Here is a 42,195-nt window from a genome sequence, read left to right on the forward strand (position 1 = left end):
GGTCTATCACCACTCACCCACTAATAAACGACTTTTAACGCCTTTTACCTGCAAGCCCATAGCTTCAAATACATCATCAAAATTACGGCATTGCGGTGGTAAATTAGGTAATGAAAGTACTGCTTCATCGAAGAACCGGGTTTGTTCTTGCTCAGTTTTCCAAGCAAGATGCCACCAATTAATAATTCGCTCTCTCGATGCATCTAGTCGCTTAGACTTAGGAAGTCGGTCTCTTTTATTTAGGTTCTCTTTCGCAGACGTTGGCATTAAGTTCCAGCGGTCGTTATTCGGCCAATAAGCAAAAGGAAGACAGTGATCAACGTGGTATTGATCACGAAGCTTTGTTCCGCTCCATACACTGTGGATCTCACTGCCGCACTGACGCAAAGCCTCTACTTTCTTCCGAACCTCACGGGTATCATGCTCTTTATCAACCCAAATCAAACAATCGTGATAAGTTTGTAAACCGATATTACGCTGCCTATTTGTTTCAAAACGCTGCATTTCTAAAACCCATTGATTGACAACCAGAGGTTCAATCCAACTGCTGTATAGGCGTAAACATTCCCATAAACTTTCATCTAAAACAAAAGTGCCAAAGCTTGCGAGAAACTCACAATCGATAAAGAATGAGCTAGAATTTGTTCGACGTTTTGACGGTGGAAGCATTTCAAATAACTTGTTCTCTTTGCTTCCTTGATAAATAAAGGTTACTGGCCCTTGCTTCACTGTTGTCAGCGTATCTTTAATCGTTTTTTGTAATGCCTTTGCATCATCACCTCGATAAAAAGTTCCAATAGCAAGATCATCCGCGGAAAGGTGACTTAATTTATGCCAACCATCCTCTTTTACAAAACCCAAGCCTTTACTGGTATTACTACTCTGCTGAATACCCTTAATTCCACCGACTTCAATATCAAYTAGACGTTTAAACTGACGAATCCAGTACAAGGCTACCAACCCCTGAGGTAAAGTAACTTTACCATCACTCCGATCCAACACAGCGCCAGGGTGAGCATCAGCAATACGGAGTAGTGTCCGTAACAACGCTAACTTATATGTTGCCGCCTTTGCATCATTGACGATGATGTGCCGTACTTTGGTTAAATCGCCAGTACCATCATCAGGCAAATTCATTACAACTGTCTGCCACTGTACGTCATCTCGCCCTAAGGCATCGATATCAATGTCAGTTTTGTGGCAAGTATGGAGCGCATGATCTTTCGCTAGCTGTTCAAATTCTTCAACCGATACGCCATGTGCACTACGGCCATCATCAAAGCGACCATGTCGCAAAGAAATCACTAATTTCCCGTTCGGTGATAACAAATTGGCAAGTTTGCGGAAGGCTCGTTTACGTTCAGAGGGGGCAATATGCATCCACACGGCAGACACAAGAATAAGATCAAAACGGATGCCAAGGCTAACCACTTTCTTCAACTCAGGAAGTGTGTCATCAAGCCAAGTGGCATTTGGAGCGTAGTTTTTACCTATTTCACGTAAGGCTACTGCTGGCTCAATCGCATAAACCTCGCAACCTTGGTCGGTAAACCATTTTGCATCACGCCCAGTCCCCGCACCAACATCAAGTACTTGGCAAGATTGATCACCAACATTTACAGAAGGCCAGTAAGGCTTCCAACAAGAATGAACAGTTTCAAAAGAAACAGAAAGATAGCTATCAGCCAACCGCTGTACATTATCATTATAAAATTGAATATTTTGGCTCATAGCATAGCGTTTCATCATTGTATGGATAAGCCACATTATACGGCAAAAATTCAGTGTTATGCTCAGTAACTAGCTGTACTTATTGTGATAAATTCATAACCGTGATGACTTTATCACTCATTTAGGTGGCTAAGCCGCCCCCAATAACTCATTGGTACAGCAATCACAAATCATGTCTTGGTCGAGGTAGCCGACAGGCCTAACTTCGCGGCACTCTGAGCAGAACTTAAAATAGGTAGGATCACTTAATAGGGCAATCAGTTCATGAATAGCGTCGATAACATGTTCAGCTTTAAATGTTGCGACCGTATGCCAGCTATGCACAGGTTTGTTGTACTCATCGTAACTAACGGTACATACCCTTAGCTTAATAGGCTTGAAGCCCTGATCGCGGCATGGTTTCTGATTATTGGGGTTAGTATTTGCACCAAAAAAATCTATTGGCATGATTGAGCTCATGCGAACAAATGGGAACTGGCAATGTAAATCATCGACGGCTAGATAACGCTCTCTATCGACGTCATTGCTGATCAACAAGCTTTCGATATACACCATCACACCTTGGCTTAAATGTGAATCGAGGCACACAGTGCCTTGAGAGAGAGCAATAAATGCTTGTTCTAACTGATTGTTATTCATCACCACTGGTATGCTCCTGCCCATTATCTTGCTTGCCCTACAACCTTCGCATACAAAACTTTATTTATGTATCGAAGTATTAATAGAAGCTATATTTTGCATATCTGACGCAAAATTTCACTAGTAAAATTTTATCTTCCCGACCCACTCGACAGTCCATTTCTGCTTTTTTTGCCCTAAACCGCCTTTTTGTAAACTTGGTTATACACCACGAAGAACTGGAATCATAAATGAAAGTTAATGTACTCATAAACAGTAGGTGAATAATATCTACTCTTTTTGATTACGTAAATCTGTTAATTTAATCAGCACTGTATAAATACACAAACCAATGACAATGCTTTTAAGATTTCATATAGAAGCAATCATCACGTTCGATCACGTGTTAATCAAGGTCACTTTACGACACGTTCATGACTTTTAACTGATATTTACGGCATATAATGCAAAGTTATTGATTTAGCACTAGCGTTAAATCACTTACTCACATCAATATAATCATGTGTTTGTTCACTATTTGTTAGATGCGCCTATAACCGATTTTCTTGCATCTACTGATTTTCGGTATATATTAGTACGCATTAGATATACTGGATAAATAACCATGACTCTACACCACGACGATCATGTTCCTGCCTTAACAGCAGGGATAAAACAAAAATTAGATGCCATTGGCTCTGCACAGAAAGAACGTTTGGCCTTTATCGACTTTGCTTTGTACTTTCTGGGAGAGTTAACACGGAAAGACTTAATTGATCGGTTCGCTGTTGGTCATGCAGCTACCACGCGTGATTTTGCGCTGTATAAAGAGCTAATGCCTGAAAACTTGAAGTTAGATATGCGCTCAAAAAAATACTTCAAGCAACCTGACTTCACGCCATTATTTCTTCTTGATATGAAGAAAACATTAGCTACGATTTCACTTGGCTATGGTGATGGGTTTTCTGGGCTTCAAAGCTTCCCGATTAACTGCGAATCACCTGATTCGTTAACCGTGCCAAAAACACTAATCATGGCAGTGTTCTGTGAAGCGATTTACCGCAATAAATTGATTGAGGTTGACTACATCTCCACCTCAAGTGGCAAAGGTAAGCGTATTATTGCGCCACACAGTCTGGTTGATTCTGGAAACCGCTGGCATATACGTTCATATGACCGGAAAAATAACCAGTTCATGGATGTCGTCTGCAACCGAGTGACTGACGCAAGAATCATTGAAGATGCAACACCGGAAGATCACGAGCAATTAGAATCAGATCGTCAATGGCAAAAGTATATTGAGCTTGAGTTAATCCCCCACCCCAAGCTCGATAATCCTGAAGCAATAGAACTCGATTATGAAATGAAAAATGGCGTGATTATGATTGAAGTGCGGGCAGCGCTTGCAGGTTATTTATTACGGAAATGGGAAGTGGATTGTAGCAGTGATGGCTGCCTTAATGAATATGTCGGCTATCAACTTGCTCTGGCAAACCCACAAGCACTATATCAAGTAACCAGTGCCTTGCTTGCTCCTGGCTATAAAGCCGACAGCGTCTAAAACGCACCAGACTCTTCATACGTTTTAGCTCATTCTAATCAGCCGCTCACTCCCATTGAGCGGCTTTTTATTACCTTACGTATAGTTAAATAACTTTCCTCACTTACAAAAGTTACAAAAGCACTAGATAGTTACATAAACAGATGACTCAATTTTCCCCTGTACACATGTTGTTAGACTACGCCCAAACCACAACAACATATAAATCAGGTGAATCATGTTTTCCAATAACACCATGACCCAAAGCGACAAGCGTATGATGAATATCATCTTCGCCTTGTCTGCAGCAGTGATCCTACTGGCGATGATACAGAACACAATGCCGTCGGGTATTATCGGCGCGATCGGCGTTATGGCAGTCGTTGGCTATATCTTAAATGTAGCTGGGAACAAAACCCCTATCGTCAACCAGTTCTTCGGTGGCGGTGCCATTGTCATTATTTTTGGTTCTTCATACATTTTCCACAGCGGCTTAATCCCACATGAAACGGCCGACACGATAACCACATTTGTTAAAGATGGCGGGTTCCTTTCTTTCTTCATCGCAAGCCTTGTTACAGGCTCTATTTTGGGCATGGATACCACGTTGCTCAAAAAAGCGGCCCTTAAATATATCCCTGTTATTCTTGGTGGTGCCGCTTGTGCGTTTTTATTCGCAGGTATTGTTGGCGCAGCACTAGGCAACGGATTTATGGATTCTGTCATGCTTATCGCACTACCTATCATGGGTGGTGGCATGGGTGCCGGCGCAGTACCTTTGGTTGAAATCATGTCTGGTAACACAGGTATGTCGACAGAAGTACTACTCTCGAAAATGGTGCCAGCACTTGCTATCGGTAACGCCATTGCCATTGTGATGGCTGGTTTGCTCGATAAAGTCGGTAAATTCTTCCCATCACTTACAGGTAATGGCCAGCTAATGCGCGGCAAATCTGAAGAGAGTGTCGAAGAAAAAGAAGAACTTCCTATCTCAATTAATGTGCTGGGCATCGGTGCATTACTTGCTATCACTATGTATTTTGTTGGCTCAATGCTTAGCAGCCTGATCAGCATGCATACCTACGCGCTAATGATCATCTTTGTCGCATTGGTAAAAGTAGCAGGCTTTATGCCACGTGATTTAGAGCGTGCAGCCCACGGCTGGTACAAGTTTGTGGTTGATAACCTAACACCAGCACTGCTTGTGGGCATTGGTGTGGCTTATACCGACCTTAACCAAATCATCGACTCACTAAGCCTTGTTTACTTTCTTATGGTATTTGCCACGGTTCTAGGTGCAGTTGTTGGTACAGCGGTGATTGGTCGTTTAATGGGCTTCAACCCTATCGAAGCTTCTATCACCGCGGGTTTATGTATGGCTAATATGGGTGGTACTGGTGACGTAGCAGTGCTAGCTGCAAGTAAACGTATGGAGCTAATGCCTTTTGCTCAAATTTCATCTCGTATCGGTGGCGCCTTTATGCTGATTCTGGCAACCATGATCATTGAGTTGCTAAAATAGCGAGATAAGTTAGTAGCTTGCTTCTCCCTTCCAATGCCGGGCAGTCATTAGACTATCCGGCATTACTTATTCAACCCTCGCTTTTTCCGTTATAATCCGCACGTGCTTACTCATATTATTAATACAATGAAATTAAAGAGCTACTTAGCCCTAACTACCCTTGCAACCACCTCTTCCATTGTCGTAGTTGTTACTACGGCGATATTCTACTTACTTCAAAATGCCCATATTAATGGCATTGAAGAACGCGGCTTAGAGCTTGCGCGTGTATTGGCCCATGATCCTGTCGTTATCCAAGCTGTTGAAGCTAAAAACCAACAGCAGCCTTTTGAATTACAGACCTATATCGAAGATATTCGCAGCAAAACAGATGCATCCTTCATTGTGGTTACCGACCAACAAGCCATGCGTCTGACCCACCCTGATGTTGAAAAAATAGGTCTGCACTTCAATGGTGATGATATCTACCCTTCTTTGCTTCAAGGTGTCGATCACACCAGTGTGGCTTCCGGTACGTTAGGTAAAGCCATTCGTAACTTTTCTCCTATCATCAACAACGGCAAAGTGATTGGCGCGGTTAACATAGGTTATATGTACGATCGCAGCATTAATGTCTTGCTCGAGCAGTTTGGCAAGGTTGGTGGGCTTATTGTCTTGGTTTACTTACTTGGCGTGACGATTACTGGCGCTTTTGTGTTCAAAATGAAACGGACCTTCCTCGACTATGAGCCGGAAGTGATTGTTCACAAGTTTCGTGAGCATGAAATGATCCTCAACAGTATCCGCGATGCCATTATCGCTGTTGATAACAACATGCTTATCACCACCGTCAATCAAAGTGCCAGCAAAATGCTGTCGATGGGCATATTCGGGTGTAATGATTACATTCAGCAACCCTTATCAACCTACTCTGCGTCGATAAGCCATTTGGTGTTAAGCAGCAAAGGCAAATTTCATCAGGGCGATTTCAATATTGGAAAACACAGCTATCGTGCCGATATATACCCAATAAAAAGTGCCAAAGGTATAAAAGGACACGTTATTGTGTTTTTTGCCAATCTTGACCAAAGTGAGCTAGAGCGGGAAGTTATTTACCTTAAAAATTATGCTGAGTTATTACGTAGCAAAACCCATGAATATTCAAATAAACTCAATGTACTGTCAGGCATGCTACAGATTGGAAAGCATGATGAAGCGGTTGATTTTATTCAGCAAGAAACCGACAACTACCAATCCATCATCCGCAGCATTGTTACATCGGTTAACGATAGTGCCATTGCCGGATTATTAATGGCGAAATTCAATAAGGCGTCAGATCTCGGTGTTAAGTTTACGATTGACGCCGATACCAGTTTATCCAGTTACCAGAAGACCAGTTCTGAAAAGTTTGTCACTATTCTCGGTAATTTAATTGATAATGCGCTACTCGCAGCATGGCAAAACCGTCTACAGGCGACGCCAGAAATTCAGCTTTACCTCAGCGATCGTAGCCAACACATTATTATGGAAATACAAGATACAGGCGTTGGTGTACCAGCAGAGCTCAGCGACTCAATTTTAGAGTTTGGGATCAGCAGTAAATCTGATGAACAACAAAACGGTGTCGGGTTATACTTGGTCAACCAGCTCGTCGATTATTTCCACGGAAGCCTCGATTGGGAGCGAACTGAAGATAATACGACCCTCTTTAGTATCTATTTAGATAAAGATGCCACGCAGCTTTTATAACCAACACACGATGACGAACATATTATGACAAAAACAACCGTCATGTTGATTGAAGACGATATTCGCGCAAGCTATACCCTTGAGTCGACCATTAACCAGCACCCTAATTTTACTGTTGTTGCTGTTAGCGAAAACTGCGCAGAGGCTCTAATGCAGTTTGATGCCTTCAAGCCAGACTTGGTCTTTGTTGATATTACCCTGCCCGATGGCAATGGGCTTGACGTGATCCGTCAGTTACGCGAACAAAACACTAACTGTAACTTCATTATGACGACAGCCGAGCGGGAAACTGCCACGGTTGAAAAAGCAGTGCAACTCGGTGTTATGGATTATCTGGTTAAGCCGATTAGGATGTCGCGAGTTAATCAGGCCATGGATGATTACTTGTTATACCGAAACAAACTTTCCGGTACTGCAACCGTTGATCAAAACGATATTGATCAATTGTTTCGTAAATCACCTGCTGCGCCTATTCGTCAAACACCGAAAGGGATTGACGCAACAACCTTGACCAATCTCAAACAGATTTTGCTTACAGAGCAGCTTCATGATTTCTCGGCCGATGAGATCGGGAAAAAAATGAGTGTCAGCCGGATCACGGCGCGCCGCTATCTGGAATTCCTTGAAACAGAAGGGATGATAAAGCTGATATTGAACTACAAAACAGGGGGAAGACCGCAGCGGTTATATCAAATTATCAGCCTTGCTAATCCTTAAAACAGTTCAGCCTTAAGGCAAGCAAGTTTCATGATAAAGCGCTATCGCGATACGTCAGTTAAGAGACGTAACTGATGCGCTTTTCACACAGCTACTTATATAGACAAAGATAGATAATTCCCGCTTACTTAGGAATATTGAAGTTCCGTTCACCTTCACAGGTAAAGGTATAATAATTACTTCGTTCATGAAACGCAGAGAAACCTTTCCCTTTACAGTATGCGCCGTTCAATTCGTGCATATACGCGAGTGAGTTTTGATCTTTCACCAAAAAATAGCTCTCGTTCTCACACAAGATACGGATTTTTCCGTCATCCCCTTCCGAGTATGATTGCACATTCGAACCGCACAAGGTAAAGCTCGCTTCAGTATAATCATCGGCTCGTTCATCAACCGACTTTGAACACCCAGCAATAACAGCTAACCCTACTAGCATTAAGCATCTTGTAATCATCGACTTCCTCCGCGCTTGAACACTCTGTCATTACAAAAGTGTAGCGCGGTTCACGACAATAATAAGAAAGTACCACTAATTTCTGATTGAATTAGCCATTGAATTGTCTTTTTTTGCCCTTTTTCTCATCTATGCGTCGGCGATGCCAAATAGAATAATGGCGTAATCCTGCTGGGCCATGGGCAATAAGCACAGACATTAACAGCACCGTGATAAACAACGCGGGTTTATGCTGTGGAATAAAGAAGAAACTGGAAATCAAACCGAGCTTAACCATGGTTAACACGCCTTTTAACTGTATTAACCAAAGTCTCGACTGCTTTATTTCAAGCGTAGTCATGATCACACCCGTAACCATTGCCAATACCCACCAATGCAGCCATAACTCACGCTCTACCCCATATAAAATACCACCAGCACTGCCAGCAATACCTAAAATATGCAGCGCTCGCACTGCTGTTTTACTTAAACGCTGGATCCAAAATCGGGTTTCAGACATGCCAAATTGTTCTTTCTCATTCGGACGATCATCCACACGCTTTTCTGTTTTACGGGTGTTGGTTGTAGCATGGGAATTGCCAGAGGAGTTAGCTGTCACATGAGGCTGGTTTGGATCAGGTGTTGTTTTTTTCATGGTTGCGTCTGGGTATTCTTGGAATGTGCCAAGAATACCCTTTCTACGCACCCGTGTAATTAGAAAGCCGTTCTGGTTAGTACTTTTTATCGGCCTAGCCAGGACAGCTATTCATTAACCCATTAATTCTTTGCCAAATCTCTTAAAAACAGGGCAATTTGTGGGTAGGTAATTAATAAGCCAACAACCGTAAGTAAAATGACAACAAATGGTAACAGCCCTTTAACGACTTCAATATACGGCCGTTTGAATACCGCAACGGCGGTAAAGATATTACACCCAAACGGTGGGGTTACCGCTCCAATGGCAACTTGCAACGTAATGAGTATACCGACCAATACTTTATCTAGTTCTAAACGCTCTATCTCTGGTAAAAAGATCGGTACTAAAATTAAGATCACGACAATCGAGTCAACAAACATACAAGCGACAAAGAACGCGATGGATATCGCCATTAATAGCTGAAATTCATTGGCTTGATCAAGCCCTAACCCCGCCATTATTGTTTGAGGTATTTGCGCAAAGGATATCACCCAAGAAAATGCACTACCCGCGGCAACCAGAATAAATACCACTGCGGTAATTAAGCCCGTTGATTTCGCAACTTCAAGAATTTCTTTTTTACCGACAGCTTTAAATACGACAACTTCTAAAATGAGTGCATACAGTACACACGTCGATGCTGCTTCTGTAGGGCTAAATATACCGCCATAAATCCCACATACAATGATGAGCGGGAACCCCAACGGCCATAGAGCAGCTTTGGTTACTTGCCACTTTTCACTCCATGTGGCTTTTTCGAGTGTCGGCACATCATTTTTGACCGCAAAAAATATTGAATAAAGCGAAAATAGTACAAGTATTAATAGCCCCGGAACAATGCCGGAAATAAATAATTCAGATATCGACGTTTGTGAAATACCGCCATAAATAATCATGCCGATGCTCGGTGGAATAAGTAGTGCGATACTGCTTGAAGATATAATTAATGAAAGTGAAAACGAATCTTTATAACCATTACTCATTAGTTTTGGTCGCAATGGAGAACCAACGGCCACGACTGTAGCCTGCGTTGAACCAGAAACAGCACCAAACAACGTACAAGCTGTGGCTGTACTAACCGCTAAACCGCCTTTATAGTGCCCGATGTAGACCATCACCATGTCTATCAACCTTTCTGCCGACCGTCCTTTCGACATAATATCGGCGGCTAAGATAAACATGGGGATGGCAATCAACGACGCAGGTTTTATACCGGCCAGCATCTGCTGAATCATAAAGTGTGAATTACTAAAGCCTAAAAATTGAAAATAAAAACCAATCAACGTGGCTGCCATCAGGGTAATCATCATTGGAAAGCCCAGTAGCAGTAACACTATCATGGTAACTAGCATTGTTGTTGTCATATCCACGATGCGATCCTCCTATAGGTCAGCCGCTTCTTCATAGCCATTACCTTCCACCTGACTCGCCAAATGGATCCCTTTTACTTTTATGTTTTTTAACCCTGTGATGAAATATTCAAGTCCTGTTAAAAACAGACTGACAGGCACCCATAAATAAGTGAGGTACACAGGAATTTGTAATGCTGGTAAGATTTTTCCTTTCGGGGCTATCCATGAAATGTATTCCACCGAAAAATAACAGATGGCAAAAACACATGCTGACGTGAAGAAAGAGATAATAATCAGTAAAAATTTCTGATAAACATGAGGGAGACAGTCAAATACTGCTGTCATTCTTATATGGCTACCTTTTCGCGCAGCATAACTGGTGCCCGCAAAGGTGATCATTATGATCAAGATACTATTCAATTCTTCCGTAAAGAATAAGCTTTGATTAAATAAGACACGACCCGTTACATTCGCTACGTTATTAAACGCCATCAATAAGACGCAGCTAATTAACATCGCACCTTCAATTTTATTAATACACAATATAGATTGCGAGTAATAACGTTGGATGCGTCCTTGTTCTTGGTTTTCCATCGGATGCTCCTAGCATAGCAAAAGGGCGAAGATCCCTCGCCCATTCATATTTAATTATTGATTCTTTGCTGCTTGTAGATCCGCTTCAAGTTGATCAAGAATAACTTGACCTGAAGGCCCTGTCATAGATACAAACTTTGTCTTAATATTCTGTGAAGCTTTACGGAATACCTCACGCTCATCTTCCGTGAGTGAAACAAATTTCACACTCGGCTTAGCTGCCGCAATTTTCTCTTTAGCGCTAGCGGCAAGTCCATGTTGGTACTCAAGAATGTAATCTAGTGCTTCGGCTGACGCTCGTTGTACTAGTTGCTTGTCTTTTTCTGGCAGACGATCATAAAAGTTTTTATTCGCCATCATTGCTGTGGTGAAAATGTTGTGTCCCATATCCGTGATAACTTCGCTGACTTCATACAACTTGCCAGATTCGATATAGAACATTGGGTTTTCTTGACCGTGGATAAGTCGAGTTTGCAGTGCCCCAAACACCTCTCCCCAAGGTAGTGGTGTTGGTACAGCGCCAAACGATTTATACGTTTCAACTAAAAGTGGCGATGTCATAACTCGAATTTTCATTCCATCAAGGTCTTTTGGCGTTCTAAATTCTTTTTGCGTGGTTACCGCAACACTGCCTTCAGGAAACATTGATAGTAACTCTAAGTCCTGTTGCGCGTAGAGCTCTTTAAAGTTCTCGTTTATCACCTTTGAGTTCTTAAAAAAGTAATTTACTTCGCTTTCTTTTTCCGGCAATACATACGGCATTAAGAACACTTGAGCCTCAGGTATTAAGCTTCCTGTAAAGCCCGGTGATTGGTCGACAAATTGCAAAATACCAGCTTGAGCTTGCTCCATAAGATCTGTCGATTCACCAAGAGTACCAAACGGATATATCTGGACGCGGTGCGACGAATTCGCTTCAATTACTTCTTTAAACTTTGTTGCATATACTCCCTGCACTTCCGTTATGCTCTCTTCGATCGCATATTTCCATGTGGCAGCTTGTATCTGGAACGCTGAAAAAGCCATTACTGCAAAACCCAGTTTCTTCGTCGTACTTAGCGCATTGATTTTCATTTCAGACACCTCGTTTCTTCCATTTGAGATTTTTAAAATCATCCAAGTCATTTATATAAATGTGATGATAACCACCCTGCTTACAACCAACTTATTTCTTCTGGTTAATCACCAAAAGCGTGTAGCAAAAATGTTAATAATTACTTTATTAGAATTTTCACCTCATATTTTTTGTCTAAGCTCGCTTTTAGTTTCGTTTTTAACTTTTATTTGCGGTCATAACAGAAAATGTGTGAGCGGTGGTGACGAGTTAAGAATATCGGCCAACACTTGTAGTCCGTGCTTTACCCTAAATCGACTACTTTCCATGCCTAAGCTAATACGTACTCGATTGACTTTTATATCTTGCCTAACAACAAAGGGTTGATAGCCAGTAATAATGATGTTGGATGCCTTCGCAGCAGAGACCAATTCATCTGATCCCCATCCTTCGGGAAGCTCTAACCAAATGTGCTGCCCATTAGGATGAGCGTCGTAGTTGAAACCACTGAAAATGTCACTGGCCATCCGCTGGCGTGCGCTAATTTCTTGCTGTTGAAAAGTAATTAAACGATCTAACTTACCTTCGTTGATCCAAAGCGTTGCAACTTCAAAAGCAATGGGCGATGCCATCCAGCAACTCGCGGCTAACCGGGTTATAGTGTGTTGAATAAGGTGGCGGGGGACCACCATATACCCAGCCCGCATACCAGGCGCTACTGTCTTCGTTAAACTAGTAATGTAAAAAGCCTGCTCAGGTAGCAAACTTGATAACGGTGGAATTCGATTCGGTTCAAGTGCACCATACACATCATCTTCAATGATGATCACTTTATAACGCTTCGCAATATCGGCAATCGCTTGACGGCGCGCTAGGCTCATATGGGAACTGGTTGGATTATTCATGCTAGGGGTACAGCACAGTGCCTTAATTGTGTGTTGCTGGCACGCCTCTTCAAAAGCAGCAGGAATAATCCCTTCTTCATCAATGGCCAAAGCACAAAGTTTTACTTTCAGCATTCTAGAACGCGCACTCAAGCCATGGTCGACTAAGGCTTCACAAGCAACGACATCCCCAGGTTGAGCAACGGTGCCAAGTGCTAATAACAAGCCATGTGATGCACCATTACATAAAATAATCCGTTCTTTCTCTGCCACCAATTTCTGGCTAGATAACCACTTTTCTGCGGCTTCAACGTGATGGTCGAGCCCTTGAACAGGGCGAACTGCCCGAATGAGCGCTTCCGAATCTTGCTTCGCAATTTTAATCAATGCTTCATTAAACATCTGAGAATGTTGTGGAGTACAAACAGGATGAGCAATAGAGAGATCTATCACCCCCTCATCCACGTTGCTGTCTTCAATCAGCATGAACTCGGTTTCTTTCTCTACCCCATAGTCGCTAACAAACGTACCACTCCCTACCCACGCATCAACGATGCCTTTGCTCTCTGCATGCGCATACGCGTTACTCACCGTTTGCACACTGACGGCCATAAGCTCAGCTAATTCCCGATGAGTCGGCAAGCGTGTGCCAGCAAGGATATCACCTTGATTAATGGCCTCTTCAATAGCGTCTGAAATGGCTAAATATTTAGGTACGCCGGGTTTTAACGTCAACTTCAAATTAATTGTCATAGTTCAAAAGTTTCATTGACTGAGTGAATTGTAATGATGTGTACTGACATTAACAACGCAATACATATGATTAACATTTAATTTACTTATACCCATAGAGCATCACTATTGCAATGATCAACCACTCAATAAAGTAAGACGATGTGTTTAAAACCTTGCAACACATGTGGTCAATCGATCAGTTCACCCCATTTACAGAGAGAGCAGCATGGAAGATGTAAAACTGAATTTTTCTCGAAGCGAGTATGCAAGCAGATTAAAAAAAGTCAGGGAGGCAATGGCTCGCCATCAAATCGACACGCTGATTGTGCACGACCCGTCCAATATGTCATGGATTACAGGTTATGACGGCTGGTCATTCTACACCCCACAAGTCGTGGTCGTAGGCCCTGTGGGTGATCCCGTTTGGTATGGTCGAAAAATGGATGACAATGGCGCAAAACGCACAGTGTATATGAGCAATGAAGATATTCTTGCTTACCCAGATCACTACGTCATGAATCCACCACTGCATGCGATGGAGCACCTCGCTAACCAGATTTTAAAAATTCGAGGTTGGGACAAAGGCAATATTGGCATTGAGATGGACAACTACTATTTCAGCCCTACCGCCTACCTTGCATTAAAAGAGAATTTACCCAGTGGGCAATTGAAAGATACCACGGGGCTCGTCAACTGGTGCCGTGCAGTAAAATCAGAGCAAGAAATTGAATACATGAGAATTGCTGCTCGTATTGTAGAGAACATGCATAGCGCAGCGTACGAAATGATAGAGCCGGGTTTACCGAAAAATAAACTTGTTGCAGAAATATACCGCGTCGCGATGGAAGGTCATGATGGTCACTTTGGTGATTACCCAGCCATTGTTCCCATGCTGCCATCAGGCGCAGATGCATCAGCCCCACACCTGACTTGGGATGATACCCCTTTCAAAAATAATGAAGGGACATTCTTTGAAATTGCGGGTTGTCATAAACGTTACCACTGTCCGCTATCTCGCACTATATATCTTGGCGAACCGACGGCTGATTTCCGCCGAGGTGAGGAAGCATTGATTGCAGGATTAGAAGCTGGGCTAGAAGCCGCAAAACCTGGTAATCGCTGTGCCGATATCGCCAATGCCTTAAACAGTACACTGGCTAAATTTGGCTTTGACCGCGGTGGTGCACGTTGTGGTTACCCTATCGGTTTAAGCTATCCACCTGATTGGGGCGAGCGCACGATGAGCCTTCGTGACAGCGATGATACGATTTTACAGCCGGGTATGACTTTCCACTTTATGCCAGGACTCTGGCTAGAGAATTGGGGTATTGAAACGACAGAAAGCATTGTGATAACAGAAACTGGGGTCGAAGTTTTATGCGATCTTCCTCGTCATTTAATGGTGAAAAGGTAATAGATCATGCAAAAAACAACCATTACACCTACTGTCAATTTTAACATTGACGGTAAACAACATGGCTACTTGAAGCTCCCCTATTCGCATGATGATTCGGCGTGGGGGTGCATCATGATCCCGGTAACTGTCATCAAAAATGGTGAGGGCCCAACAGCCTTGCTAACAGGAGGTAATCATGGCGATGAATATGAAGGCATTACCGGACTATTGAAACTCGCCAACCGTTTAGAAGCGGAAGAAATTAAAGGTCGAGTGATAATCGTTCCTGCGATGAACTACCCCGCGGTATTGAATGGTTCACGTACCTCGCCGATTGATCTGGGCAATATGAACCGCTCATTCCCCGGCTCTCCAACTGGCAGCATGACAGAGCGTATCGCGGATTATTTCCAACGCTACTTAGTTCCAATGTGTGACTTTGCCTTAGATATTCACTCTGGCGGAAAAACCTTGGACTTGCTCCCATTTTCAGCAGCCCACCGACTTGACGATAAACATCAGGAAAATGCCTGTATCGAAGGGGCAAAATTATTCGGCGCGCCTTATACGGTTATCCTTCACGAACTTGATGCTGCTTCACTTTATGACACTGCAGTAGAAGCACAAGGGAAAGTCTTTGTTACCACAGAGCTTAGTGGTGGCGGTACCAGTACCCCTGACACTATCGCATTAGCAGAACAAGGCATTGATAACTTCTTGATCTTCGCGGGCATCACCTCAGGGTCATATCAATTACCGAGTGAACCTACCCGTATACTCGATATCCCAGATGCAGACTGTTACTTGCTGAGTGAGCACAAAGGCTTGCTTGAATTGTGTATCAATCTTGGTGACAGCGTCACTAAAGGAGATGTCGTTGCAAGGGTACATAGTCTTGAGCGTACAGGACAATCACCCATTGAGTACCTCGCTAAACGCAATGGTATTTTGGCTGCAAGGCGCCACCCAGCACTGATCGATATTGGTGATACCTTTGCCGTTTTTGGCGAAGAGATCAGCTAATTATCACTACATTATCTACCTGCACCACCTCACTCAATCAGGCAGTAGAGCGCCCTTTTATTGCCTGATTGCTAAGAAAGACTCAGGAGAACCATCATGCGTTTAGATCGATATGACTTAAAAATTCTTCAAATATTACAAGAAAATGGCCGAATAACTAAATCCGGTTTGGCCGAAGAAATTAACCTTTCCATTAGCCCATGCTGGGAAAGGGTTAAGCGCTTGGAGTCATCTGGCATTATTGAGGGGTATGGTGCAAAAATTAATACCGCACAACTGCAAAAACGCTACCTCGTTCAAGTAGAAATAAGCCTAAAACAACACAGTGCACAAGCTTTTGCCCGCTTTGAATCTGCCATGCAAGATTGTGAGGAGGTTATTGAGTGCTATGCCACTGGCGGAGGTGTCGATTACATTCTAAAAGTAACCTGTGAAGACATTGATAAATACCAGCGCCTTATCGATAAATGGTTAATTTCCGACCTCGGTATCGAACGTTACTACACCTACATTGTGACTAAAACTATCAAGCAGCAACAGCATAAAATCAAGGCGGATTGTGACCCTTTGCTTAAAGCCGTTTAAATACCAAGTCAGTACTTTTATACGGCTTTTATCACTTAATAAATGAACAGAAAAAAAGTCAGTATTTTAGCCTTACAAAAAAAAATCCTGACTGAATAACGGGTTGATACAAAAAACATCCACCACCCAGAGTAGGTAAAGTAATTACACATCTGGACAAACAATGGTGAAGCTTATGGACTCTTTAGCTCAAGTAGTGAATAAACGTAATCTGACTGCGGTTGTCACTACGCCTGAATCACTGGCAACTCAGCAACAAGCAGCTCAAAAACAATTAGGTACCAACCGATTGGATGATCCCCGCTTACTTCGCAAGCTCGCTTATGTAAACGGGAAATGGGTTCATGGCAGCAAAGATAAAGTCGTTATCAACCCCTCAACTGAAACTGCAATTGATTATTGTACCCAGCTTAATGCAGAACAAATTAATAATGCCATTGATTCCGCAGAGCAGGCTTTTCCAAGCTGGCGAAAAATGCTGGCTGATGATCGAGCTGAAATCCTTATGCGATGGCATGATCTATTACTTGAAAACAAAGAAGATCTTGCTCGATTAATGGTCTTAGAGCAGGGAAAACCACTCTTTGATGCCCGTGGTGAAATTGAGTATGGCGCATCATTTATTCGATGGTTTGCCGAAGAGTCTCGTCGCGCTTATGGCGAAACTATTCCCAGCCACATTCCCAATGCACAACTTGCCAGTATTCGTGAGCCTATCGGTGTTGCAGCCTTGATCACGCCGTGGAATTTCCCTAACGCCATGATCACGCGCAAGGCAGCAGCAGCACTGGCTATTGGTTGTACCGTGATCATCAAACCTGCAAACGAAACCCCGTTCTCAGCACTTGCACTGGCTGAACTCGCAGAGCGCGCAGGGTTTCCTGCTGGTGTATTCAACGTCGTAACTGGTGATGCTGTTATGGTGTCAGAAGCTATATGCCTGTCAGACAAAGTAAAAGCCCTATCTTTTACAGGCTCTACCCGTGTCGGAAAGCTGTTATTAGAGCAATCGGCCAGCACGGTAAAAAAGTGTTCAATGGAGCTTGGAGGTAACGCACCTTTCATCGTCCTACCTGATATGGACGTAGACACCGCGGCAAAAGCAGCCGTCGATGCCAAGTTCCAGACATCAGGGCAAGACTGTCTAGCGGCTAACCGTATATTTGTTCCACGTGATAAATACGTACCGTTTCTAGAAGCATTTCAACATGAGATGCGTTCACTAAAAGTCGGTGATGGGTTTTCGCCTGATACCGTACTAGGGCCTTTGATCTCAAAACAAGCTGTCGCTAAAGCACAGCACCTCGTCAACGATGCTATAGAAAAAGGCGCACGCTTATTGGTTGGCGATCAGAGCCAAGCACCCGGCTCTCATTACTTTATGCCTACGCTATTGGCCGATGTCACTCCAGAAATGGATGTGTACCAGCAAGAAAATTTCTGCCCTGTTGCGGGGGTATTAGCGTATGACGACATCGAACAAGTGATCACCATGGCTAACGATACTGAATACGGTCTCGCCGCTTATGTTTATGGTCATGATATCCGTAATATCTGGCCACTCATGCGTGGACTTGAGTTTGGCATGGTGTCAGTTAACTCCGTCAAAATGACGGGTCACCCTATTCCTTTCGGAGGTGTAAAACAATCAGGTCTTGGCCGTGAAGGTAGCAAGCATGGTTTTGATGAATATAGTGAAATTAAATACTACTGCTTAGGTGCGTTACCCACTGTGAGTGGAAGCTAATAAATGGATTTCTTAGTAAAGAATTAATAATTGTTCTGGAGATAAACATGTCTATTGATACCCAAAAAATACTCGAAACTGACCGCAAAAATATCTTTCATGCGTCAACCCATCTAAAGCAATATGCCGCGGGTGAAATCCCCGGCCGTATTATTACTGGTGGTGAAGGCATTCGCATAAAAGATTCCGAAGGTATCGAGTTAATTGATGGTTTCGCCGGATTGTACTGCGTCAATATCGGTTATGGCCGCACAGAGATGGCTGAAGCCATTTATGAGCAGGCGAAAAAGCTCGCTTATTATCACACTTATGTTGGTCATACCAACGAAGCACTGGTTGAGCTATCAGATCGAATCATCAAGATGGCACCAACAGGCATGAGCAAAGTTTACTATGGTATGTCAGGCAGTGATGCCAACGAAACACAGCTTAAGCTCGTTTGGTATTACAACAATGCACGAGGCCTACCAGAAAAGAAAAAAGTGATTTCTCGTGATCGTGGATATCATGGCTCAAGCATTGCGTCTGGTTCAATGACAGGCTTACCTTTGTTCCACAATCACTTTGATCTTCCTCTCGATCGCATTAAGCATACAGTCGCTCCTTGCTATTACCGCAGAGAAGACGACGGCATGTCTGAACTTGAATATTCTAAGTTTTGTGCCGCCAAACTCGAAGAAATGATCTTAGAAGAAGGTCCAGAAACGGTTGCCGCTATGATTGGGGAACCTGTACTAGGTACTGGCGGGATCGTTCCACCACCTGAAGGTTACTGGCAAGAAATCCGCAAAGTATTAGATAAATATGACGTCTTACTGATTGCCGATGAGGTGGTCTGTGGCTTTGGCCGTCTAGGGGCAGATTTCGGCTCAATTTACTATGACATGAAGCCTGATTTAATCACTGTCGCTAAAGGGTTAACGTCTGCCTATCAACCACTATCAGGTGTAATTGTAGGCGAAAGAGTCTGGTCAGTCCTAGAAGATGGTACCGACCAATGGGGGGCGATTGGCCACGGCTATACCTACTCGGGACACCCTATTGGAGCAGCGTCTGCCTTGTGTAACCTCGATATTATTGAACGTGAAAACCTTGTTGGAAATGCACGTACGACAGGGGCATACCTACAGAAACGTATGCAAGAAACATTCGCCGATCACCCTCTTGTAGGTGAAGCTCGCGGTGTAGGCTTGCTTCATGCTTTGGAGTTTTCAAGCGATAAGCTAAAGCGTGCTCACTTTGATCCTAACCTGAAAGTTGGCCCTCAAATCGCAGCTGCCTGTCTGGAAGAAGGGCTTATTGCACGTGCAATGCCGCATGGCGATATCCTTGGCCTTGCTCCACCGCTCATTGTGACGCCGTCAGACATTGATGACATGGTTGAGCGTACAGCGCGTGCCGTGAACCGTGTTACAGACAAGCTAGTAACTAGCCGTAGCTGGACAGCCAAATAATCATTTCCATACACATACAAGGATAAAGCAATGGCACATGCCTCTACTGATATTACGCTGCACGATATTTATCAGGCACGCCACGCCATTCAAGGACATGTGGCTCGTACGCCACTTGTCTATTCTGAAGCGCTGTCCCAGCGCTTTGGTTGCGATGCATGGCTTAAGCTCGAAACGCTACAACCCATTGGTGCCTTTAAGCTACGAGGCGCAACGTTTGCGATGAGTAAACTAACACCTGAACAAAAAAAAGCAGGTGTAGTGACATGTTCTACCGGAAACCACGGCCGTGCTATCGCTTACGCAGGCAAAAAGCTGGGCGTGCACACGATTATTTGTATGTCACAATTAGTGCCAGAAAATAAAGTCAACGCTATCAAGGCGCTAGGTGCTGAAGTACGGATTATCGGCCTATCGCAAGATGAAGCTGAAGTGGAAACAATGCGCTTGGTTAAAGAAGAGGGCTTGGTATACCTTCCGCCTTTTGACCACCCAGATATTCTGTCTGGGCAAGGCACCATAGGTATTGAGATATTTGAAGATAAACCCGACGTCGATATGGTTTTTGCCGGCCTTTCTGGCGGTGGGTTAATTGGTGGTATTGGTCTGGTGGCAAAAGCGATTAACCCAGATGTGCAAATCATTGGTGCAAGCATGGACCGGGGTGCTGCAATGGCTGTTAGCCTAGAAGCTGGCAAGCCCGTACAGGTACCTGAATATGAATCTTTTGCTGATAGCCTCGGCGGTGGCATTGGTTTAAATAACGCATACAGTCTACCTATTGTTCAGGAAGTCATGGATCACGTTTATTTAGTGAATGAACAGTCGATTGCGCGTGGCATGGTTCACTTCTTTGAACATGAAAAAATGCTGGTCGAAGGTGCTGCTACTGTCGGTATCGCAGCAATAGAACAGCATAATTTAGATGTCAGTGGCAAAACAATTGTGTTCATCGTCAGTGGTAAAAATGTCGCAGCAGATACATTTAGAAAAGCACAGATACTCGCGGCAGAACAAATAAATAAGGGATGAAAATGAAAACATATAGCAAGGAGCAAATTACAACCGTGACCCGCCTCGACCAAAATGCATTGTCTGCTGTAGAAGCTGGCTTCGCCGCACTTGGTCAAAATAATACCATCATGCCCCCAATTCTTAGCATGAGTATTCCTGAATATAACGGTGAGGTAGACGTTAAAACAGCATACATTAAAGGCAAAGATCGGTTTGCTATTAAAATTAGTCCCGGATTTTTTGATAACCCGAAATTGGGTCTACCGAGTTTAAATGGCCTTATGGTTCTGTTTTCATCTCAAACAGGTTTGGTTGATTCTGTACTATTTGACGAAGGTTATCTTACTGAAATAAGAACCGCCCTTGCTGGTGCTATCGCGGCCAAGCATCTTGCCCGACCAAATGCCAAAGAAGTCGCGGTTATTGGGGCTGGACGACAAGCCGAATTACAAATTGCGGCTCTGAAACTTATCTACAATATTACCAAAGTGCACGTGTTCGCCCGCGAGCATGATCAGATGAAATCTTACCGTGCGCTCATGGCTCAGCAATACGATCTACCTGTTGATATTCATAGCTCTGCGGCAAGGGCTTGTACAAACGCAGACATCGTAGTAACCACGACACCAGCAAACAGCCCAGTTCTTCACTGGCAAGACCTAAAACCCGGAACACATGTCACCGCAATGGGGTCTGATAACAGCCACAAACACGAGCTTGAATCGAGCATTCTTGCCAATGCTGATTTTTTGGTCGTCGATAAGCGTACTCAGTCTGAAACACTCGGCGAGCTCAATCATTATTCAGGTGCATTCCCCAATACAATATTTGAGCTAGGCGATCTTATTGCAAATAAAATAACGCTGCGGACTAAACCAGAACATATAACAGTTTGTGATTTAACGGGAACAGGCGTGCAAGATACCGCGATTGCCGATTATACCGCAAACCTTTTGGCATAATTAGCTATCAACCCTGCCCTACGGCATCAAAGTAACTATCATGATTCTTGTCGGAATTATCATGATTCTTGAAGAAAGACTATTGTGGAGAAAATAAATGACGCCCTGCGAAACGGATTTTTCACAACTTGAACGCGTTTACCCCTGCCAAAATTTACAGCGCCCAGCCACAATCAGGATTGGACTTGTACAACTGGCAACAGATTACACCTTAGAGAACGACTGGCATCAATTGGTCGGTGAAGAGGTTGAACTCTACAGTACACGTATGCCTTTTTGCAGCGAATTAACACCAGAAAAGCTATGTTCAATGAAAGAAGGGATTGGTAAGGCCGCTACATTAGTGGCTGATGGGCTTGAGCTTGATGTGATGGCTTATGGTTGCACCGCTGCGAGCATGCTAATAGGTGACGAGGCGATCAGTGAGCAATTAACAGTAACCAGACCCGAGCTGCCAGCTACAAACCCTTGGCTTGCTGCCAAAACAGCACTGCGTCATTTAAACATTAAGAAATTAGCAGTGTTAACGCCCTACACCAGCGAAGTGAATAAACCTTTATTTCAAGCATTAGAGAAGGAAGGGTTTACGATAGTGGCATTTGGCGCTTTTCATTTAAACAAAGACACCGATATCCCATCGGTAGATCCAGAAAGTATCCAGCATGCCTTAAGCAACATGCTTGAAAATACCGATGCTGACGGCATATTTCTGTCTTGTACTAACTTGAAAGTGATGCAACAACTGGGCAATTTTGAACAACAATTCAATGTCCCTTTTGTCTCTTCTAATCAGGCTCTGTTCTGGCACGCATTACGTCTGTCAGGTAGCCAACGTTGTTTTGATGGCTACGGGCAATTACTTCAGGCACCTTAATCGCCAAACCCCACACACCGAGCTATTGGCTCGGTGTTAGTTCACCAATTTCACCGTTTTGGCTGACTATATAGCAGTCCATCCCAGCCGCTAAGGCTGCTGTTTTACCTAACTCAGTATCTTCAAATACCACACAGTCTTTTGGATTAAGACCAATGCGTTTAGCCGCTTCAAGAAAAGTGTCTGGGTTGGGTTTATGGTTTAACACGTCATCTGAAGTCACCAATGCATCTAGCAGCGGTAAGATACCGGTATCACCCAGCAACGGTTCAGCATTAAAACGTCGGCAACCGGTACCGACTGCAATTTTCATATTCTCTTTATGCTCTAGCAGCAGATCATAAGTCGACTCAATGATTTCACCTTTAAACTCAATCTCATCGAAGAATTTACATTTTGTTTCAGCCAATCTTTTAACATCAAAGTTTTGTCGATAGCGACGGTTAATTTCTTGAGCTGTTCTGATAGTTGGCATACCGCCTAGGCTGTAAAACCACTTAGCATCAAAGGGAACCTCATGAATTGCGCAGGTTTGCTCCCAAGCCTTTAAATGAGCTGGCATTGAGTCAACTAAAGTGCCATCCATATCAAAAATAATGCCTTTGTACGCAGATAAATCCATAACTCTCCTCTACTGGCAACCCCTGTTGCCGCTTCATCTCTATTTAATTCCCAGCGAAAGTAGCAACTTTATATTTCACTTTTATTACAAGATCCAAGTAATTTCGAGATACATCGTTCAGCAACTTGAAACCACCAGAATACATATTGCAGTGAACCTACACTCATAATCAAATTTAGCCTCACAAAACGGACAAAAGCTGCTTTTTTGAGCAGTTAATCTTCTATTCGCCTCTAGATCTAGTTAAAACAACCACCACCTTATATACATGCAGTTATTTTAAATATATATTCACCGAATACACAGTTAAACAACAGCATCTTTTATTGATTTAGGATGTACAGTAAAGGAACTACTATGGATCAACCTGATATTACCGCCCTTATCCCTATTGTTATTACGCTTGCTCTATCCTTAACAACACGAAACGTTGTTATTGGCTTGTTCGGTGGCGTTTTCAGCGGTGTTGTTATGCTTAACGGCATTGCACCGCTTGATACCTTTGGGACGTTAGTCAAAGACTACCTCGTGCCTCAACTGACCGATAGCTATAATGCAGGTGTCATTGTGCTATTGGTTTTCATCGGCGGATTTGTTGCACTCATGGAAAAGTCTGGTGGTGGACAAGCTTTTGCCCTGAAAGTAACACATTGGGTCAGCACGAAATGCCGAGCACAGATATCCTCTTGGTTTGGCGGGATTTTAATTTTCTTCTCAGATCTGGGTACCCCATTAATTGTCGGCCCTGTTTTTCGCCCTTTATTCGATAAACTTAAGCTGTCACGTCAAAAACTGGCTTTTATTATCGATTCAACCTCTTCACCTGTCGCCATTCTCATCCCATTCATTGGTTGGGGTGTCTATATCATGGGATTGCTGCAAAAAGAATTTTCGGCTTTAGAGGTTGGTATCAGTGATTGGGAAGCATTTGTTAAAGCAATACCTTTCCAGTTCTATGCATTTTTAGCGATCTTCATTGTTCCATTAGTTGCGATTAAGAAACTTGATTTTGGGCCAATGGCTGAAGCGGAAGCAAAGGCAAAACAAGGGATCATCGCAGCAAACACACAAGATACTCTAAATACCTTTACGCATAAAAATGCAAAAGCGTCTTTTGTATTTGCTCCGCTATTTGTAATGGCATTAGTATTAGTCGCAATGCTTGCACCACTGGGCTTTCCGTTCGAACAAGTTTCCGGCTCCGTCTTCCGCGCCGCACTCTCTAGTGCCTATTTCTTTGCCGCTATAACGTTAATCTCACTAATGGCTTTTTACGGCGTACGTAAGCTTAGTGATGGTATTAATGTGTACTTAAAAGGCATGGGAAATATGATGCAAGTCGCGATTATACTTATCCTTGCGTGGACACTCAGCAGCGTTGGTAAAGAGCTAGGCACTGCCGCTTATATTGCAGAGCAAGCACAAGCAGGCTTCCCTTACTGGCTTGTACCAGCTGTTGCTTTTTTACTTTCAGCGATTATTTCGTTTGCCACGGGTTCTTCTTGGGGAACATTTGCCATCATGCTGCCGCTAGTGATACCGACGGCATTTGCCATTGATGCGCCCTTATTTGCTTGTATTGGCGCTGTACTCTCTGGTGGGTTATTTGGTGATCACTGCTCGCCAATATCTGAAACGACCATTTTATCTTCGACAGGTTCAGGGTGTGATCAATTTGAACACTTTAGAACTCAGCTACCTTATGCGTTATTAAACGGCAGTATTGCCTTAGTCAGCTTTATTGTTGCAGGCGTGGTAGAAAGTCCTATCGTCCTTATCGCTGCTTTAATCAGCCAAGCATGTTTGGTGTATGTGTTAGCGAAATGGCACAGTCGAAAACAGCAATTACATAGCGAATTAGAAACGCAAGTATAGGCAACTCTCGTCACCCCTTGATAAAAGCTGCTCTGGATATTCCATACCACCGCAGCTTTTATTTTATTTCCAGCTTTACCAGCCCCCACTTTTTAGCAATACGATCAAAGAATCCTTGGGTCTTCTTTAGCTCAATCCAATGATTGACGTAATTGATCCATACTTGGTCTTCTTTAGGCAGTAACATCGAGATAGGCGTTGGCCGATGCATGCCTTCAACTTTTGCTATTGATAGCTGAGGGTAACGGCGAATTAACGTTGCGGCTTCTATATTCGAGGTAATAATTGCAGTGGTTTTGTTTTCCAATAAATATTGGTGTGCTTTAGCAGAGGCATCAATACTATTCTGTCGTGCGTTAGGTAAAAGCTCTTTCACGATAGATTGCTGTACCGTGCCGCTTATCGAGGTAATGACCACTGAATTCTTATTAAAATCACGCCATTTTCTGAAGCGATCTACATTGTTTTTTTGTATTACGGGTACAAAAGCCAAGTAAAAATAAGTATCGCTGTAACCAGCTACTTTGGCACGGTGCATATTCAGCGAAGCGCTACCCGACATATCATATTTTTCTGTGACTACACCACTAACCAGCGTTTTCCATGTTGCAGGTACATACTCAACCGTAACACCGAGGTCTTTCGCGAGTTCAGTCGTAATATCTATATCAAACCCACGATAAAAATTGGTTGAAGGGTCTCGTATCGTCATGGGGCTCCAATCGCCGGTTGTTCCGACTCGGAGCGTCCCTCTATCAATGATCTCAGTTAACCGACTAGATGCACCGTAACTCACAGTAGTAAAAAGTAACATCAAGACAAAAAAACATGTTGAACTAAGTTTGATGAAAGACTGTGCGATCATAACTACCCCTTCCTGCTACTCACTGATATTTCCGAGATGATAAGATCAAGGAAAACCAACTGGGCTCTCAAACAAATTGAGATATATAAAAGATAGCAGTAATTTGTTTATCGCATTTTTAACTTTTTTACCTTTTGTAGCCTCTAAGAAAAAGTTCAACGCAAGTTTTCAGGTATTGCTTTCGCTCTTCAACCGTCTCGCCACTGTCCTGCCCTAAATACCCCCAATACACCACCCTACCGTGAAACATCAACAACAACTGCATAGCAGCATCACTAGCATCGATGTCTGCGCTTAAAACATTTTGCTTAACCAAATTTTCAATGTAACTTGCGAGCATATCGGTTGTGTTTTTAGGGCCTGCATTTAAAAACACTTTTGCCAAGTCTGGGTGACTATCACTCTGACTAACTGCTGTTTTATAAGTATTTTTGGCTTCATCTGATAGCAACAGATTTTGAAAGCGCCAACCAAACTCAAAAAGCACCTCTTCAGCAGGACGAACATCATCTATTAAGCTTATGTCCAACTGATTTGATATGCATTTTTTACGGATGCAGGTGTCGAACAAATCATCTTTTGTTTTAAAATGTGAGTAAACGGTTTGTTTCGAGACCTCCGCTTTTATGGCGATCGCATCCATGCTAATGGCATAGCCATGCTCACAAAAAAGCGCCGTTGCCGCTTTCATAATTTGGTCTCTTTTTTGAGCACTTCTTGCTGTCAGCACAAATTCACCTCAGTTTAATCGATAAAAACATTAACCATCACTTCGTATAGTAACATATTTTATACAATCAAACTGGACAGTCTAGTTTGATTGGGTTATTTTTTATACATATGGACTAGACAGTCTAGTTTGAAATAAATATAACAAGGCGACACACCATGCGAAGGATTACAACGGCCAGTCTACTTATTACCCTAGCCTTACTCTCAGGATGCAACAGCTCTAATAGCGATGCTGAGCAGCAAGCAGATACGCAGCAGCTTTTGAAAGTCAATGCGCATACATTGGCACCTTCCGCTTACTTCACCGTTGAGCGTGATTATGTCGGTATGATCCAAGCGGGACAGCAAGCTAACCTTGGCGCAGAACTTGGTGGCAAGATTTCTCGTTTGCTGGTTGATGTCGGTGACAGTGTGAAAGCTGGTGAGCCATTACTTAAACTTGATACTGACCTATTACAGACCCAAGCCGATGAGCTTCGTGCTCAACAATCGCAAGTAACCGCTCAGCTCGATCTTATTGAAGCGAACTTGAAGCGCCAGCAGGCATTAAAGAAAAAAGGGTTTAGTGCAGAATCTGAAATTGACAGCTTAAACAGCCAGCGTAATGCCCTTCGAGCCAATTATCGCCAGCTCGCAGCATCGCTTGCCGCAAATCAATTACAGCAAGAAAAGTCCACAATTTATGCGCCATACGATGGCATGATCAGTGCTCGCTTTATCTCAAAGGGTGATGTAATTAATGTCGGTGCTCCAACCTTAACCCTGCTCGCAACCACCAGCAAAGAAGCACATATTGGTGTACCCGCCAAACAATTAACAAAGCTCGTTGAGCAGACTCAGTGGCAATTAAGAGTTGGGGAAAACAGTTACCCCGTCACCTTGCTAAACCCCGGTGCGCGAGTTGATGTCGGTAGCCGAACCGTCAAACTGCGCTTTAGCTTACCTGAAAATGCGAATGTTATAGATGGCGAACTCGCCTATTTACACTATAAAGATAAACATCAACAGTCTGGCTATTGGATCCCATTGTCATCCATGACCGACGGTATTCGTGGCGTCTGGAATGTCTTTGCTCTTAAAGAAATAAATAACGAACTGAAAGTTGAGCGACGTTCTATTCAGGTACTACATGCCAATAACGACTTTGCGTTTGTTGACGGCGCAATCGAGCCCGGGGAAAAAATTGTCGCTGATGGTCTACACCGTTTGGTGCCTGGCCAGACTGTATTACCCATAAAAAAGCTCCCACTGCCTCTAAGTAATCGTCGCGATGAGGCAGCGTTATGAATATAAAGTACATCATTAACAATACTCGACTGCTCATACTGGCGGTTGGCCTACTTGTTGTCGCAGGTTTGTCTGCAATTACAACGCTACCACGAGCTGAAGATCCGGTGATTCACAACCGCCATGCCAGTGTGATCACCCATTTCCCAGGTGCGACGGCTGAGCGCGTAGAAGCGCTTGTTACTGAAAAGATAGAAACCCACCTACGTCAACTTGACGAAGTTAAGCGTCTTTCGTCTAATTCCCGCCCTGGTATTTCAGTAATTAGAATTGAGCTGAAAGATGAAGTGATCAACTCAGAACCAGTATGGTCTCGTGCAAGAGATAAGCTGTCTGACGTTACTTCTTTGCTACCACAAGGCACCAGCACCCCAGAGTTAGATGATGACCACGGTTACGCATTTACCATGCTAACCGCCTTAACATGGCAAGGCGACACCCAACCTGATTTACTCACTTTACGTCGCTATGCCATAGAATTAAGCAATCGTCTTCGCGTATTAAGTGGAACAGAGTTTGTCGATGTTTACGGCCTGCCAGATGAAGAAATACTTGTCACCTTGGATCCTAGCGCAGCCAGTGCATTAGGGCGTTCCGCTATTTCTTTATCGCAAGCTATCGGGCAAGCTGATGCCAAAAACTCTGCAGGAGAATTAGTTAATGGCAGTAATCGATTTTCATTAGAAGTGTCAGATTCTCTCGATTCACTTGATCGTGTTCGCCGTGTCCCCGTCACCATCGATGACAATGGCTACCTTATTCGAATCGAAGACATTGCAAAGGTTGAACGTGCAGCTGCGTCTCCAGCCACTGAATTAGCTTTTGTTGACGGAAAACCGACAATCATCGTCGCTAGCCGGATGCAACCTTCGCTTCGTGTCGACCAATGGACGAACCGCGTTAAGACATTGCTCGATAACTACCAACATGAAGTACCGAGCAATGTCAGTGTCGATATCATCTTCGAACAACAAAGCTATACAGAAAAGCGTTTAAGTGAATTGAACAGCAGCCTACTTATGGGCTTTTCTATCATTTTGGTTGTTTTGTTGCTCACACTAGGCGTTCGATCCGCCATCATCGTTGCCCTATCTTTGCCTCTGACCAGTTTATTAACTCTCACGATGATGAAGTTCACGGGGTTACCGATCAATCAAATGTCGGTAACAGGGCTTATCGTGGCGTTAGGGATCATGGTCGATAATGCCATTGTGATGGTTGATACCATTCAATACCATCGTCAGAAAGGCACCGAAAAAATTGAGTCTGCGATTCGGGCTGTAAAACACCTTTGGGTTCCCTTACTTGGCTCTACCTTAACGACCGTATTGGCTTTTGCGCCAATTATACTTATGCCAGGCCCATCAGGTGAATTTGTTGGTGCGATTGCCGTGACAGTATGCTTTTCGCTTCTTGGGTCATACATTATATCCCATACTATTGTTGCTGGCTTTGCTTCTCGCTGGCTCCCTTCAAACCAGTTGCACCTGCGCTGGTATCACACAGGGATCACAACCCCAGCACTAAGCCGAGTGTTCAGGGGGTCAATCAAACAAACGTTAAAACACCCACTGATAACCGCTGCAATAGTTTGTATTTTACCTTTTACCGGGTTTTGGGGAGCGGGCCAATTAACCGAGCAGTTCTTTCCACCATCAGACCGCGATATGTTTGAAATACAGGTTTATCTGCCTCCTCAAGCCAGTATTTACGCAACGACGGATACAACGCAAGAAATCGATAAAATCATGGCCAACTATGATGAGGTAGAACGTGTTGGCTGGGTGGTCGGAGCCAATTTCCCATCGTTCTATTACAACATGGTGGGCGGTCAAAATGGTTCCCCTTTCTTTGCTCAAGCGATGGTAAAGGTCTCTGATTTTTCGGCGGCCAACCGCTTGATCCCCGAACTACAGCAGGTGTTTGACGATACCTTACCGCAAGCTCAAATTCTGGTTAGGAAACTCGAACAAGGCCCGCCGTTTAATGCGCCGTTAGAGGTTAGGTTATATGGCCCGAATCTAGATAGATTAAAATCTATCGGGGAAGACATCCGTTTAATTATGGCTAAAACCCCGAATGTTACCCATACCCGTGAAACGCTTCAGCCCGGCACGCCAAAGATATGGGTGAACGTCAATGAAGAAGCTAGCCAACTCAGCGGGTTGTCATTAAGTGGATTTGCTGATGTTTTACAAGCGTCATTTACAGGTAGACTGAGCGGTAACATTATTGAAGCGAGTGAATCGATTCCAGTTCGAGTTAGGGTTGGTGATACAAGTCGCGAAAATATGTCTCACCTCAGCAGTTTACCTTTGCCCGTTCAATCTGATCCAAGCTTAGTTGGATTACCGGTGTTTGCTTTAGCTGATTTAGAATTAACGCCGAGCCGCGGCGCGATACCTCGTCGTAATGGACAACGTGTTAACGTTATTGAAGGCTATTTACGTGCAGGTGTATTGCCTCAAACCGCCCTCGACCATTTCCAACACAACCTCGCGGCATACCAGCAAACACTGCCTAATGGCTACACCATTGAGTTTGGTGGAGAGTCAGCAGAGCGCGATGAATCTGTCGGTAATTTAATGGCAAACCTCACCATGGTGATCGCTTTATTAGTCTTAGTTGTTGTCATTTCATTCAACTCATTCCGATTGAGCCAAATCATCTTTTCGGTGGGCTTTCTTGCTTCGGGTTTAGGGTTGCTGTCGGTATGGGTCTTCAACTATCCCTTTGGATTTACCGTCATCATCGGCTTACTCGGCCTTGTGGGATTAGCGATCAATGCCGCCATTGTCATTTTGGCCGAGCTCAAATCAAGCCCAGAGGCGTGCCATGGTGACACTAATGCGATCTTGGAAGCGGTAATGAGTTGTACTCGTCACATTACTTCCACGACTATCACCACCATCGGTGGCTTCATGCCGCTGATATTAGCAGGCGGCGGATTCTGGCCACCGTTTGCAGTCGCAATAGCCGGAGGTACATTATTAACGACGTTAATTTCTTTCTACTTTGTACCGGCGGCATTCCGTCTCGCCGTAAAATACAAACCGCTGAGTGTATCGGCACCGTTAACACCTGCTCAGTAGCAGCCTGCTGCACATAATAAATACGCATAACAAGTGCTTACCAAGCAATACACAAAGAAGCGTTAACTAAAAAAGCGAGGTGATATAAATCACCTCGCTTTTTATATTATGCCAGTATAGGGCTATACCATCACCAGCACTCGGTAGATAAACCCTTATAAACAGTGCGTTTGTAATTCACTGTATGAACGCGAGAAGTTTTCATTTGGAAAGTATTCTTTGTTGATCAGCAAACTTTTACTTGCCGCCCAATTCGCAGCGAAAGATCCATTACCATACGGGATGTTATACACATCAAACTGTCTCTCGTGCTTATCGAAAATCAAATTGGCTGCCATTCTGCGTGAACGTACATTCGCATTACGGTAATACTGAAAGTCGCTTTGACAGTTCTTAACAATGTAAGACCCTTTTTCGCTACGAACACTGATGTACGGCTGTTGTGTATTGTCATAATAGTTCAATGCCCAAATCCCAACATCCGAAATCAGCTTTATTTGCGGCAATGGCTTTGGTGGCTCTAATATCTGTTCGGTTAGTGGTTGCAGTTTTTGATTATTAACCAACGGGTCATTATTAGCTGATACTTCCAGAATGCGCATAACAGGTTCATTTGTAGAAATTTCTGGCGAGAATAGCGCTGAAACACTTTGCCATGCCCGAGAGCCATAGCTATAGGTTAAAGCCATAATTAACACAGATATAAATAAGCCTAGACACCATTTTCGATAATTCTTTGCTCCAAGTGAATGGATCTGAGCTTTAAGTGTGTTCGATATAGGCGCTAATGATGATGAAGCCAAAGGAGATGTAAATTTTGATGGGGCAACAGCACGCGCCTTAGCATTGGCTTCCCAACGGGCGCTTTCTAGCTGCCTTTGTAAGCGTAGGTTTTCACGCTTTAACATTTTAATATCGCTTTCAAGTGCTGCTTTTAAACGCTCTTCATCATCTGACTGCGTCTTGTTGTTTGTATCGAGTTTTTGCAGTGCTTCTTTCAAACGCTTGTCTAAAGAATGATATTCATGCCTCAACGCGTTGTGGGCTATTTCTATTTTTTGGTATTTCGCTTTCCATTCATTGTTCGCTGCATTATTGGGAGTCCGGCTTTTAAGGTAAACGGTTCTTATCGCCTCCTCGTGCCCATTACCAGCGACCACTTTTTCGTAGGCTTGCGATACCATTTGCATCAATGTTTTGGAACCACCTTTATCTGGGTGGCAACGACTAGAAAGCTGTTTGTAGCAACGTTTTATTTCTACCGGTGTGGAATTATTATCTGTACCAAGAATTTCATGAAAAGAGGTCATACCCAGTTAACTATTTCAGCCTTATTCTTACGCCAATGCATTAACTATATACATTGATCTATATATAGCGCCTTTTATCTTACTCTTTTAAGCAAGACTTATAATCACGCTATTATATAGGCTCGTTATGGATTAAACCATTTCAGCGTTTAATCAGGCATTTAGATTGTGTTTCCTCATCCTAAACTCACCTGGAGAACACCCCATATGCTTCTTAAATACGCGAGAAAAGTAAGACACGTCCTTGAAACCTGTTGAATGAGCTATCTGCGATATCTTCTCTCGATCAGAGCTTAATAACCCACATGCTAAATCTAACCGCTTTTTAATAATATATTGTTTAAGGGTAACCCCCATCACGCTATGGAAAAGGCGTGAAAAATAGGTTGGTGAATAGTGACAAGCATTCGCGAGATCTTCTTCTCGCAAAGGTGCACTTATATTTTCATCAATAATCTTCAATGCAGGCCTTATCGATAATTCACGCTGCTCAAAACCTTGTACAGGCTCTGGTGATACGCTGTGAGTATGTAGACGGCTGAAGCACGCGTCAATTTCTTGCTTTGATGCACTAGCTTCAATAACATCCTCTCCCCCTGCCCGCAGTACATTCAATGCTAATTCCGCATCTAAACGATGATATACCACCACGACTTTCGTTTGTGGAAAACGACTTTTTACCGATTGAAGCAGGTCGAAGCCATTAGAGGTAGAGTCTACAACTTCTAGAAAGATCAACTCCTGGCCAGTCATCGTTGAAAGTAATTCAAAAGGCGATACGTCCACCACATCATGTGACAACTTTAGGTTTTCCTTCGCCTCTGCTATTTTATCGTAATGGCTACAACTAACCCAAATCACAACAGTCACCTTACTAATTGTGCAATGAAAACATACTGATGTATGCGTGAAGAACACTCCTTGTATTAATTACACATCTAATCACTTTATCGTTATTATTTTTCGTCAAAAAAATGACGACTCACTAATAATTAATGTCTATAAAGCTCAAAAAATCCAGTACACCCTAGATGTTGCAAATTTAAGTTTCAATCACGATATTTTCTGCTATAGCTACAACATCAATTAGTTAGTAGTACCCGTTATCACCATTAAATAGCCATAAATGACGAAAATTGAATAAAAACTTAATCCTTTATCGCTAAATGTTCTATCAGTTTCCTGCTTTTCTTGGAAGGTGAAATATGCTTGCTTTATGACCAAGATACTTCAATATGTTTATATTCAACTATGCATAAATTATCTTAAGCATGCAGTCAGATATGGAAAAATACTATAAGGGAAAAAATGAATAAAAGGATTTTTGTTCTATTGGTGCTCAGTTGGAGTATCTTGTCACTTCCAGTAAGCCAAGCGACAACATCGCCCCATACTCCAATCATTGCAGCATATTATCCAGACTGGAAAATATACAATAAACAAAAACTTACACCAAGCAAGTTAGCCGCAGATAAACTCACCCACCTCATTTACGCTTTTCTTGCCGTTTGTGGCCCTGTAGAGTCATCACCCGCCAATATCCAGAAATTACTGGCAAAGCAGTGCCATAACAAGCCCGTTGGTACCGTCGTATTATTAGATGAATATGCCGCAATTCAAGCAAAGTTAAAGGGGGAAACCTCTTCAGCCGTCAACTATAAAGGCAATTTTGGTCAACTGAAGTATTTATCTGAGCAATATCCTGACTTAGTTATTTTACCCAGTATTGGTGGGTGGACGCTTTCTGAGCCATTCCATACTATTGTGCTTAGCCCTGAGTATCGCTCTAATTTTGCTAACAGTGTACGTGAGTTACTCGAATCCTACCCTTTTTTTAAAGGCATACAAATTGACTGGGAGTACCCCGGCGGGCATGGTCTGTCTGGACTTGGGCTCAATAACCAAGATCCCGAAAAGCAGGGCTTTACGGATTTATTAAAAGCCGTTAGAGAACAGCTCGATGAACTTGAAATTAAATACCAGCAACATTATGAGCTATCTGCCGCCATCAGTGCCTCTCCAAAGCATGACGGCACAATAGACTGGCAGCAAGTTTCACCTTTACTTGATTACTTATACGTTATGACATTTGACTTTTTAGGTGCCTGGAGTAATGTTGCCGGACACCATGCTAACCTCTATACGACCTCTACCACCCCAGATGGTAACTCTGTCGCCGCTCACATCAAGTCGCTATTAAACCAAGGTATCGCTAACCATCAGCTCGTTATCGGGACACCGTTTTATGGCCGTATTTGGAAAGGTGTCGAAGGTTTTTCATCAACAAATTTTGAAGGGCTACATACAACGGGAGCAAGTACTAAAGGTTCAGATGGTGCGTCTGGCATTTTCAATTACAGTGATATAGCACGCCACTTTCTCAGCCGAAAAAAATTGGGCTATCAGTATTTTTATGACGAAAAGTCAGAAGCGGCTGTTCTCTATCACCCTAAAAACCAAGAATACATTTCTTTTGAAGACCCACGCTCACTGAAAGCGAAAGCAACATTTGTGACAGACAATGCGTTAGGGGGAATGTTTGCATGGGAAGCCACCGCCGATCATCAACACCAAATGCTTGACGCAATGCATGAAGGGCTACTAAAAAACGAACAATAAACAGCCACATCACCAACCTTCTAGCACGTGAGTATATATTTTGTACTATAAAATCTGCTATTTAGCATATTTTTATGAAGACAATCTCATTTTTATCATTTAGTATTGCTTTCGAAAATTTGAGTTCCGATGAAGACAGCAGGAGAGTGGCAAAATACTAATACGTATTGAGCCCGCCGAAGAAGTAAGCTTTCTATCCCGTTTGATACCATCAAACCATGGAGAGTAAATCTTTCAGGCACCTTACTTTTCGTATTATTTACAATACGACTAGCAAGGTATGGACTGTTGTTGGAGGAGCCTCTGGAGAGATCCGTTTAATCGGACGCCGAAGGAGCAAACCTATTACATCGTGATAGGTGAAACTCTCAGGCAAAAGGACAGAGGAGATAAGTTCAACAGCTCAGAAAGTGTCATATACAACTATTCTGTAACACCATACAACGGTATTTCTGTTGTTCTTTATCTCTTCCTTTGATGTTTAAAGGTAAAGAGAAAATGAACCCACTATATAATTTATTACAAGCTATTGATAACCTCGTTTGGGGGCCTCCCCTTTTATTGCTTTTGGTTGGTACTGGTATCTACCTCACAGCTCGCCTAGGTGTTATACAAATTCGCCACCTACCACTGGCTTTAAGCTATGTGTTTAAAGGTGACAAAAACACCAAAGCCAAAGGTGATGTGTCTAGTTTCGCTGCACTTTGTACCGCCCTTTCGGCAACGATAGGTACGGGTAATATCGTTGGCGTAGCCACTGCGATTAAAATGGGTGGGCCTGGCGCACTATTTTGGATGTGGCTTGCGGCTTTTTTTGGCATGGCGACGAAATATGCCGAGTGTCTACTGGCCGTTAAATACCGCGAAACCGATGCAAATGGTCAGATGATTGGCGGACCAATGTATTACCTTGAAAAAGGTACAGGGCAAAAGTGGCTCGCTAAGCTATTCGCTTTATTTGCTCTTGGTGTTGCCTGTTTTGGTATTGGTACATTTCCACAAGCGAATGCGATTGTGGATGCTGCCTATATTTCATTTGAAATACCTCGTGAAATTACCGTTGTAGCACTGACACTGCTTGTCGCTATTGTCACATTGGGCGGTGTTAAATCGATAGCCAATGTAGCAAGTAAAGTTGTACCGGTAATGGCTGCGTTTTACATCATCGCGTGTATTACGGTGCTTGGCGCGCAATATGAAGCAATCCCTCAAGCCATTCAGCTTGTCATCAGTTCAGCATTCACTGGCCACGCAGCATCTGGTGGTTTCTTGGGTGCCGGTATTATGCTGGCGATCCAGTCGGGCATTGCGCGTGGCGTATTCTCGAACGAATCAGGGCTAGGTAGTGCACCAATGGCCGCAGCAGCAGCGAAAACAGATTCCTGTGTGCAGCAAGGTCTCATTTCTATGACGGGTACATTCTTTGATACCATCATAATTTGTAGCATGACAGGCCTAACTTTAGTGGTTAGTGGTGCTTGGCAGACCGACTACGCAGGGGCTGCAATGACAAGTTATGCCTTTGCTAGTGGTTTAGATGGTAGTCCCCTTGGTCCAATAATGGTAACCATCGGCTTAATGTTTTTTGCTTTCACGACTATATTGGGTTGGAACTATTACGGCGAGCGCTGTGTTACCTACCTATTTGGTGTAAAGGCGATACGCCCCTATAAAGTCTTCTTTCTGATATTGATTGCCGCAGGTGCTTTCATGAAATTAGACATGATCTGGTTAATTGCTGACATCGTAAATGGCTTAATGGCGATTCCAAACCTTATTGGTCTGATCTTACTCCGTGATGTGATAATTAGTGAAACCAAACAGTTTTTTGAACAATTAACACCACCAGCAAAATTACAAACAACGTAATTTTGATATTAAATATTATCATCCATTAAAAACGGCACTTCTGTGCCGTTTCTTTTATCAATATATGCCATTTATTGAATTGATATCTATCGAACTAATCTAAGTACTGCGTGAGCTGTTGGTACAAATCAAAGCTACTATCTTCAAGCCAGCAATCAGTAATTAGCCCATTTTTTTTCTGAAAGATGACAATGCCTGTTATTAACACTTTTTGCCGTTTCGTGGGAATTCGCGCCCAGCCACCACTATAAACCGCATCACATTGATACCGCACAACCGTTTTTTCACCATCCTGAATAGTATCTAATACCGTAAAATCAACATTTCGAAATCGCTGGCACCAAATAGATATAAAGTTAAGATAATCAGTGTGTGTCAAGTTGTAGCTTTTACCACCCGGTAAATGAAAGTTAAACGGCTCTGCCGCTAATTGCGTTAAGTATTCGCTATTGGCTTTTGCCCAAATATCGTCAAACCAATGCAAAATCCACGCTTTTTCATCAACCATGAGATACAGCCCTTTTTATTCCCTGTACTTATGGAATAGCACAGTTACGGCTTATTCTCAAATATGTTAATAAAGTCAAAGCCTATCGATTACAAAAATCGGTATGCATTTTCTGTTATCCATTTTTGTGCTCGCGGATCAATAGTTATACCCGCCAGAGCCCGTGCCTTCTTCTGCCAATCAATTTTCTTCGCGAGTGACAAGTCTTTCAACTCACTGATATCAAGAGCTGTTTCTATTGCCAGTTGATCGTATTTTTCTTTATTCGCAATTTGCCATGAATGAATTAATAATTCTTCCACCTCACGCGGTTTGTCTGTGGCAGTAAATAACCTTGCTTTCTCGCGTAAATAATAAACCTCAGCTCTTGGTTCGGCATTTTCAAGATATAACTCAGCTTGGCCTAAAAAGTGACGAGCATCGTCATAGCTTTCACGCATAACAAAGGTTCTTGCTATTTGGCTTAGCAATTCACTATAGAAGGTTTTATCTACGCTATTTGATGCCATGTTTAGCATTGCGAAAAAGGTCGTTGCAGTTAATGCAGGCTCATCGTAATTCCATAACGCCATATAATCGGGAAAATTGAAATCCATATAGCGATGGCAATAAGGTACATCTTCCTGAGCAGCGGAAGATGTATTCGGTGTAAGCAGAACAACAGAAACAAAAGTTGCGATGAATAAACGCTGGGAAACTTTACTAGCGTGAAAACCAGTCATATGAAACTCATTCTAATCAAGAGAGCTATATATAAGCGGAATTCACCTCCCATCGTCTACTTTTGTTTCTGGTTTTGGAATAACCCTCACAGCCATATAGCTCAGTAGGTTAAAGTAGCTTGGCTATATGTTTTTACTGTAATGCTAGCTGGGAAAATGCCGCCTTATAATGCGCTAGACTTGGAATGTGTGTGTGATGCTCAGTCTCTAACCCCACTTCAACATAATCATAGCCAAGCTCTTGAGATGCATGTTTATTACGCTCACCATGACCAAAAACAACGCGTCGATCAAATGTATAGCCCGAATCTTGCTTGGCTCGAAATGCTGCTAACGCCATGATTTCAGTCCGGCTCACGGCATCCGATGAAGAAGCAAATGTCACATTCGCTACATCCAACCCTGCCGCGCGTAGTTTTAATTTTGCTGCTGACTCCCACCCGCCTGTCGCGATTGCAATATGGGTATCTTTGCGCTCATTCATTTTTAAAATAAAATCTTGAGCCCCCTGTACCATACAAACATCATCCGGGTTATTCTTCAGTGCTTCATTGATTAATGATAAATAGCGACTTTCAACCTTGCGGTGAATCAGCGAGCGGCTTGTCGTCACGTTATGCTTTATGATTAATTCATCAAGTACACCAGCATCGGTAAGGTTACTATACAAACTTAAATCAGGGTTCATCTCTATGCCCAATACATCATGTACTGCGTGTACATAGCAGTGTAAGTCAGTATTTTCAGAATCAACCAGCGCACCATCAATATCTATTAAAAAAAGATTCATCATTCTCTCTTTATATTCAATTTTATTGTTAATCATCTAATCGGCTTAAACACCGTTATGTTGGCATGATCATGCGCTTGTAACGAAAATGTTGCAACCCCTATTTCGCTTAAGCCTGTAAAACCTTGTGTCAGATCACCCCTTTATATCTCAGTCACTTAATTTGTTTTCAGCCAGTACTCTATGATGATCATCCATCGCTAAGCTGATACCTCACACATGCAAAATAAAGACAATTTGTTACAATTTTGCTATTTGCTTGTCGGGCTTTTAACAGATAATTAAACTACTGAGGCATTAATCAGCTAAAGTGATTATCGATAATAAAAAATAAGCATATGTCGAAAAACAAAAGGAAGCCTTTATGAGCAAGAACTCTAACTCTAGTCGCCGAAATTTTCTTAAACTCAGCCTTGCTGGCGTGATTGGTATTACCGTTGGTAATAAAGTACTCGTTAAACCCGTGCACGCGAGTGAGCTCCCTCATCTTACTGATGATGATCCACAAGCACAGGCGCTAAAGTATGTACATGAATCACCTGACAGTGAAAAACACTGTAGTAATTGTGCATTAATTCAAGGAAATGATGGTGATGAGTGGCGCCCTTGCGCCCTATTCCCAGGCAAAGCGGTAAATGCAAAAGGTTGGTGCTCAGCTTGGGTTAAGAAACCATAACTGATCTCACGCGCTTCATTTACATAAAAAGCCTGATTTTTCAGGCTTTTATTTTAAGCATTCACACCTATCGTCACTTCCGTATCAGCGACGAAATATCGTGAACGTAATGACAATCTAGCGAAAACAATGCTGTGCCCAACGAGCAAGCCCGGCTGTTACCGAACCAAAATAGCTGCCACTCACAACCGGAATACCCGGCAACTGCTGCTCAATACAAGCCCGTAAAATGGGAGATCGTGCTGTACCGCCAGTCATATAGACAACATCCGGCTTTATACCGCTTTGCTGTATTGCTTCATCGACCAATTGACTTATCTTAACCTTTGGTGCTTCTATCGCCATGGCCATATCATGCTGTGAAATGTCCACTTGTAAGCTTTGAGATAAGTAATCAAGGTGAACGTTTGTTTCCTGCATATCAGACAGTGAAATTTTACATTCTTCCGCTTTTCTAACCAGCTGATAACCTAAGGTTTCATGGTAAACGCGAATTAGATGTGCCAACTTTTCAGGCTCTGCAGCATCACGGCGTAATTGTTGTAATGCTGCTTGATTACCTGAGCCATAAAAATCCGTTTGGGCAACAACATTATTGATAGCGATAGGATTCCAAAATTGACTAATCGGCATTTCAATACCTTTTTGGGTTTTACTGCCTAGCCCTAACAATGGCATCAGCTGTTTGAACGCCAAATAAATATCGAGATCATTCCCACCAACCCGTAATCCGCTATGCGCGAGTAAGCTCGCTTGCCTATCGGTTTTACCCATCCATGTTGGGCCCATTTGTATCATAGAGCAGTCCGTTGTCCCCCCACCAATATCAACCACTAGCACCGTTTTCTCTTCCGTTAACGTACTTTCATACTCTAACCCCGCCGCGACAGGCTCAAATTGAAATTCAATATGCTGAAAGCCCGCGCGCTTTGCAGCTTGTTGGAGAATACGCTCGGCTTGCTGGTTTGCTTTATCACCGCCAGTGCCTTGGAAGTTAACTGGGCGTCCAATAACCGTGCTTGAAATTGATTGCTGAAGTGATAACTCTGATTGGTTCTTGATATTCGTCATCATTGCGCAAACAAGGTCTTCAAAGAAGCTGATTTGCACATCGCGTAAACCATTTGCCCCTAAAAACGATTTAGGTGATTTAACGTAATACACTTCTTCAGGGTCTTCGAGGTATAAATTTAATGCTGCTTGGCCAAACAACAAATCACCCTGCTCTACATGTATATCTTCTTCACGATTATTTGCAATTGCACGGCGAAGAACCTGTTCACCAACAGAATCTGCGGGCTTCACATCCATAAAGCGATATAGATATTCACTCACGGCCTCACGTGTTGGCGCGCATAACGTCGAAGGAATATAGTTATTGTCGCCTTCCAGTTGAAGCTGCTGCGGCTTTCCCTGCATCATTGCTGCTACTGAGCAGTTTGCCGTGCCATAATCAAATCCTATATACATGGTTTCCTCCGAACGCAAAAAGGTCGGCAATCATACTGAATTTGAAAAAATCGTCAATCTCTTCATTCTGATTGTATATTTATGTAAATTTGATTTGATTGAACGACTTACTATTGATTTTCATCCATAATAGTATTTTTAAGCACAATAATAGAAAATTATGTTCAAACTAATCATTCGCTTTACGACTTTAGCCGCACTGGCGCTAGCCCTTATTGGTTGTGGTGACAGCACTACCCCACAAGAAGGTGTTAATTATAAAGTTGTACCAAATCCAACTGAAAACGCTGCAAATGTAGTAGAAATCTTTTCTTTAGGCTGTGGCCATTGCCGTAACATGGAAACGATGCTGCCTGAAATCAAGAAAATGGCCGAAGTTGATATTGACCAAGTTCATGTTACCTTTAATGAAAGCGCACAGATTGCCGCTTATATCTACTACACGGCTGCAATTCAGATGGACGGAAAACCGTCACCTGAAATGAAAGAAGCACTTTTTGCTTATGTACAAGATTCAGCTCAAGATATGACAGATGAAGAGCGCCAAGCTAAACTCGGAGAAATATTCGGTGAGTTTGGTATCACCAGCCCATTTGAAATCACTGACGAGCAAAAACAAGCCGTTTATGAACAGCTACAAGCAGCCAATGATCTTGTCGTAAATGCTGAAATTAATTCTGTTCCAGCTTTCCTTGTCCAAGGTAAATATCTGGTAGAAAATAGCGCACACGAAAACCTTGAAGACTTAGCTGGCACTATTCGTTACCTTTCAGAATTACAGTAACGTTTCACCTTTCTTCAATACCGCTATGTCTATATAAAGCAGCAATCATTATTGCTGCTTTTTTGTTTCTTACGATTTACTCAATAAAACATGCAGAACACAATACCTCGATAACCTCTATTAAACCTCCACGACTATCCCTTTTAAATTTCTATTGATAACCAACAAAAATCTACTAACTAGTTAGGCACCTTGGTATCTATTAACCAACAAAGCCTCTTTTATTCTGATTTAAATCATAATTCCGCTCGTATTGTGAATCTCTCTCAAGGTTTTTTCAGCTTTAGAATTACTTAGAATTCAGGAAGTAATAA

36 protein-coding genes and 2 riboswitches are annotated in these 42,195 nt (G+C 42.9%); of the genes, 19 read left to right on the forward strand and 17 right to left on the reverse strand.

Annotation, left to right across the window (positions count from 1 at the left end; genetic code table 11):
- Positions 1–6: 6 nt before the first annotated feature.
- Both L4D78_RS10630 and L4D78_RS10635 read right to left on the reverse strand, forming a co-directional pair.
- Complete coding sequence (locus L4D78_RS10630; RefSeq protein ID WP_428466892.1) at positions 7–1,731, reverse strand: class I SAM-dependent methyltransferase; 1,725 nt, start codon at positions 1,729–1,731, stop codon at positions 7–9.
- Positions 1,732–1,860: 129 nt separating this feature from the next.
- Entirely contained in the window at positions 1,861–2,376 is a 516-nt protein-coding gene (locus tag L4D78_RS10635; RefSeq protein WP_428466893.1) for a hypothetical protein, read from the reverse strand.
- 598 nt (positions 2,377–2,974) lie between these two features.
- On the opposite strand from L4D78_RS10635, the gene L4D78_RS10640 reads away from it, so the two are divergent.
- The 4 genes from L4D78_RS10640 (at position 2,975) to L4D78_RS10655 (ending at position 7,856) form a co-directional block, all read left to right on the forward strand.
- A complete protein-coding gene (locus L4D78_RS10640; protein ID WP_428466894.1) occupies positions 2,975–3,910 on the forward strand; it encodes a WYL domain-containing protein in 936 nt (311 codons plus the stop codon).
- A 217-nt stretch (positions 3,911–4,127) separates the two neighbouring features.
- Positions 4,128–5,411, forward strand: coding sequence for a 2-hydroxycarboxylate transporter family protein (locus tag L4D78_RS10645; RefSeq protein ID WP_428466895.1), 1,284 nt, complete (start codon positions 4,128–4,130; stop codon positions 5,409–5,411).
- Between the two features lie 126 nt (positions 5,412–5,537).
- Positions 5,538–7,139, forward strand: coding sequence for an ATP-binding protein (locus L4D78_RS10650; RefSeq protein WP_428466896.1), 1,602 nt, complete (start codon positions 5,538–5,540; stop codon positions 7,137–7,139).
- Positions 7,140–7,163: 24 nt separating this feature from the next.
- On the forward strand, positions 7,164–7,856 hold the full coding sequence (locus tag L4D78_RS10655) for a response regulator (RefSeq protein ID WP_428466897.1): 693 nt from the start codon (positions 7,164–7,166) through the stop codon (positions 7,854–7,856).
- Positions 7,857–7,980: 124 nt separating this feature from the next.
- Here the strand turns inward: L4D78_RS10655 and L4D78_RS10660 are convergent, their stop codons facing one another.
- The 6 genes from L4D78_RS10660 to ehuR all read right to left on the reverse strand — a co-directional run bounded on the left by L4D78_RS10660 (position 7,981) and on the right by ehuR (position 13,623).
- Positions 7,981–8,310: a hypothetical protein gene (locus tag L4D78_RS10660; RefSeq protein ID WP_428466898.1), complete on the reverse strand. Its 330-nt coding sequence runs from the start codon at positions 8,308–8,310 to the stop codon at positions 7,981–7,983.
- Between the two features lie 91 nt (positions 8,311–8,401).
- Positions 8,402–8,944 (reverse strand): hypothetical protein, encoded by a 543-nt coding sequence (locus tag L4D78_RS10665; protein WP_428466899.1) that lies wholly within the window; start codon positions 8,942–8,944, stop codon positions 8,402–8,404.
- 122 nt (positions 8,945–9,066) lie between these two features.
- Positions 9,067–10,350 (reverse strand): TRAP transporter large permease, encoded by a 1,284-nt coding sequence (locus L4D78_RS10670; RefSeq protein WP_428466933.1) that lies wholly within the window; start codon positions 10,348–10,350, stop codon positions 9,067–9,069.
- 18 nt (positions 10,351–10,368) lie between these two features.
- The gene (locus L4D78_RS10675; RefSeq protein ID WP_428466900.1) at positions 10,369–10,932 is read right to left on the reverse strand and encodes a TRAP transporter small permease; all 564 of its coding nucleotides are present in this window, start codon (positions 10,930–10,932) and stop codon (positions 10,369–10,371) included.
- Between the two features lie 54 nt (positions 10,933–10,986).
- On the reverse strand, positions 10,987–12,006 hold the full coding sequence (dctP, locus tag L4D78_RS10680; protein WP_428466901.1) for a TRAP transporter substrate-binding protein DctP: 1,020 nt from the start codon (positions 12,004–12,006) through the stop codon (positions 10,987–10,989).
- A gap of 216 nt (positions 12,007–12,222) precedes the next feature.
- Complete coding sequence (ehuR, locus tag L4D78_RS10685; protein WP_428466902.1) at positions 12,223–13,623, reverse strand: MocR-like ectoine utilization transcription factor EhuR; 1,401 nt, start codon at positions 13,621–13,623, stop codon at positions 12,223–12,225.
- A 208-nt stretch (positions 13,624–13,831) separates the two neighbouring features.
- On the opposite strand from ehuR, the gene doeA reads away from it, so the two are divergent.
- From doeA to L4D78_RS10725, 8 genes are all read left to right on the forward strand, one after another.
- Positions 13,832–15,019 carry an ectoine hydrolase DoeA gene (gene doeA, locus L4D78_RS10690; RefSeq protein ID WP_428466903.1) on the forward strand — a complete coding sequence of 396 codons (1,188 nt, stop codon included), beginning with the start codon at positions 13,832–13,834 and terminating at the stop codon, positions 15,017–15,019.
- A 6-nt stretch (positions 15,020–15,025) separates the two neighbouring features.
- A complete protein-coding gene (gene doeB / locus L4D78_RS10695) occupies positions 15,026–16,024 on the forward strand; it encodes a N(2)-acetyl-L-2,4-diaminobutanoate deacetylase DoeB (protein ID WP_428466904.1) in 999 nt (332 codons plus the stop codon).
- A 96-nt stretch (positions 16,025–16,120) separates the two neighbouring features.
- Positions 16,121–16,609, forward strand: coding sequence for an Lrp/AsnC family transcriptional regulator (locus L4D78_RS10700; RefSeq protein ID WP_428466905.1), 489 nt, complete (start codon positions 16,121–16,123; stop codon positions 16,607–16,609).
- Between the two features lie 175 nt (positions 16,610–16,784).
- Positions 16,785–18,356, forward strand: coding sequence for an NAD-dependent succinate-semialdehyde dehydrogenase (locus L4D78_RS10705; protein WP_428466906.1), 1,572 nt, complete (start codon positions 16,785–16,787; stop codon positions 18,354–18,356).
- Between the two features lie 47 nt (positions 18,357–18,403).
- On the forward strand, positions 18,404–19,810 hold the full coding sequence (locus L4D78_RS10710) for an aspartate aminotransferase family protein (protein WP_428466907.1): 1,407 nt from the start codon (positions 18,404–18,406) through the stop codon (positions 19,808–19,810).
- Between the two features lie 30 nt (positions 19,811–19,840).
- Positions 19,841–20,842, forward strand: coding sequence for a hydroxyectoine utilization dehydratase EutB (eutB, locus tag L4D78_RS10715; RefSeq protein WP_428466908.1), 1,002 nt, complete (start codon positions 19,841–19,843; stop codon positions 20,840–20,842).
- Positions 20,843–20,844: 2 nt separating this feature from the next.
- Positions 20,845–21,786: a cyclodeaminase gene (locus L4D78_RS10720; protein WP_428466909.1), complete on the forward strand. Its 942-nt coding sequence runs from the start codon at positions 20,845–20,847 to the stop codon at positions 21,784–21,786.
- Between the two features lie 97 nt (positions 21,787–21,883).
- On the forward strand, positions 21,884–22,660 hold the full coding sequence (locus L4D78_RS10725; protein ID WP_428466910.1) for a maleate cis-trans isomerase family protein: 777 nt from the start codon (positions 21,884–21,886) through the stop codon (positions 22,658–22,660).
- Positions 22,661–22,682: 22 nt separating this feature from the next.
- Here the strand turns inward: L4D78_RS10725 and L4D78_RS10730 are convergent, their stop codons facing one another.
- The gene (locus L4D78_RS10730) at positions 22,683–23,282 is read right to left on the reverse strand and encodes a beta-phosphoglucomutase family hydrolase (RefSeq protein ID WP_428466911.1); all 600 of its coding nucleotides are present in this window, start codon (positions 23,280–23,282) and stop codon (positions 22,683–22,685) included.
- Positions 23,283–23,639: 357 nt separating this feature from the next.
- On the opposite strand from L4D78_RS10730, the gene L4D78_RS10735 reads away from it, so the two are divergent.
- Positions 23,640–25,157: a Na+/H+ antiporter NhaC family protein gene (locus L4D78_RS10735; protein ID WP_428466912.1), complete on the forward strand. Its 1,518-nt coding sequence runs from the start codon at positions 23,640–23,642 to the stop codon at positions 25,155–25,157.
- A gap of 58 nt (positions 25,158–25,215) precedes the next feature.
- On the opposite strand, the gene L4D78_RS10740 is transcribed toward L4D78_RS10735, so the two are convergent.
- Positions 25,216–26,022 (reverse strand): transporter substrate-binding domain-containing protein, encoded by an 807-nt coding sequence (locus L4D78_RS10740; protein WP_428466913.1) that lies wholly within the window; start codon positions 26,020–26,022, stop codon positions 25,216–25,218.
- A 127-nt stretch (positions 26,023–26,149) separates the two neighbouring features.
- The gene (locus L4D78_RS10745) at positions 26,150–26,749 is read right to left on the reverse strand and encodes a TetR/AcrR family transcriptional regulator (RefSeq protein ID WP_428466934.1); all 600 of its coding nucleotides are present in this window, start codon (positions 26,747–26,749) and stop codon (positions 26,150–26,152) included.
- A 161-nt stretch (positions 26,750–26,910) separates the two neighbouring features.
- Here L4D78_RS10745 and L4D78_RS10750 point away from each other — a divergent pair, with 161 nt between their 5' ends.
- The gene (locus L4D78_RS10750) at positions 26,911–28,041 is read left to right on the forward strand and encodes an efflux RND transporter periplasmic adaptor subunit (RefSeq protein WP_428466914.1); all 1,131 of its coding nucleotides are present in this window, start codon (positions 26,911–26,913) and stop codon (positions 28,039–28,041) included.
- Positions 28,038–31,133, forward strand: coding sequence for an efflux RND transporter permease subunit (locus L4D78_RS10755; RefSeq protein WP_428466915.1), 3,096 nt, complete (start codon positions 28,038–28,040; stop codon positions 31,131–31,133). Before L4D78_RS10750 ends, L4D78_RS10755 begins: the two co-directional genes overlap by 4 nt.
- A 155-nt stretch (positions 31,134–31,288) precedes the next feature.
- Here the strand turns inward: L4D78_RS10755 and L4D78_RS10760 are convergent, their stop codons facing one another.
- Both L4D78_RS10760 and L4D78_RS10765 read right to left on the reverse strand, forming a co-directional pair.
- Positions 31,289–32,443 carry a J domain-containing protein gene (locus L4D78_RS10760; RefSeq protein ID WP_428466916.1) on the reverse strand — a complete coding sequence of 385 codons (1,155 nt, stop codon included), beginning with the start codon at positions 32,441–32,443 and terminating at the stop codon, positions 31,289–31,291.
- Between the two features lie 153 nt (positions 32,444–32,596).
- The gene (locus tag L4D78_RS10765) at positions 32,597–33,304 is read right to left on the reverse strand and encodes an AraC family transcriptional regulator (protein ID WP_428466917.1); all 708 of its coding nucleotides are present in this window, start codon (positions 33,302–33,304) and stop codon (positions 32,597–32,599) included.
- A 447-nt stretch (positions 33,305–33,751) separates the two neighbouring features.
- On the opposite strand from L4D78_RS10765, the gene L4D78_RS10770 reads away from it, so the two are divergent.
- Together L4D78_RS10770 and L4D78_RS10775 are read left to right on the forward strand one after the other, a co-directional pair.
- A complete protein-coding gene (locus L4D78_RS10770) occupies positions 33,752–35,062 on the forward strand; it encodes a glycoside hydrolase family 18 protein (RefSeq protein ID WP_428466918.1) in 1,311 nt (436 codons plus the stop codon).
- Positions 35,063–35,191: 129 nt separating this feature from the next.
- Positions 35,192–35,321, forward strand: a riboswitch (glycine riboswitch).
- Between the two features lie 34 nt (positions 35,322–35,355).
- Positions 35,356–35,456, forward strand: a riboswitch (glycine riboswitch).
- Positions 35,457–35,560: 104 nt separating this feature from the next.
- Entirely contained in the window at positions 35,561–36,931 is a 1,371-nt protein-coding gene (locus L4D78_RS10775) for an alanine/glycine:cation symporter family protein (protein WP_428466919.1), read from the forward strand.
- Positions 36,932–37,025: 94 nt separating this feature from the next.
- On the opposite strand, the gene L4D78_RS10780 is transcribed toward L4D78_RS10775, so the two are convergent.
- The 3 genes from L4D78_RS10780 to L4D78_RS10790 form a co-directional block, all read right to left on the reverse strand.
- A complete protein-coding gene (locus L4D78_RS10780) occupies positions 37,026–37,439 on the reverse strand; it encodes an ester cyclase (protein ID WP_428466920.1) in 414 nt (137 codons plus the stop codon).
- Between the two features lie 89 nt (positions 37,440–37,528).
- Complete coding sequence (locus tag L4D78_RS10785) at positions 37,529–38,161, reverse strand: hypothetical protein (RefSeq protein WP_428466921.1); 633 nt, start codon at positions 38,159–38,161, stop codon at positions 37,529–37,531.
- A 133-nt stretch (positions 38,162–38,294) separates the two neighbouring features.
- The gene (locus L4D78_RS10790; protein WP_428466922.1) at positions 38,295–38,954 is read right to left on the reverse strand and encodes an HAD hydrolase-like protein; all 660 of its coding nucleotides are present in this window, start codon (positions 38,952–38,954) and stop codon (positions 38,295–38,297) included.
- A gap of 361 nt (positions 38,955–39,315) precedes the next feature.
- Between L4D78_RS10790 and L4D78_RS10795 the strand changes: the two genes are divergently transcribed.
- Positions 39,316–39,627, forward strand: coding sequence for a high-potential iron-sulfur protein (locus tag L4D78_RS10795; protein WP_428466923.1), 312 nt, complete (start codon positions 39,316–39,318; stop codon positions 39,625–39,627).
- Positions 39,628–39,744: 117 nt separating this feature from the next.
- On the opposite strand, the gene yegD is transcribed toward L4D78_RS10795, so the two are convergent.
- On the reverse strand, positions 39,745–41,097 hold the full coding sequence (yegD, locus tag L4D78_RS10800; RefSeq protein ID WP_428466924.1) for a molecular chaperone: 1,353 nt from the start codon (positions 41,095–41,097) through the stop codon (positions 39,745–39,747).
- Positions 41,098–41,257: 160 nt separating this feature from the next.
- On the opposite strand from yegD, the gene L4D78_RS10805 reads away from it, so the two are divergent.
- On the forward strand, positions 41,258–41,881 hold the full coding sequence (locus L4D78_RS10805; protein ID WP_428466925.1) for a thiol:disulfide interchange protein DsbA/DsbL: 624 nt from the start codon (positions 41,258–41,260) through the stop codon (positions 41,879–41,881).
- The last annotated feature ends 314 nt before the right edge of the window (positions 41,882–42,195 follow it).

The organism is Photobacterium minamisatsumaniensis, assembly GCF_050336695.1.
GTDB classification, from domain to species: domain Bacteria; phylum Pseudomonadota; class Gammaproteobacteria; order Enterobacterales; family Vibrionaceae; genus Photobacterium; species Photobacterium minamisatsumaniensis.

Excerpts from the sequence above, each read along its gene's own strand:
- L4D78_RS10640 (WP_428466894.1), top strand. The coding sequence starts at position 2,975 with ATGACTCTACACCACGACGATCATGTTCCTGCCTTAACAGCAGGGATA.
- L4D78_RS10645 (WP_428466895.1), top strand. The coding sequence starts at position 4,128 with ATGTTTTCCAATAACACCATGACCCAAAGCGACAAGCGTATGATGAAT.
- L4D78_RS10650 (WP_428466896.1), top strand. The coding sequence starts at position 5,538 with ATGAAATTAAAGAGCTACTTAGCCCTAACTACCCTTGCAACCACCTCT.
- L4D78_RS10655 (WP_428466897.1), top strand. The coding sequence starts at position 7,164 with ATGACAAAAACAACCGTCATGTTGATTGAAGACGATATTCGCGCAAGC.
- L4D78_RS10660 (WP_428466898.1), bottom strand. The coding sequence starts at position 8,310 with ATGATTACAAGATGCTTAATGCTAGTAGGGTTAGCTGTTATTGCTGGG.
- L4D78_RS10665 (WP_428466899.1), bottom strand. The coding sequence starts at position 8,944 with ATGAAAAAAACAACACCTGATCCAAACCAGCCTCATGTGACAGCTAAC.
- L4D78_RS10670 (WP_428466933.1), bottom strand. The coding sequence starts at position 10,350 with ATGACAACAACAATGCTAGTTACCATGATAGTGTTACTGCTACTGGGC.
- L4D78_RS10675 (WP_428466900.1), bottom strand. The coding sequence starts at position 10,932 with ATGGAAAACCAAGAACAAGGACGCATCCAACGTTATTACTCGCAATCT.
- dctP (WP_428466901.1), bottom strand. The coding sequence starts at position 12,006 with ATGAAAATCAATGCGCTAAGTACGACGAAGAAACTGGGTTTTGCAGTA.
- ehuR (WP_428466902.1), bottom strand. The coding sequence starts at position 13,623 with ATGACAATTAATTTGAAGTTGACGTTAAAACCCGGCGTACCTAAATAT.
- doeA (WP_428466903.1), top strand. The coding sequence starts at position 13,832 with ATGGAAGATGTAAAACTGAATTTTTCTCGAAGCGAGTATGCAAGCAGA.
- doeB (WP_428466904.1), top strand. The coding sequence starts at position 15,026 with ATGCAAAAAACAACCATTACACCTACTGTCAATTTTAACATTGACGGT.
- L4D78_RS10700 (WP_428466905.1), top strand. The coding sequence starts at position 16,121 with ATGCGTTTAGATCGATATGACTTAAAAATTCTTCAAATATTACAAGAA.
- L4D78_RS10705 (WP_428466906.1), top strand. The coding sequence starts at position 16,785 with ATGGACTCTTTAGCTCAAGTAGTGAATAAACGTAATCTGACTGCGGTT.
- L4D78_RS10710 (WP_428466907.1), top strand. The coding sequence starts at position 18,404 with ATGTCTATTGATACCCAAAAAATACTCGAAACTGACCGCAAAAATATC.
- eutB (WP_428466908.1), top strand. The coding sequence starts at position 19,841 with ATGGCACATGCCTCTACTGATATTACGCTGCACGATATTTATCAGGCA.
- L4D78_RS10720 (WP_428466909.1), top strand. The coding sequence starts at position 20,845 with ATGAAAACATATAGCAAGGAGCAAATTACAACCGTGACCCGCCTCGAC.
- L4D78_RS10725 (WP_428466910.1), top strand. The coding sequence starts at position 21,884 with ATGACGCCCTGCGAAACGGATTTTTCACAACTTGAACGCGTTTACCCC.
- L4D78_RS10730 (WP_428466911.1), bottom strand. The coding sequence starts at position 23,282 with ATGGATTTATCTGCGTACAAAGGCATTATTTTTGATATGGATGGCACT.
- L4D78_RS10735 (WP_428466912.1), top strand. The coding sequence starts at position 23,640 with ATGGATCAACCTGATATTACCGCCCTTATCCCTATTGTTATTACGCTT.
- L4D78_RS10740 (WP_428466913.1), bottom strand. The coding sequence starts at position 26,022 with ATGATCGCACAGTCTTTCATCAAACTTAGTTCAACATGTTTTTTTGTC.
- L4D78_RS10750 (WP_428466914.1), top strand. The coding sequence starts at position 26,911 with ATGCGAAGGATTACAACGGCCAGTCTACTTATTACCCTAGCCTTACTC.
- L4D78_RS10755 (WP_428466915.1), top strand. The coding sequence starts at position 28,038 with ATGAATATAAAGTACATCATTAACAATACTCGACTGCTCATACTGGCG.
- L4D78_RS10760 (WP_428466916.1), bottom strand. The coding sequence starts at position 32,443 with ATGACCTCTTTTCATGAAATTCTTGGTACAGATAATAATTCCACACCG.
- L4D78_RS10770 (WP_428466918.1), top strand. The coding sequence starts at position 33,752 with ATGAATAAAAGGATTTTTGTTCTATTGGTGCTCAGTTGGAGTATCTTG.
- L4D78_RS10775 (WP_428466919.1), top strand. The coding sequence starts at position 35,561 with ATGAACCCACTATATAATTTATTACAAGCTATTGATAACCTCGTTTGG.
- L4D78_RS10780 (WP_428466920.1), bottom strand. The coding sequence starts at position 37,439 with ATGGTTGATGAAAAAGCGTGGATTTTGCATTGGTTTGACGATATTTGG.
- L4D78_RS10785 (WP_428466921.1), bottom strand. The coding sequence starts at position 38,161 with ATGACTGGTTTTCACGCTAGTAAAGTTTCCCAGCGTTTATTCATCGCA.
- L4D78_RS10790 (WP_428466922.1), bottom strand. The coding sequence starts at position 38,954 with ATGATGAATCTTTTTTTAATAGATATTGATGGTGCGCTGGTTGATTCT.
- L4D78_RS10795 (WP_428466923.1), top strand. The coding sequence starts at position 39,316 with ATGAGCAAGAACTCTAACTCTAGTCGCCGAAATTTTCTTAAACTCAGC.
- yegD (WP_428466924.1), bottom strand. The coding sequence starts at position 41,097 with ATGTATATAGGATTTGATTATGGCACGGCAAACTGCTCAGTAGCAGCA.
- L4D78_RS10805 (WP_428466925.1), top strand. The coding sequence starts at position 41,258 with ATGTTCAAACTAATCATTCGCTTTACGACTTTAGCCGCACTGGCGCTA.